Annotated in this window: 39 protein-coding genes and 1 pseudogene; 31 read left to right on the top strand and 9 right to left on the bottom strand. The window is 62.8% G+C overall.

From position 1 onward, the window contains the following. Positions 1–521: IS110 family transposase (locus LCM4576_RS23720; protein WP_407067397.1), on the bottom strand; the 521-nt coding region annotated here is incomplete at its 3' end. A 1-nt stretch (position 522) separates the two neighbouring features. On the opposite strand from LCM4576_RS23720, the gene LCM4576_RS37785 reads away from it, so the two are divergent. Then, positions 523–708: an integrase core domain-containing protein gene (locus LCM4576_RS37785; RefSeq protein ID WP_371410081.1), complete on the top strand. Its 186-nt coding sequence runs from the start codon at positions 523–525 to the stop codon at positions 706–708. 151 nt (positions 709–859) lie between these two features. After that, positions 860–1,540, top strand: a pseudogene (locus LCM4576_RS35985) (transposase); the annotation flags it as partial. Positions 1,541–1,960: 420 nt separating this feature from the next. Here the strand turns inward: LCM4576_RS35985 and purU are convergent. The 4 genes from purU to LCM4576_RS23750 form a co-directional block, all read right to left on the bottom strand. Beyond that, positions 1,961–2,845 (bottom strand): formyltetrahydrofolate deformylase, encoded by an 885-nt coding sequence (gene purU / locus LCM4576_RS23735; RefSeq protein ID WP_071034923.1) that lies wholly within the window; start codon positions 2,843–2,845, stop codon positions 1,961–1,963. A 142-nt stretch (positions 2,846–2,987) separates the two neighbouring features. Then, complete coding sequence (locus LCM4576_RS23740; protein ID WP_041005532.1) at positions 2,988–3,821, bottom strand: TIM barrel protein; 834 nt, start codon at positions 3,819–3,821, stop codon at positions 2,988–2,990. A 156-nt stretch (positions 3,822–3,977) separates the two neighbouring features. Then, positions 3,978–5,009: a LacI family DNA-binding transcriptional regulator gene (locus LCM4576_RS23745; RefSeq protein ID WP_071034924.1), complete on the bottom strand. Its 1,032-nt coding sequence runs from the start codon at positions 5,007–5,009 to the stop codon at positions 3,978–3,980. A gap of 270 nt (positions 5,010–5,279) precedes the next feature. Next, the gene (locus LCM4576_RS23750) at positions 5,280–6,293 is read right to left on the bottom strand and encodes a LacI family DNA-binding transcriptional regulator (RefSeq protein ID WP_071034925.1); all 1,014 of its coding nucleotides are present in this window, start codon (positions 6,291–6,293) and stop codon (positions 5,280–5,282) included. Positions 6,294–6,507: 214 nt separating this feature from the next. Here LCM4576_RS23750 and LCM4576_RS23755 point away from each other — a divergent pair, with 214 nt between their 5' ends. The 13 genes from LCM4576_RS23755 (at position 6,508) to LCM4576_RS35125 (ending at position 20,233) form a co-directional block, all read left to right on the top strand. Beyond that, the gene (locus LCM4576_RS23755; RefSeq protein WP_071034926.1) at positions 6,508–7,320 is read left to right on the top strand and encodes a 3-methyl-2-oxobutanoate hydroxymethyltransferase; all 813 of its coding nucleotides are present in this window, start codon (positions 6,508–6,510) and stop codon (positions 7,318–7,320) included. 1,012 nt (positions 7,321–8,332) lie between these two features. Next, on the top strand, positions 8,333–10,363 hold the full coding sequence (locus LCM4576_RS23760; protein WP_071034927.1) for a conjugal transfer protein TraG: 2,031 nt from the start codon (positions 8,333–8,335) through the stop codon (positions 10,361–10,363). 118 nt (positions 10,364–10,481) lie between these two features. Next, positions 10,482–10,895, top strand: a complete 414-nt coding sequence (locus LCM4576_RS23765) for a CopG family transcriptional regulator (RefSeq protein WP_042643597.1) — start codon at positions 10,482–10,484, stop codon at positions 10,893–10,895. Continuing rightward, positions 10,892–11,860: a P-type conjugative transfer ATPase TrbB gene (trbB, locus tag LCM4576_RS23770; protein WP_071034928.1), complete on the top strand. Its 969-nt coding sequence runs from the start codon at positions 10,892–10,894 to the stop codon at positions 11,858–11,860. Before LCM4576_RS23765 ends, trbB begins: the two co-directional genes overlap by 4 nt. Before the next feature lie 10 nt (positions 11,861–11,870). After that, on the top strand, positions 11,871–12,179 hold the full coding sequence (locus tag LCM4576_RS23775; RefSeq protein WP_040980072.1) for a TrbC/VirB2 family protein: 309 nt from the start codon (positions 11,871–11,873) through the stop codon (positions 12,177–12,179). Further along, on the top strand, positions 12,179–12,451 hold the full coding sequence (locus LCM4576_RS23780) for a VirB3 family type IV secretion system protein (protein ID WP_071034929.1): 273 nt from the start codon (positions 12,179–12,181) through the stop codon (positions 12,449–12,451). The genes LCM4576_RS23775 and LCM4576_RS23780 overlap by 1 nt, the downstream gene beginning before the upstream one ends. Then, the gene (trbE, locus tag LCM4576_RS23785) at positions 12,445–14,895 is read left to right on the top strand and encodes a conjugal transfer protein TrbE (RefSeq protein WP_071034930.1); all 2,451 of its coding nucleotides are present in this window, start codon (positions 12,445–12,447) and stop codon (positions 14,893–14,895) included. Before LCM4576_RS23780 ends, trbE begins: the two co-directional genes overlap by 7 nt. Further along, the gene (trbJ, locus tag LCM4576_RS23790) at positions 14,892–15,617 is read left to right on the top strand and encodes a P-type conjugative transfer protein TrbJ (RefSeq protein WP_071034931.1); all 726 of its coding nucleotides are present in this window, start codon (positions 14,892–14,894) and stop codon (positions 15,615–15,617) included. Before trbE ends, trbJ begins: the two co-directional genes overlap by 4 nt. Positions 15,618–15,649: 32 nt before the next feature. After that, positions 15,650–16,972: a P-type conjugative transfer protein TrbL gene (gene trbL / locus LCM4576_RS23795; RefSeq protein WP_071034932.1), complete on the top strand. Its 1,323-nt coding sequence runs from the start codon at positions 15,650–15,652 to the stop codon at positions 16,970–16,972. Further along, positions 16,973–17,704, top strand: coding sequence for a conjugal transfer protein TrbF (gene trbF, locus LCM4576_RS23800; protein WP_071034933.1), 732 nt, complete (start codon positions 16,973–16,975; stop codon positions 17,702–17,704). Beyond that, entirely contained in the window at positions 17,694–18,722 is a 1,029-nt protein-coding gene (gene trbG, locus LCM4576_RS23805; protein WP_071034934.1) for a P-type conjugative transfer protein TrbG, read from the top strand. The genes trbF and trbG overlap by 11 nt, the downstream gene beginning before the upstream one ends. A gap of 11 nt (positions 18,723–18,733) precedes the next feature. Further along, positions 18,734–19,948, top strand: a complete 1,215-nt coding sequence (locus tag LCM4576_RS23810) for a TrbI/VirB10 family protein (protein ID WP_042643579.1) — start codon at positions 18,734–18,736, stop codon at positions 19,946–19,948. A gap of 12 nt (positions 19,949–19,960) precedes the next feature. After that, positions 19,961–20,233, top strand: coding sequence for a DUF2274 domain-containing protein (locus LCM4576_RS35125; RefSeq protein ID WP_042643577.1), 273 nt, complete (start codon positions 19,961–19,963; stop codon positions 20,231–20,233). Between the two features lie 1,060 nt (positions 20,234–21,293). Here LCM4576_RS35125 and LCM4576_RS23815 read toward each other — a convergent pair. From LCM4576_RS23815 to LCM4576_RS23825, 3 genes are all read right to left on the bottom strand, one after another. Continuing rightward, entirely contained in the window at positions 21,294–22,085 is a 792-nt protein-coding gene (locus LCM4576_RS23815; RefSeq protein ID WP_071034935.1) for an SDR family oxidoreductase, read from the bottom strand. A 188-nt stretch (positions 22,086–22,273) separates the two neighbouring features. Next, positions 22,274–22,645: a hypothetical protein gene (locus LCM4576_RS23820; RefSeq protein ID WP_071034936.1), complete on the bottom strand. Its 372-nt coding sequence runs from the start codon at positions 22,643–22,645 to the stop codon at positions 22,274–22,276. Positions 22,646–22,647: 2 nt separating this feature from the next. Then, positions 22,648–22,842, bottom strand: coding sequence for a hypothetical protein (locus LCM4576_RS23825; RefSeq protein ID WP_131803295.1), 195 nt, complete (start codon positions 22,840–22,842; stop codon positions 22,648–22,650). Positions 22,843–23,377: 535 nt separating this feature from the next. Between LCM4576_RS23825 and LCM4576_RS23830 the strand changes: the two genes are divergently transcribed. The 6 genes from LCM4576_RS23830 to LCM4576_RS23855 all read left to right on the top strand — a co-directional run bounded on the left by LCM4576_RS23830 (position 23,378) and on the right by LCM4576_RS23855 (position 28,112). Further along, positions 23,378–24,334, top strand: coding sequence for an AraC family transcriptional regulator (locus tag LCM4576_RS23830; protein WP_071034937.1), 957 nt, complete (start codon positions 23,378–23,380; stop codon positions 24,332–24,334). A 131-nt stretch (positions 24,335–24,465) separates the two neighbouring features. Continuing rightward, a complete protein-coding gene (locus LCM4576_RS23835) occupies positions 24,466–25,173 on the top strand; it encodes a nitroreductase family protein (protein ID WP_244510899.1) in 708 nt (235 codons plus the stop codon). Positions 25,174–25,207: 34 nt separating this feature from the next. Further along, positions 25,208–25,753: a carboxymuconolactone decarboxylase family protein gene (locus LCM4576_RS23840; protein ID WP_071034947.1), complete on the top strand. Its 546-nt coding sequence runs from the start codon at positions 25,208–25,210 to the stop codon at positions 25,751–25,753. Positions 25,754–25,796: 43 nt separating this feature from the next. Continuing rightward, positions 25,797–26,504: an FMN-dependent NADH-azoreductase gene (locus tag LCM4576_RS23845; protein WP_071034938.1), complete on the top strand. Its 708-nt coding sequence runs from the start codon at positions 25,797–25,799 to the stop codon at positions 26,502–26,504. An 81-nt stretch (positions 26,505–26,585) separates the two neighbouring features. Continuing rightward, on the top strand, positions 26,586–27,122 hold the full coding sequence (locus LCM4576_RS23850; protein WP_071034939.1) for a DUF3788 domain-containing protein: 537 nt from the start codon (positions 26,586–26,588) through the stop codon (positions 27,120–27,122). Positions 27,123–27,194: 72 nt separating this feature from the next. Next, complete coding sequence (locus LCM4576_RS23855; protein WP_071034940.1) at positions 27,195–28,112, top strand: NADP-dependent oxidoreductase; 918 nt, start codon at positions 27,195–27,197, stop codon at positions 28,110–28,112. A gap of 389 nt (positions 28,113–28,501) precedes the next feature. Here LCM4576_RS23855 and LCM4576_RS23860 read toward each other — a convergent pair whose 3' ends face one another. Beyond that, positions 28,502–29,677 (bottom strand): acetyl-CoA C-acetyltransferase, encoded by a 1,176-nt coding sequence (locus tag LCM4576_RS23860; RefSeq protein WP_071034941.1) that lies wholly within the window; start codon positions 29,675–29,677, stop codon positions 28,502–28,504. 133 nt (positions 29,678–29,810) lie between these two features. Here LCM4576_RS23860 and LCM4576_RS23865 point away from each other — a divergent pair, with 133 nt between their 5' ends. The 10 genes from LCM4576_RS23865 (at position 29,811) to LCM4576_RS23915 (ending at position 41,295) form a co-directional block, all read left to right on the top strand. After that, positions 29,811–31,757 carry an acetoacetate--CoA ligase gene (locus LCM4576_RS23865; protein WP_071034948.1) on the top strand — a complete coding sequence of 649 codons (1,947 nt, stop codon included), beginning with the start codon at positions 29,811–29,813 and terminating at the stop codon, positions 31,755–31,757. Beyond that, entirely contained in the window at positions 31,754–32,905 is a 1,152-nt protein-coding gene (locus LCM4576_RS23870; RefSeq protein ID WP_071034942.1) for a thiolase family protein, read from the top strand. The genes LCM4576_RS23865 and LCM4576_RS23870 overlap by 4 nt, the downstream gene beginning before the upstream one ends. Continuing rightward, complete coding sequence (locus LCM4576_RS37280; protein WP_244508441.1) at positions 32,905–33,792, top strand: MaoC/PaaZ C-terminal domain-containing protein; 888 nt, start codon at positions 32,905–32,907, stop codon at positions 33,790–33,792. The genes LCM4576_RS23870 and LCM4576_RS37280 overlap by 1 nt, the downstream gene beginning before the upstream one ends. Beyond that, positions 33,789–35,033 carry a nitrate/nitrite transporter gene (locus LCM4576_RS23885; RefSeq protein ID WP_071034943.1) on the top strand — a complete coding sequence of 415 codons (1,245 nt, stop codon included), beginning with the start codon at positions 33,789–33,791 and terminating at the stop codon, positions 35,031–35,033. Before LCM4576_RS37280 ends, LCM4576_RS23885 begins: the two co-directional genes overlap by 4 nt. A 69-nt stretch (positions 35,034–35,102) precedes the next feature. Then, positions 35,103–35,939, top strand: a complete 837-nt coding sequence (locus LCM4576_RS23890; RefSeq protein WP_041008943.1) for a GntR family transcriptional regulator — start codon at positions 35,103–35,105, stop codon at positions 35,937–35,939. 200 nt (positions 35,940–36,139) lie between these two features. Continuing rightward, on the top strand, positions 36,140–36,916 hold the full coding sequence (locus LCM4576_RS23895) for an SDR family NAD(P)-dependent oxidoreductase (RefSeq protein WP_041008945.1): 777 nt from the start codon (positions 36,140–36,142) through the stop codon (positions 36,914–36,916). Positions 36,917–36,943: 27 nt separating this feature from the next. Then, positions 36,944–37,603 (top strand): L-fuculose-phosphate aldolase, encoded by a 660-nt coding sequence (locus LCM4576_RS23900; RefSeq protein ID WP_041008946.1) that lies wholly within the window; start codon positions 36,944–36,946, stop codon positions 37,601–37,603. Between the two features lie 68 nt (positions 37,604–37,671). Next, the gene (locus LCM4576_RS23905) at positions 37,672–38,673 is read left to right on the top strand and encodes a sugar ABC transporter substrate-binding protein (RefSeq protein ID WP_071034944.1); all 1,002 of its coding nucleotides are present in this window, start codon (positions 37,672–37,674) and stop codon (positions 38,671–38,673) included. Positions 38,674–38,740: 67 nt separating this feature from the next. Next, positions 38,741–40,267, top strand: coding sequence for a sugar ABC transporter ATP-binding protein (locus LCM4576_RS23910; protein WP_244510900.1), 1,527 nt, complete (start codon positions 38,741–38,743; stop codon positions 40,265–40,267). Beyond that, positions 40,264–41,295 carry an ABC transporter permease gene (locus LCM4576_RS23915; protein WP_083361498.1) on the top strand — a complete coding sequence of 344 codons (1,032 nt, stop codon included), beginning with the start codon at positions 40,264–40,266 and terminating at the stop codon, positions 41,293–41,295. Before LCM4576_RS23910 ends, LCM4576_RS23915 begins: the two co-directional genes overlap by 4 nt. Positions 41,296–41,388 lie beyond the last annotated feature (93 nt).

Genomic DNA, 41,388 nt, shown 5'->3' on the forward strand with positions numbered 1-41,388 from the left:
GGAAGGTCTGCTCGTATCTCATCCAGCTTCGCAATGAGGGCATCGACCCGGTGTATTCCCTGAGCGACAATGACCCCATACTCGGCCAAGTGCGCCCGGAACGCACACGCCGCCATGGTTCGCTGCCTAACCAAAAGGCCTCGGGCCCTGTGCAGCATCAGGAACGCCTGATCTTCACGCGATTTGATCGGAACAAAGCGCATGTTGGGTCGGGTCACTGCTTCACAAATTGCCGCCGCGTCAGTGGCGTCATTCTTCGCGCCGCGACGCACGAAAGGTTTGACGTAGCTTGGAGGAATCAGGCGCACGTCATGCCCGAGCCCTTGCAACTGACGGGCCCAGTTATGGGCAGTTGCACAGGCCTCAATACCGATCAGGCAAAGCGGCAACGCTTTGAAATAGGGCAGGAGATCACGACGAGTGAGCCTTTTGCTGTCAATCGTCTTGCCAGATGCATCGGCGACATGGACGTGAAAAACATTCTTGGCTAGGTCGAGGCCTACGGTGGCTGGGTTCATCAGAATGCTCCTTTTGCAGTGTAGGACCAGTATACGGTCCCTTCTCAGAAGCGGGGCCGTCTTCCCCATCAACGGGCGCCTCAGCCTCAGGGACGAGCGCCTCAACAACACGCTGTTCTCGACGCTGTCCGAGGGCCGCAACGCCGTCACTTCATGGAAGGAGGATCACAACCACCCCAGACCACACTAGGCCCTCGGCAACATGCCGCCGGCTGAGTTCGCAATGAGATCCACGCTGGAAAAACAGGCCTCATGAGGCCAGAAATGACCCCTGAAAACTGGACTGTTCGAAAGTTGAGTTTTCCGCGGTAACATCCCTTGACTGAGAGGAGCGGAAGATGATGAAGGCCCCGAAGTTTTCCGACGCGCAGAAGGCGTTTATTCTGAAGCAGGGAGCGGACGGGATTCCTGTTGCCGAGATCTGTCGACGGGCGGGAATCCGCCAGCGACCTATTTCAACTGGAAAAAGAAATACGGCGGACTGCTGCCGACCGCGATGAAGCGGCTGAAGCAGCTTGAGGACGAGAACGGCAAGCTCATGAAGCTGGTGGCCGATCTGTCCTTGGACAAGGAGATGCTGCAGGACGTCATTCGCCGAAAACTGTGAGGCCTGGTCGCAAACGCGAGCTGGTGGCGGAGACGTGTGAACGTGTCGATCCGAAGGGCATGCTGGGTTCTGGAGTTCGCCACCTCTCACTACAAGTCCCGCCGCCGCGATCAGGGCTGGCATCGAAGCTCGGATCAAGGACATCTGCGCCACGCGGGTCCGCTACGGATACCGCCGCGTGCACGTAATGCTCACGTGCGAGGGCTGGGACATCAACATGAAGCGATCCTATCGAATTTACAGGACTTGGGCCTGCAGCTCAGGAACAAGACGCCGAAGCGGCGTGTGAAGGCGAAGCTGCGGGAAGGCCGGGAGGAAGCCGTCGGCCCGAACGACGTCTGGGTGATGGACTTCGTCCACGATGAGCTCGCGACGGACAAGAAAGATCCGTGTGCTGACGGTCGTCGACACGTTCTGAGGCGGGGCGTTGAGTCTCAGTGGCTACCGTCAAGCAGGGAGATATAGCGGAGCACTTGTTGCGTTCGATACCTTTGATACCTAAGAAGCACGCGATGGTGATCGCGATAGGGCACCTGCTCGATGAAAACGTCAATCTGTTTGTTCACGAAAGCGRCCTGCAGTTCGAAGAACTCGGACGCGATGATGCCGCTACCTGGCCGCTGTCTCGAGATCGCCGTGAAAATGRTAAGCTCGGTGAATTGTCAGTCTGTCTCGATGGGCCTGCCAGAGCACATGCGGGCTCTTCGGCTCAACAATGTGACACCACGCAGTGGTCGGCCATATCAGATCGCCCGAACCTCGCCCGATGCCCTCTTCGTGCGACCGTTTGTCCACCGGTGATCCGTAACTGATCTTTCAATCATCCTGCGGGCGTTCATCCCATTCGCTCTGAAGCATATGAACCTGGCGAAGGTGGAAACACGACCGTCTTGCTGCCGTTGAGGAATACTCGTCCGTGGATGTGCGCGTGTACCGCCCGCGCCAATGCTTGTGCCTCAACGTCGCGGCCGAGGCTGACGTAGTCATCATTCGACTGGGCATGTGTCACACGGATGATGTCCTGCTCGATGATCGGCCCTTCATCGAGATCTGCGGTCACGTAATGYGATGTGGCGCCGATCAATTTCACCCCGCGTTCGTAAGCTTGCTTGTACGGACTGGCGCCTTTAAAAGAAGGCAAAAACGAGTGATGGATGTTTATGATGYGCCCGGACATCTTCTGGCACATTTCATCCGAGAGAACCTGCATATAGCGGGCAAGCACGATCAGCTCGGCCCCAGTGCCGGCCACGATCCGCATTTGCTGCGCTTCCGCTTCGGATTTGTTGTCTTTTGTGACCTTGATGCAGTGAAACGGAATGTCGTGATTCACCGCGAGCTTTTGATAATCCATGTGATTGGAGATCACTGCCACGATCTCGATCGGAAGAGCGCCGATGCGCCAACGATACAGGAGATCATTGAGGCAGTGRCCGAATCGCGAGACCATAATGATGACTTTTCGCTTCGTGGCCTCGTCGAAGAATTCTGCTTCCATCCCAAAGCGCGACGCGATCGGGGTGAAACCTGCGCGCAGCTCTTCGAGTTCAAGCCCACCCTCGGAACGGAAGCTCACCCTCATGAAGAAATTGCCGGTATCAGCGTCATCAAACTGCGCGCTGTCGGTGATGTTGCAGGCCTGATCGGCAAGAAATCCCGAGATCGCAGCTACGATCCCCCTGGTGGAGCGRCATTTCACCCGAAGCGCGAAGCTGAACATCGTTTCCTTCCTTCATAGTTTCACGCCAGCAAGTTGCGGCAAAACTTCGACTGACAGCCCGTTGGTGAACAGGCAGGTGCCCACGCTGCAAAAAGACCCGGAGCTCGGGATCCGGGAGTGAGCAATTGTTACCGCGCGGGTCTCAATGGAGATTGGAGCGGATGAAATCCATGCTCAGATTGAAAGCCTTCTCAGCATTGTTTAGCCGATGAATCTCGCGAGAGAACGGCTCGTAGGAGAAAGCGCCAGAATAACCTTTGTCAATCAAAGCACGGATCTGATCGATATTGCCGAGCCGGTCGCGTTCGTCGACGAGGATTCGATGGCCATCTTGCATCTCCTCGGGGCTAAGGGTCGGAACGACGACACCGGAGATGTGGACAATGCCCGTATGCTCAGGAAAGAACTCGCTCTCGCCTGCAAGGCAATGGTGAAAGGTGTCGTGCACGAGCTTATAGCGCCCGCTGCCGCCGACCGCCTCGATGGCCGCGACGGCATCGGCCTTGTACCGCAGCGACGAGGTGACGAAGCCCAACGGCTCGACAAGCGCCACCAGGTCGGCTGCGTCCAGCATCGGCAGGATCTCGCCCAGCGAGCGACGCAGCGCCTCCTTGCGGCCGCCCTCGCTGTATTGCGGTGCATCGTTGCGCGGAATTAGGCTGATCGACTCTGCACCGGCCTCCTTGGCTTGGTTGATGAGCAGCTGGACCTTCGCGCGCACATCGTCCGACCAGGCGTTGAATCCATAAACTTCCGAAAGCCCGAGAAGACGCAGGCCTTTGGAGCGCGCATAGTTGCCGATCGCCAACGGGGCTTCGCCGTCGAAGAAGGCCGCATCCGTCAGTTGCTTGTCCGCCAAGTCATTACGCAGTTCGACCCCCACGCAGCCGAGCGACGCCGCAAGATCGAGGAACGCGCGGCAATCGAGTTCCGGCGCTGCCATATGGTTCATGGCGAACTTCGGGTGACCTGTCATGTAAACTCCTCATGCGGTCGCGGTTTGGACCGATTTGGCCTTCACTGACGAAGCTCATTCCTGTGGTCAACCAGGCGAAAACGAAATCCCATCAGCGAAGAGGGATTGCGGCAAATCCATGCCACTATTCTCTCATTCTATCATAAAGGCGCTGGATTACACGCTTTCTGGGACGTGTAGTGTGAATGGGAGGAATAATTGTCCACTCGTCTCTAGCGGTCCTGCCTGGAGGGTCCTCACCATCAGGTCGATCAGCGCCCGACAGAGCTGCTCGAGCGGTGTCGCGATGACACCGACGACCAGATGCTCTTGCAAGGCGTCGGTGGTCTCGGRCACGAGTTCGTTGACAACGACGCTTGGCGGCCGCGCAAGATCCAGTTCGCGTAATGCCGCGATTGCACCTTCGAATCCACCGCCGGCGACATAAAAGCCGGCGAGATCGGGATACCGTTCAACCAGGGTAACCGTCGCCTCGTGGGTGACTTCCTTTGTGTCGAGGTTCACCAGCGTGTCCAGCACATGGAACTGCGGCGCATGTTCGCGGAAGTAGCTGCGAAAGCCCGTTTCGCGCAGTTCGTGGCCATGCCAACGGTGGCTACCCACAAAGACCGCCACCTTGCCGACCTGCGGCGCCGTCCGCGAGATTAGCCAGGCCGCGGTGCGGCCTGCCTTCATGTTGTTAACGCCGACATAGGTGTGGCGAACGCCCTGGGCGAAATCAGACAGGAGCGAAAACACGGCCTTTCCGGATGCCTTCAATGTCTCCACCGCGCGCGTCACCAGATGATGATCGAGRCTGGCCATCCCGATCACGTCCGCGCGCGTCGCCACCGTCTCCAGCGCCTTGACGAAGTCGGACGGGGTCTGGGACCGGACGAATTCGATATGCACGATGCCTCGAACACCCGGCGTTTCTTCCACCGCTCTGGTCAGTTGCAGAGCGAACGCCCTATAGAACGCCTGTTCCTCCTTCAGAAGGAGGAAGCCGARCCGGATAGGCCGAAGGTCTCGCTCGATACGCTGCCGGATGAGACCMGCGGCGTGATAGCCGATCTCTCTCGCGGCCTCGTAGACCCTGCGGGCGGTCTCCTCGCGCACCGGATGCCGGCCGTTCAGCACACGATCGATGGTCGAGACCGAAACCCCTGCACGCTCAGCGAGATCCGTGATTGTTGGTCGCCTGGCCATGGCCCGAGATGAGACTGAATGAAAGGCAGATAAACTGCCGATGAGAGGCTTTGAAACATTACACCATCATGGGGTAGAGCAAGGCAAGAGGCGCCGTTGCGCTTTAGGTGGAGACTGCCAATGCCGGCCGAGGACCGTTCATGCGAAACGCCGCGRCTCGAAACATCCCCCGAATCCTTGGTTTCATTACCTTGCAAGCTATTTGGTTGACATTGCTTTCATGTCGCAWCTGTCGAACACCTGGAGTCGTGGCACGCGCTCGGCAGCGGATCAGCTGTTCTCCCTGAGATAGATCTCGAAGGGTGTGAACGGTTCCGACCGCAATTGCGGCAGCCGCCCGAAATKGGCAGCCAGGAAGGCGAGCACCGAACGCGCCGCGACCGTGTTGTTATGGTCGATCACCGCGTCAATCAGTCCGGCCTTGAGGAGCCCCTTGCGCGAGGCTGTCAGTTCGTGGGTGATGTAGGCCATGCGGTGCCCATCGCGGCATTGCCGGYGCACCGACGCCACCGACCGTGAGCCGGAGGACATGTTGTAGATGCCGCGGATCGAGGGGAAACGCCTCATCTCCTCCAGCAGGATCTCCCCCGGTCGTTCCGGAATGTCCTGGCTCTCCCGGGAGGCGACGACGCGGCACCGCGGGAAGCGCTCGGCTATCACCGCGCGGAAGCCTTGCTCGCGCATGGACTGATTAAGCATCGCGCGGAAGCCCTGGATAAGCAGAATGTCGCCTCCTTCCGACCCGAGGAAACGCCCCATCAGTTCGCCGACGACGCGCCCGGACCGTTCGTGGTCAGGACCGAAATAGGCAAGGCGGCCGCTTCCCGGCAAGTCGTTGATGAAGGCGAGCAACGGCACCCTGGTGGAAATCTGGCGAAGTGCCTCCTTGATGAGAGGAGTGGCGTAGCAGGTCACCACAACTGCATCATATTCCCTTTCCAGGCCGCGCAGCCGCGCCACGATTCCCTCCGGGGTCGTGYGCTCGAAATGGAGGATGAAACTGCGCATATTGAGGTGCGTCAGCGCGCCGGTTTCCTGCACCACCGCGTTTTGCAGCCCGACATAGAAGGGGTTTTCCGGCGAGGCCATTGCAAAGGCGATGCGGACGGTGCGCAACGGCGTGCGGAAGCTCAGGCGATCCAACCGCAGCCCGTGGGCCGCGGCCAGCACCCTCTGCTCCCGCTTTGGTGATACACCGCCACGATTGTTGATGACCCGGTCCACGGTCGACAGGCTGACGCCCGCCTCCCGAGCAATCTGTTCAAGGGTGGTTGTCTTGGCCATGGCTGCTTTTTTGATGGGTTCCCTTCAAAATCCAACTGTCAGGCCCGTCCGCTGTCAAGCTATTTTCCCCAACGACACCAACGCGGCGCCGTGGGTGGAGCGAGGGGAGCAGTCTTCCCGCTTCACGCGGAAGGAGATGCAGCGCAACCTCGACAAGTACTGGCCGAAATAGGCTGAATAGCAAAAGATTCCCACCATCAGGAGAAAGTCAGCAATGGTCAGCAAGAACAGCCGCCCGACGGTCGGCGACATCCGCGCGATGAAAGCGCGGGGCCAGAAAATATCAATGCTGTACGTGACGACGCTGGATGAAGCGGCGGYCGCAGCGGCTGCCGGTATAGWCATTCTCTCTATCGAGGGTCGCTTCTTCAGCCCTGAAATGCGCCAGGCCGCCGGCAACTGCTTTGTGCAGGTCGGCCTTCCCTATGGCGCGGCGGGCAATCTCGTGACGGCCGAGGACTATCTGCGCGAGGCGTTCCGCTGCACGGGCATGGGCGGCGACTGTTTCTACTGCGCGGCCTCGCTCGATATCCAGAAGACACTTTGCGACAACGCCGTTCCGGTTGTAGCCCATGTCGGRCTCATTCCTTCGCAATGTACCTGGACCGGCGGCTTCAAGGCGGTTGGTAAAACAGCAGAGAGCGCCAGGGCCGTGTGGGACCACGTGAAGCGACTGGAAGCCATAGGCTGCTTCGGTGCAGAGTTGGAAGTTGTGCCTGACCGGGTGGCCGAGGCGATCTCCAGGAGCACGCCGCTGATCATGCTGGGCATGGGAGCCGGGCCGGGCGCGGATGCGCAGTACCTCTTCGCAGAGGATGTGCTGGGGCATACGGCCGGCCACAAGCCACGCCATRCCAAGACCTACCGCAACTTCGCGGCCGAGTTCGATCGCCTGCAGCACGAGCGCATCGCCGCCTTCCGCGAATTTTTTTCGGACGTCGCCACCGGCGTCTACCCGGCGCCCCAGCATGTCGTGCCGATGGATGACGCCGAGTACGAGCGGTTCCTGGCCGGCATACGGTCCTGACACACCCCGATCGGCGAGGAGAAAAGGACCGCCACGCAACCTCGCGGCGGCGGTTCCGCTCTCTGCATCGGAAACATGCGGCGGAGGCCTGGGACTGGACTTCGAGATGYCCGCTCTTTCACGGAAGTCCTGGAGCAGGATGCATTCGGGTGAATTTGGCACCCCGCTCTTCGTTTTAGCCGCACTTGTGGAAGCCCAGAAGCCGAGCGTTCCACTTGGATGCAAATGCTTCGCCAGGCCAACATAGCGCCGCCCTAACGGCGCGCCTCACAGACAAGCACGGTTGACGGTCAGCGTCGGATCTATGCGGTTGTCGAAGAAGTCGAGAACGTTCCTCGCCGAAGCACTRCCACGCTCCGCCTTCGGCAGGTTGCGACGATTTCAGACTCCATGGCGGACTCTGACCTGATTACTGGCTCCTCGCGAGCGACCGTGAGTAGCGAGATGAATATCGATGTTCATGCGCACGCCTGTGAGCTTCCATGTCGGGTTACAAATGGTCGGCAACGCTAGGAGCGGCCAGCACAAACTCTCTGCTCGAGACTTGATCGAACATAAACGTTGCCAGATGTCCTCTGGACAGTTTCATGCCGAGCTTCGTCCTTCCCGTGGGAACCAACCGCTAACCCGCGGCGGGACCGTCCTTGAGGAATGCACTTCGCACTCCAGTCGAGGTCGGAGTCTGCGACCAATTCGGYCGGTCGCCTTGATTTCGTCGTAGGAACTCCGTGCGATCACCTTGAACAGGGCCACCAAAGCCTTCGATTTCAAGCCGAAGCCATCTTCTGGATCGCGGTGGCTCGCGGTCGAAACCTGGATAAGTCGCCGGACATTCAGTTCGTTCATGACCGAAATCACGTTGCGAGGTCCATTCGTGACTACACAATGGAACGACCGACCGAAACGGTTGACGGCAATACATAGCGGGTCATCGCATCCAATCGTACATAAGGCGCATTCGTAATTGTGCCTGGCCGCGCGATGCTACGTGCGATACCAACGAGCCTAGCCAATGACGCCCACGAAGCTGTTAGTCGGGCAGATCGCCGTCGTGTTCGCGATCGTCATTCTTGGGGTGTGGACGTCGACGCAATGGTGCGCTCACATGCTCGGCTATCAGTCGCCGCTTGGCGTCCCATGGCTCGTCGTAGCCGGCTGGCCGATCTACAAGCCGTGGAAATTGTTTGAATGGTGGTTCCATTTCGACGCCTACGCGCCCGAAATATTTGATCAGGCCGGCGTGCTTGCCGGCGCCAGCGGGTTCTTGGGCTGCGCAGCCGCGATCGCTGGTTCACTCTGGCGCGCGCRGCAAAGAGGTCTGGTTTCCACCTACGGCTCCTCGCGATGGGCCACGACGCTAGAGATCGAGAAGGCARGCCTGTTTCTGCCGGCCGGCGTTTTCCTGGGCAAATTGAAGGATCGGTATCTTCGCCATGATGGGCCGGAGCATGTGATGGCCTTTGCTCCGACACGTTCAGGCAAGGGAGTCGGATTGGTCGTTCCGACGCTCCTTTCCTGGACTGGCTCGGCCGTCATTCACGACATAAAGGGCGAGAACTGGCAGCTGACCTCAGGCTGGCGGTCGAAGTTCTCATACTGCCTTTTGTTCAATCCGACCGATCCTCGATCGGCGCGCTATAATCCGCTGCTGGAAGTGCGCAAAGGTCCAAACGAGGTCCGCGACGTTCAGAACATTGCCGACGTCTTGGTCGATCCGGAAGGTGCGCTCGAGCGGCGCAATCATTGGGAGAAGACCGGTCACTCGCTATTGGTCGGCGCCATCCTGCACGTGCTCTACGCCGAAGAGGAAAAGACACTCGCCCGCGTCGCCACCTTCCTGTCCGACCCGCAACGCTCGTTTACCGCGACACTGCAGCGAATGATGACGACCAACCACCTTGGCGCGGCGGACAGGCCTCAGGTGCATCCCGTAGTGGCTTCGGCGGCACGCGAGGTGCTTAACAAGTCAGAGAACGAACGTTCGGGCGTTCTCTCAACTGCGATGTCGTTTCTCGGTCTCTATCGCGATCCGACCGTAGCCGCGGCAACATCGGGCTGCGACTGGCGCATAGCCGATCTCATGGATGCCGAGCGCCCAATGTCGCTCTACCTAGTGGTGCCGCCATCTGACATCTCCCGCACCAAGCCACTGGTCCGACTGGTGCTCAATCAGATCGGCCGCCGGCTGACCGAGCGCCTGGAGGGAGATCCGAAGAAGAGCAGAAAGCACCAACTGCTCATGATGCTGGACGAATTYCCTGCACTCGGTCGCCTCGACTTCTTCGAGACCGCGCTTGCCTTCATGGCGGGATACGGCATTCGGGCCTATCTGATCGCGCAATCCTTGAACCAGATCTCCAAGGCGTATGGCGAGAACAACGCCATTCTCGATAATTGCCATGTGCGAATTGCCTTTTCCTCAAATGATGACCGCACGGCCAAACGGATTTCGGACGCRCTCGGCACGGCGACGGAACTCAGATCCATGCGCAACTATRCCGGGCATCGGCTGGCGCCCTGGCTTTCGCACGTCATGGWCAGCCGACAKGAGACCGCACGTCCGCTGTTGACGCCCGGCGAAGTCATGCAGCTGCCGCCATCTGACGAACTGGTCCTGGTTTCAGGGTTGCCGCCAATTCGTGCGAAGAAGCTGCGCTACTATGAAGACCAGAATTTCACCGAGCGGGTGCTGCCTGCACCGGTATTGCGCGAGGGGCCCTACGCTGACGGTCCTGCATCACGTCCGGACGACTGGACTGGACAGGTGCGGAGCGTCGATCGCCGTCTTGCCGCCGACGACGAAAGCGCCGGCCCGACAATTGAAGACGAGGGAGGCGTCCAGCAGCAGCGCCATCCCGGTTTGCCTGAAGAACAACCCGTCGCCGCCAACCGGTCTGATCAGAGCGATCTTTTCGATCCCGCTGACGACGATAGCCAGGCGGTTGCTGACAAACGCGTCATGGATCGGGTTTCCACCGCTGCGCGTGCTTACGGCATCAATGAGGGYAGGGGCGACGACAAGGACATCGTGCCCGGCTTCTGAGCGCTGCTAAAAGCCAAAGCGTATCTCAGCGTAGATAACGGCCATAAGCGATTTCGAGCGCTTGGCCGATGCTTGTTCCCGTCGCCGGCGCAACGCCGGCCTGTCGAGAACAAGYCGCATGAAGTCCCACCGCATTCGTCATCAGTTCCTGCTCGAGCCCGAGCTCAGCGAGAAGCTGGACAATCTCAGCCGCGATCCATCGACCACCAAATCAGCCGTTGTGGCGAAGGCGGTCGAGGCCTTCATCGAGCGGCGTGGCGAGAATGAGCTCGACCGACGCTACGGCGTGAGGCTCGACCGTCTTTCCCGCGACCTCGCTCACGTCAGGCACGATACCGAGATGATCCTTGAGAGCCTGGCGCTCTTCATCCGCTTTTTGATCACGCTTCATGCCCACACGCCGGTCCCCGATCGGGCAACGCAAGCCATCGCCCAAGACCGTTTCGACAAATTCGTCGAACAGGTCGGCCGGCAGATCGCGTCCGGGAAAAGCTCTCTCGGCAACGAGAATGGCGGGGGAGGGGAAGGATGAGCTCTCATCCGGAAACCGACCATCGCCGCCGCGCCATGCTCCGCACCGCCCTAGGTCCGGCGGTCACCGAGGCRCTGACCGATCCGCTGGTCATCGAGGTGATGGTCAATCCCGACGGCGCGCTCCGGCTCGACCGACTGGGAGACGGTCGCGTCGAAACCGACGTGCATATGCACCCCTCCGAGGCCGAACGCATCATCCGCCTGGTTGCCTCCCACGTGCGCGCCGAGGCGCATGCGGACAATCCGATTGTCAGTGCTGAACTGCCCTCAGGCGAGCGCTTCGAGGGACTGCTGCCGCCTGTCGTGCTGGCGCCCTGCTTTGCCATCCGTAAGCCAGCGGCAAAGCTCTACACGCTGGCCAACTATGTCACCGATCGAATCATGCAGCCGCTGCAGGCTGATGCACTTAAGAAGGCGGTGCGCGAGCGGCGCAACATTCTGGTCGCAGGCGGGACGTCATCGGGCAAGACAACCCTTGCCAATGCGCTCTTGGCCGAAGTGGCCGAATGCGACGAGCGGGTGATCCTGATTGAGGACACGCGCGAACTGCAATGCGCGGCGAAGGACTGCGTTGCCTTGAGGACGAGGCGGGGTTCGGTGTCGCTTGCCGATCTCGTGCGCTCGACGCTGCGGCTCAGACCAGACCRCATCATCGTCGGCGAGGTGAGGGGCTCGGAAGCGCTCGACATGCTGAAGGCATGGAACACCGGGCATCCCGGCGGCATCGCCACCGTCCACGCTAACTCTGCACGCTCCGCACTCTACCGTGTTGAACAGCTCGCCCAGGAAGCCGTCGTCACTGTTCCGCGCCGCCTCATCGCCGAAGCCATCGATCTGATCGTTTTCATCGCCGGGCGCGGATCCTCGCGCCGCATCGACGCGATCGCCGAGGTCACCGGCATCGACGGCAGTGGCGACTACGCCGTCACCCAGCTCACGCTTCCGCAACTCCAGCAATTTTGAAAGGTCACCTATGCGCAAGAAGCTTCGCTTTCTTTCGTCCACCGCGCTCGCGTTTTGTTTCACGGCCCCGGCTTACGCAGCGGGCTCCGGTATGCCCTGGGAACAGCCACTGCAGCAGATCCTGGAGTCTGTGCAGGGACCGGTCGCCAAGATCGTTGCGGTGATCATCATCATCACCACAGGCCTAACCCTTGCCTTTGGCGACACGGCGGGCGGTTTTCGCAGGTTGATCCAGATCGTCTTCGGGCTGTCGATCGCCTTCGCTGCATCGAGCTTCTTCCTCTCCTTCTTCTCCTTCGGTGGCGGGGCGCTCGTCTAATGGCCACCGCAGAACAGCATATCGAAGGCTTCGAGGTGCCGGTTCACCGGGCATTGACCGAGCCGATCCTGCTCGGCGGAGYATCGCGAGCGGTGGCGATCCTGAATGGTACGGTGGCCGCCGCGATAGGCCTTGGCTTACAGCAGTGGATTGCCGGGCTGGTCCTCTGGCTTGCTGGTCACACGCTTGCAGTCTTCGCTGCCCGCCGCGATCCGGACTTCGCCAGCGTCGTTGTTCRCCACCTTCGGCTGAGGGGGTGGCTGGCATGCTGAATGTTTCAGAATATCGTAGCAGGGCCGACCGRCTTGCCGACCATCTGCCCTGGGCCGCACTCGTCGGCCCGGGTATCGTGCTCAACAAGGACGGCAGTTTTCAGCGGACGCTGYGGTTCCGTGGCCCCGATCTCGAAAGCGCGACGGAAGCCGAACTCATCGGCATCTGTGCGCGAGCCAACAATGCGCTCAGACGTCCAGGCTCCGGCTGGGCATTGTTCTTCGAGGCCGAACGCATCGAAGCCTTGGGCTATCCCGCCTCGCGCTTTCCCGACGCGGCCTCATGGCTGGTCGACGAAGAACGTCGCGCAGCCTTCGAGGGCAAAGTCGCACATTTCGAGAGCTGCTATCACCTGACCTTGCTCTTCATGCCGCCGCCGGACAGCCAGGCGAGGGCGGAAAGCGCGCTCGTCGACTCTTATCATCCAGAAGCCGAAAGAGATTGGCGCCAGGAGCTGGCGCGGTTCCGTGACGAGACCGACCGCGTGTTGGATCTCCTGTCGGGCTTCATGCCCGAAGTACGCGCGCTCGACGATGCCGAGACGCTGACTTATCTGYACGGCACGATCTCGGCTCGCYGGCATCCGGTCGCCGTGCCGGAAACACCGATCTATCTYGACGGCATTCTGGTCGATGCGCCGCTCACCGGCGGGTTGGAGCCGATGCTGGGCGATCAGCATCTGCGAACCCTCAYCATCCTCGGTTTTCCCAACCTCACTCGGCCCGGGATCCTCGACGCGCTCAACCATCAGGATTTCGCTTATCGCTGGATGACGCGCTTCATCCCGCTCGACAAGACGGAAGCCACAAAGACGCTGATGCGGTTGCGCCGGCAGTGGTTTGCAAAGCGCAAGTCGATCGTCGCGATCCTGCGCGAGGTTGTCACCAACGAGCCGGTGCCGCTGGTCGATAGCGATGCCGACAACAAGGCGCTCGATGCCGACGAGGCACTTCAGGCATTGGGCGCTGATCATGTCGGCTTCGGCTATCTCACCACAACGGTGACGGTGTGGGACGAGGACCGCCAAGCCGCCGCCGAAAAACTTCGCGCCGTCGAGCGCATCGTCAACGGGCTCGGCTTCACCTCGATCCGTGAAAGCGTCAATGYGGTCGAGGCGTGGCTCGGCTCGTTGCCCGGTCATGTCTACGCCAATGTTCGCCAGCCGCTCGTTCACACGCTGAACCTTGCCCACCTCATGCCGCTATCGTCGGCGTGGGCCGGCCCATCGGCGAACGAGCATCTCGCGAAAGTCACCCAGATCGAAGCGCCCCCGCTTCTCTTCGCGGAAACCAGCGGATCGACACCGTTTCGATTATCCACTCATGTCGACGATGTCGGCCACATGCTGATCGTTGGTCCGACCGGCGCCGGCAAATCGGTGCTGCTTGCGCTGATCGCGCTGCAGTTCCGACGTTATGCCGGCGCGCAGATCTATGTTTTTGACAAAGGCAATTCCGCTCGTGCCGCAACGCTCGCCATAGGTGGAGAACACCACGCATTGGGGGCGGACGGCTCCCTTGCCTTCCAGCCGCTGCGCACAATCGACGATCAGGCCACGCGCAGTTGGGCCGCCGAATGGATCGCMGGCCTTATTGCTCATGAGAACGTCACCGTCACGCCGGAGGTGAAGGAGGCAATCTGGTCTGCGCTTGGCAGCCTTGCCACCGCGCCGGCGCAGGAACGCACGCTCACGGGTCTGTCGGTCCTGCTTCAGTCCAATGCGCTGAAGTCCGCCTTGATGCCCTACACGCTCGACGGCCCCTTCGGCCAGTTGCTCGATGCTGATGACGATCGGCTCGCTCTGTCGAATGTGCAGTGTTTTGAGACCGAGGAGCTGATGCACAGCCAAGGCGCTGTGCTGCCGGTGCTCACTTATCTGTTCCATCGTCTCGAAGAGCGGTTTGATGGGCGGCCGACGCTGCTCATGCTCGACGAGGCGTGGGTCTATCTCGACAACCCTCTCTTTGCAGCGCGCATCCGCGAATGGCTGAAGGTGCTGCGCAAGAAGAACGTGTCGGTGATCTTCGCCACGCAGTCGCTGGCCGACATCGCGAGCTCGGCGATCGCGCCGGCAATCATCGAGAGCTGCCCACAACGGATCTTTCTCCCCAACGATCGCGCCGTGGAACCGCAGGGACGAGCCGCCTACGAGCGCTTCGGTCTGAACGAGCGCCAGATCGAGCTGGTCGCCAGCGCTACGCCAAAGCGGCAATACTATCTGCAATCGCGCCGCGGCAACCGGCTCTTCGAGCTCGGCCTCGGCCCGATCGCGCTCGCGCTCTGCGGCGCCTCCGACCCAGCCACGCAGACGCTCATCGACAGCGTCCTGTCCGACGACGGTCAGGAGAGCTTTGCCTCCCGATTTCTCAGTGCGCGCGGCCTCGATTGGGCCGCCGAGCTTCTCCGGCAATTCCCTCAACCCGACAAGGAGCAATCATCATGATGCGGCGCCGTTTTCTCTCCAGCCTGATCACGCTTTCCCTGGTCGCCAAGCCGATGGCCGACTATGTGCAGCCAGCCTACGCCCTGATCGTGTTCGATCCGTCGAACTATGCGCAGAACGTACTCTCGGCGGCGCGCGCATTGGAGCAGATCAACAACCAGATCCAGTCGCTRCAAAACCAGGCGACCATGCTGCAGAACATGGCACGCAATCTTCAGAGTCTGGATTTTTCCTCGGTCGGCCAGCTTACCGGTTCGCTCCAACGAATCGATGGACTGATGGAGCAGGCGAGCGRCCTGAGCTTCGATCTCGACAAACTTCAAGACCAGTGGCGTCAGCAGTATCCGGAAAGCTACGACGCCACGATCAAGGTCAGCRATGTGGCGAGTGCCGCACGCGAGCGTTGGCAGAGCGCCATGCAGGCGTTCCGCCAGACCATGGGTGTGCAGTCGCAGATCGTGGAAAATGTCCGCGGCGACGGCGACCTGCTCGCCGATCTCGTCAATCGCAGCCAGGGAGCGGCCGGCGCRCTTGAGGCGACCCAGGCCACCAATCAGCTGATCGCACTTTCGACCAAGCAGCAGATGCAGATCCAGACGCTGCTCGCGACGCAGTTCCGCGCCGAGGCCGAGGATGCCGCCCGGAAGGCCCAGTCCGAAGAAGCCGCTCGCGAAACGACGAAGCGCTTCCTGGGCACCGGCACAGCCTATCCCGGCAACTGATCAACAGTTCATCAGACGAGGAAGGCGGCGGCATGAACGATCTGGGTGTCATCGATCGCTTCATGGAGACTTTTATCCGCTATATCGATAGCGGGTTCGGTCTGCTTTCGGGCGACGTCGCCTTCCTCACCACCACCCTGATTGGCATCGACATCACGCTGGCAGGCCTCGCCTGGGCTTTCGGCGGCGAGCCCAATGTTCTTGCCCGCCTCATCCGCAAGGTGCTCTATGTCGGCGTCTTCGCCTTCATCCTGAACAATTTCAAGAACCTCGCCGACATCATCTATCGGTCGTTCGCGGGGCTCGGCATCAACGCGTCCTCCGGCAATCTCTCCGCCGACAATCTCCTGCATCCGGGCCGCATCGCCGCCACCGGTTTCGAGGGCGCCTGGCCTCTGCTTGATCAGGCTAGTCAGCTTTTGGGTTTTCCGGAAATCTTCGGTAACGCGCTGACTATCTTCGTGCTGCTCGTAGCCTGGTTCCTGGTCATCATCGCCTTCTTCATTCTCTCGATCCAGCTCTTCATCACCATCCTGGAATTCAAGCTCACCACGCTGGCCGGATTTGTTCTGGTGCCCTTCGCGCTGTGGAACCGGTCGGCGTTTCTGGCCGAGCGCGTGCTCGGCAATGTCATCTCATCGGGCATCAAGGTGATGGTGCTCGCCGTCATTGTCGGTATCGGCTCCACGCTCTTCGGCGAATTCGCTTCAGCGCTCCAGGGCAAGGAGCCTGATCTGGCGGCGGCCATGTCACAGGTGCTGGGCGCGCTGGCGCTGCTTGGGTTGGGCATCTTCGGGCCGGGGATCGCTTCAGGGCTGGTCTCCGGTGCACCGCAGCTTGGCGCCGGTGCTGCGCTCGGGACCACGGCGGCCGCTGCCGGATCGGCGCTCGTTGCCGGGGGAACGGCGTTCGCCGGTGCACGCATGGGAACGGGCGGCGGTCTCGCTGCAATCCGAGCCGGCACGACCATGGGCTCGGCAACTTCCTCGGCTTGGCAGTTGGGACGTGCTACCTCGACTGACACCGGCCTGTCCGGTGTGGCTRCTGGAATGCAGGGCGTGGCCGCGGCCGCCGGCGGCGCCGTGATGCGAGCAGCAGGATCTGCCGCGGGAAGCTTCGGGCCCAGCGTCAATGCCGGGCGCGAAGCCGCATGGACCGCCACCGGCGGCTCGCCGACCCCATCCATGACTGCAAGTTCCGCCGGCACGACCGCGGATTCAGYGCCGACATGGGCAAGGCGCTTGCGTTCCGAACAGACTGCTCGTGCTCATCGCCACGCCGCCATTCAGGCTGTCCGCGAGGGTGACAGGCCAGGCGGCAGCGCCAATCCCTCTCTCAACGACAAGGACGACTAGATGTTCTTCAAGCGACCCGTTCAACGATACAGCAAGACACCCCAGCCCRTCACGCCGTATCAGAAGGCCGGCCAACTCTGGGATGAGCGCATCGGCTCGTCGCGGGTGYAGGCCCGCAATTGGCGGCTGATGGCGCTTGGCTGCCTCGCCTTGGCGACCGGGCTCTCCGTTGGTCTCGTTTGGCAGTCGATGCAAAGCCGTGTCGTGCCTTACGTCGTCGAGGTCGACCGCTTCGGCGAGGCGCGTGCTGTCGCGCCGGCGATCCAAGACTACCAACCTTCCGATGCCCAGATCGCCTGGCATCTCGGCCGCTTCATCCAAAATGTCCGTTCCATCTCAACCGACCCAGTGCTGGTACGGCAGAATTGGTTGGCAGCCTACGACTTTGCCACCGACCGTGCAGCACTCTTCCTCAACGAGTACGCCAAGGCGAACGACCCATTCGGGCAGATCGGCACGCGCAGCGTGTCGGTGCAGGTGACCAGCGTGGTTAGGGCTTCCGACAGCTCGTTCCAGGTCAAATGGACCGAGCAGATTTTTGAGCGCGGCAGCCTGGCCGGCACGACGCGCTGGACCGCGATCCTCACCATCRTGATCCGCCCGCCAAGCAATACCGAGCAACTGCGCAGCAACCCGCTCGGCGTCTTCATCAACGCCATCGACTGGTCGCGTGAACTCGACAGCGCCACGCCAACATCCATTTCCCCGAAGGAGCCCGACAATGACCAATAGAGCCCCATCGCTCCGTGCCGCGCTGATCCTGTCAGCGTCGGCAGCCGTCCTTTCGGCTTGCGCATCGAAGCCGGTGACGCCACCTGAGATTTCCTATGATGCTGCCGACTTCAAAGCAGCGGCAATCGAGAAGCCGCCGGAGAAGCCGGTCAGGATCGTCGAGGTGCCAAAGCCGCTGCCTTTGCCGGGCCAGCTGCAGCCCGACCCAGGCAAAGTCGTCGAGGACAAGCGCACCCCTCAAGAACGTGTCGCGGACGCCAACAAGGCGGCGACACAGCAGCCCACCAAATACGGCTATGTCAATGCGGTCCAGGTCTATCCCTTTGCCGATGGCGCGCTTTATCAGCTCTACGCAGCACCCGAGCGTGTGACCGATATCGCCCTACAACCCGGCGAGAAGCTGACGTCAGTTTCCGCCGGCGATACAGTGCGTTGGGTCATTGGCAATACTGTCAGCGGCACCGGAGACAATCAGCGCACCCATGTGCTGGTAAAGCCTTTCGCGCCGGGGCTTAGCACCAACCTGGTGATCACCACGGAACGGCGGACATATCACCTGCAGCTCCAAAGCACTGACAAGACCGCAATGGCGGCAATCTCATGGACGTATAGCGAGGACCAGATCATTGCGCTCCGGCAGGGCAACGCGCAAGCCGAGGCTGTCATGCCGGTCGCGTCGAATGTGGYGCTCGAGAACATTCGCTTCCGCTATGCCATCTCAGGCGACACACCGCCATGGAGACCGACGCGTGYCTTCGACGACGGCAGCAAGGTCTATATCGAATTCCCACGCCGCATTGACCAGGGCGAGGCGCCGCCGCTCTTCATCGTCGGTGCTGACGGCAGCAACCAGCTCGTCAACTACCGCATGCGCGGCAACTACTACGTTGTCGATCGCCTCTTTGCGGCGGCAGAACTGCGGCTTGGCACCAAGCAGCAGCAAGTGGTCCGCATCACCCGGACAGACGGACGGCAACCGGCGCGGCGAAACTCGCTGTTTTCTAGTCTCGGCAGATGAGKGGAACGCCCATGACTGACACGTCGCATTCCACCGCTCCGCCGAAGCTCGATCCCGAGCAGCTGCAGCTGCGAGCCTCGCCCCGCCGTGCTGTGCGGTTCAGGCGCGGCGTGATCATCGCGATCGCTGCAGTCGGATCCGGAGCAATATTCGGCGTCACCATGGTCGCGCTGAGGGCTCCAGCTCTGCGCATCCAGGACTTGACGGAAGACCGCTATAACACCGAGCGCAAGCCGACAGCCGAGGGTCTCGATAGCCTGCCCAAGGACTATTCCGCAATGAAGCCAAAGGCGCCCGTGCTTGGACCGCCGCTGCCGGGCGACCTCGGCCGCCCCATTCTTGAGCGGCAACGCCAGCTCGGCATCGCGCCGGGGCAGCAGGTTTCCGCGGAGGAGCAACGGCTCGCCCAGCAGGCAATTTCGGCGCGCGAGTCGCAAGTCATGTTCCGGATCGACAATCGACCGAAGCAGACYGATGGCCCGGACAACGGGCAAGCCCGYCAGCAGCCATTTGAGGTGCTTCCTCAAGCCGGTGCCGCCGCCACGTCAGCTTCCGTTGCACCAGCCGAAGGCGATCAGAACAACCAACAGCGGAAGCTCGATTTCATCAGCCAACGGAGTACGGGCGGGATCTACAATCCGCATGCGCTGCAGACGCCCGCATCACCCTATCAACTGATGGCCGGCAGCGTGATCGCTGCAAGTCTCATCACCGGCATCAACTCCGATTTGCCCGGTCTGGTCGTTGCGCAGGTCACTGAGAATGTGCACGACACTGTCACCGGCAGCACCTTGCTCATCCCGCAGGGATCGCGCCTGATCGGCACCTATGACAGCGTCGTCGCCTTTGGACAGAAGCGCGCGCTGCTGGTCTGGCAGCGAATAATCCTGCCCGATGGTTCCTCGATCGAAATCGACAATCTRCCGGCGACGGACACTGCCGGCTATGCGGGGCTCGAGGACAAGGTGGATTTCCATGTTTGGCAGTTGATCAAGGGCGTTGCGATGGCCACATTGCTAGGGGTCGGCACCGAGTTGAGCTTCGGGGAAAACGAAAGCGACCTCGTCAAGGCGATCCGAGAATCCACTCAACAGAACGTCAGCCAAGCCGGCCAACGCATCACCGAAAAGAACCTGAATATTCAGCCCACCATCACCGTCCGCCCGGGTTGGCCGCTACGGGTGATTTTGTACAAAGACGTCTTGCTCCGGCCGTACACGGGTTGAAGAGGAATAATCATGGCCAGCCTAAAACTAGGAAAGCTTCCCGACCGGACACCTGCGAAGATCACCATCACTGTCAGTGCGGCTTTGAGCCAAGCTCTCAACGACTATGCCGCACTATATCGTCAAACCTACGGCGAGTCTGAAACGGTGGCCGAGCTCATCCCGTTCATGTTGGCAGGGTTTCTGGAAGGTGACCGAGCATTTGCCAAAGCCAGAAAGGATGGCCTTCCCGTAGCGCGCATGTCGGAGAGATCGCGACGCCTGCCTGGGTCAGGTTCCGAGTAGCTTGGTCAAGYCGGACCCAGTGCGCGCCACCCAATCTGCCAGTTCTCCAGCCACCCCCAATCCATCGCTCGGTAGCTCGAACGTGGGCTGCCGGCGCCGAGCGATTCGTGCGTACCAAACCTTCCAACTGCACGAGCGTAAGAAATCAGTCGCACAAGATCTCGCCAGCCTCAAGCGCGGTGAATGCGGTCCTTTGAAGCACTCACGCTTCTGTGCCAAGATGTATTGGCATATTGCGATCGGATTCGTTAAATCAATGAAAAGGTGCAGTTGATCCGCTTGCAACCAGGCCTCTAGGGAGAGGGAAACACGTAGCCTGCAGATTGTCGAACGTTGACCGGAATCGTCCCAGAAACCAATTCGTTATTAGCCGAGCTCGAACATTATCTTGCCGTGGCGGCCTATTTGGTCATCCGGCATGGCGACACCTATGCGCCCRCCTAAGCGCCTTGAAAGCGAGATAGAGCAAACGAGGCGGCGGCTCGGAGATCGCGAACGCGCGCAGCGCGTACGTGCCGCGCTGACCCAAAGTGGCGTTATAAGCGTCGGACCTGCGTGACGCCGTTACTCGGAATGAGTGGTTGTGAAGAGTTGAGGACGAATTGAAAAGCGCGTCGCATGACCAGTAGAGAGAGCGGCCAAGAGCATCGACGAGCCAATGCGGAGCTTTGGTGATCGAGACGATCAACCGAGCGCTGCGCATGCTGCTAGCTTCCCGTCTGCCCATTTCCGATGCGACCTCTCGCCCGCTCTACCTCGTTTCCGARCAAGAGCGGAGATCACTCTTGGCGATCGCGGGGGGCTCCACGTTGGAATTCGCCAGGCGGCCGCTCGTAAATGATGTGCCTAAAAGCGTGCATGCCGCGACTGCCACCACATTGTTGCAATCTTTTCAACAGTGTAAAAACTTGACGGTATTTTCGACGGTATTTTGTAATTGTTGAAGGAATTATATAAATATAACAGATACATATGAGTTCTATTGACGATCGAGTGGGAGTAGGGGAAAAACCTACAGAATTCGGCGAAACAGCTATTTTGGCGTAGATTGGYGTGGCAGCTAGTGGCCCGCGGTCTTCGGCCCGCGATAGCTCTCAAAATTGCCGCAGACGCTGATCGATTGTCCCGAAATATGCGGCGCGAGGTCGGATGCGAGGAAGACGGCGACGTCGGCGATCTCCTTCATGTCGATCATGGTGTGCATCGAGATGTTGTGAAGGAAGAAAGGCATCCATTCTTCCAGCGTCATACCACGCTTTTCCGCCTGCTCGCGCATCACCCGTTGCCCACGCGGCCCGTCGACCAGGCCGGGCAGGATGGCGTTGACGCGGACACCGATCTCGCCGAGTTCGACCGCCAGCACGTCGGTCAGCCCTCGCACGGCATATTTTGACGTGGAATAGGGTGCCCTGAGCGGCATGCCGAGTCGGCCCGCGACCGACGAGAGGTTGATCACGCAACCTCCGCCCGCCTGCCTGAACAGCGGCACAGCCTTACGCACCATGTAGAACTGACCGCTGACGTTGACCGCCATGGTCTCATTCCACTCCTCGTCGGTGATGTCCTCGACCCGCTTGGTCGGGCCGGAGATGCCGGCGTTGTTGACGAGGATGTCGAGCCGCGAATGGCGCGCCAGAAAGGCGTCGTAAAGCGCGGCGACGTCGGACGACTTCGACACGTCGGCCTTCAGAACGATCGCCGACGGCAGTTCCCTGGTCACGGCCGCCAAGGCATCGTCCGCGATGTCGCAAAGGCAGACCTGCGCGCCCTGCTCGACAAAGCGGTGCGCGATGACCCGGCCTATGCCCGATGCGCCCGCCGTGATGATGGCCGTCTTGCCACTGAGATTCATCGTTTCCTCCAGACTTATTCAGATGTCCCGACCGGAACCCGTCTTCGGGCTGAGGCCGTATAGAGCTTGCGTCGCATTGATGCGGCCATGCAGGCAATCGCCTGCCTTGCGATGGCCGGCATCTCTCGGCAGATTCGAACGACCGCGCGGCYTCGTCTTTGCGAKGGCCTTCGCAGAGGCGCAACGGGTTAGGCCGGRCAGAAGGCGACGGGCCGTATCGGCGATCCCGACCCCTCGTCGATGTTCAGGGGCATTGCAAGGAACAGCGATCGCGGTGTCAGTTCCTCGAGGTTGGTAAGCATCTCGACGATCAGTATGTCGTGCGGCAACCAGCTCTTCATATGGCCGGGGTTTGCCTGCGGCACCCCGTCCACGATCGCGGTCTCGCCTGCCACCGTATCGGTGGYCACTGCGAGGTCGGACAATGCCGCCGCGATGCCCTCGTCGACCGGCGAGAAATACTGATTGGCTTTGGTCGCGAGCACAAAGACGTCGCTGCCGTCCCGGAACCTGAGATCGCCGATATGATGCAGCTGGCGGCCCGAATTCTCGTCCACCATGATCACCCGCCCGTTGAGGCTGATGCGGATACTGGGGCTTGCTTCGACGGCGGGCCTTGCGCTGCCGACGGAATGGATGATGAGGCCTTTTGCCTGCGCTTCGGCTTTGGCGCCTTGCCTGCCGAATAGCTTCCGCCGCTGATATGGTCGGCGAGCCGCGTGATGGTTGCGCGGTTCTGCTCGATCAAGCGCTTCATCGCGACGTCCTCGCGTCGCGAGCCGTCGCGCTTCGATATGATCTCGACCATTGCTCCTCCCAGAGTCACTTGGTCAAAAAGCCGTATCGCAGAACCACCTTTCGTGCCAGTAAACTAACATACGACATCCGACACCGGTGCGGGTGATAGCCCCATGCCGCATCACGACCGGCAAAATCGCTGTTCCAGTCTTGGTCTTACGATCTCAAGCGCCAACGGATTGATCGCCCACGAAATCGTCCAGCTGAGATCTGGCCTGCGACGTCCGACTTCCCATCTGCCTGTGCGCGCACAACTCCAGCGTCGTCCGTCAAGAAGCCTGGTTGAGCGCCGAGCGGTCTGCGAACACTCTGAAGATCGCGGCCAACATGAGCCACAACAGATGCCTCAGCCACGCGATAGCCGAACATTAGCGCTCGGTGGCTCGCTCACCATCTAGGCCCGGAACGGAGCCAGTGTTGGAAACGAGGGCGACAAGTAGAACCGGTGCACAATTGCGATAAGATGTTTCACCGTTTCCGGTTTTCGAGGTCAAATGTCTGAAGTGGACTGGCTTAGCCATCTCTTGCAAATCATCACCGTCAGCGGCCAGCTCGAGGTTCGCTGCGCCTATGGTGCGCCGTGGCGTGTCGCCTGGGGCCGAGCGGCGGCGAACGAGATCCCCTATCACGTCATAGTCAAKGGCCGGGCCGTTCTCGAGGATCCGGAGTCGAAAACGGTGCGGGAGCTGGTGAGCGGAGATATCGTGCTGCTCCCCCACGGTGCGCCGCATGTGCTGCACGACGGCAGCGGGCAAACACCAATCCGGACGCACGAAAGCGTGGGCTCCGCCGGATGGATGCTGAGCGAGAACGACAGCCAGGGCGAGCAACTGGATCTGTTGTGCGGGCGATTTTTCGTCGCGCCGCCCCATGATCGGCTGATCCGCAGCTACCTGCCCACAAATCTGGTGGCGCGGGCAACGGACGGCCATGCGGAAGAAGGCATCGGGTCCGCTYCCAACCAACTTGCCGGTCTTGTCGGGCTGATGCGAATGGAGTCAGCCGGCGACCGAGCCGGAGGACGCGCCATTCTCAACGCGCTTTCGTCGGCCCTGTTCACATTGGTCCTGCGCGCGGCGAGCCAATCGGGGAAAGCCCCGGAGGGCTTGTTGGCCTTGGCCGGCCATCCGCGCCTTGCTCCGGCCATGGCCGCGATGTTCGCCAATCCGGCACGGCCTTGGAAGCTGCCCGAACTGGCCGATTTGTGCGGCATGTCACGCGCCACGTTCATGCGCCAGTTTCAGGACAAGTTGGGTCGCTCCGCCCTCGACTTCGTGACCGATCTGCGCATGAGCCTRGCCGCCAACGAGCTCAGGAAACCGGCGATCAGCACGGAAGCTGTGGCCGAGACCGTTGGGTATCAATCCGTTTCGGCCTTCCGGCATGTCTTCGCGGAAAGGATGGGAATGACGCCGGGTGAGTGGCGGCAACTGGCGCGCAAGGGCGAGTAAGCCGCGCGGTCCAAGATTCAGGACGACGTAGTTTGATCCTTTTGCGCATCATATTGAGTTAATTCAGTCTCGAAATTATCACTCCTGACCGTAAATTGGCTCCCGTAATCACTTGATAAGGGAGCCATCCAATGAACTGCATCAGCGCCGCCACCGCCGGAACCGCGACCCGCATCGCCGCCGAGATCTTCGGGGAGACCRGGAAGAGCGAAAACGCTTTCGCGACCAACGCCGTCATCGAAACCATCCTGAGCCGCAGTGCCGCCAAGTACTACGACGCTACCGCCACCCTGAACGACGACCAGATCCGCGACCTGGTGCGTATCGGCACGTCCGCGCCAACTTCCTTCCACCTGCAGAACTGGCGCTTCATCGCCGTACGCTCGCCTGAAGCCAAGGCAAGGCTGCGTCCGATCGCCTGGAATCAGCCCGCGATCACCGACGCCGCGGTGACCTTCATCATCATCGGCCAGCTTGCCGATGCCAGCACCGTTCCCGACCGTCTGGCGCCCGTGGTGGAAGCGGGCATCATGCCGGCGCGTCTGGTGCCGGACTGGGAAATCCCCGCTCGTGGTCTGTATGACAACCAGCCGCAGCGTCAGCGCGACGAAGCCGTGCGCTCCGCGACCTTCGGCGCCGCGGCGATCATCTACGCGGCCCGTTCRCTGGGCCTGGGTTCGACGCCGATGATCGGCTTCGACGCCGAGGCCGTGCACAGCGAGTTCGGCCTGGCCGAGGACGAAGTGCCGGTCATGCTGCTGACCGTCGGGCCGGAGCGGGCTGGCAACTGGCCGCAGAAGCCGCGCCTGCCTGTGGCCGATGTCCTGGACTTCGCATAATCCTCAATCATTTCAGAAGCTTATGGAGACTACGATGGCGAGAACCGCTGCTCTGAAACCGGAACAGGTGCCGGCCGAATCCAAACCGACGCTCGACGCTTTCACCAGGAATATCGGTTTCACACCCAATATGATGGCGGCCTTCGCGCAGAGCCCGATCGCGTTCAACGCCTGGGCCACTCTGCTCGGCTCGCTGAGCAAGGCCCTGGACGTGAAGACGCGTGACAGTATCGGCCTCGCGGTCTCCGAAGTGAACGGTTGCAACTATTGCCTCACGGTTCACAGCTTCACGGCCGAGCATATGGCCAAGTTGCCGGCGGATGACGTCATTCTCGCTCGCAAGGGTCGGGCCAGGRACCCTAAGCGGGACGCGGCTCTGCAGTTCGCGCGCAAGGTCATTGAGACTCGGGGGCACGTCAGTGATGCCGACCTGCAAGCGGTTCGCCGGGTTGGCTACACGGATGCGAACATCATCGAGATCGTCGCGTTGGTGGCGATGTACTCCCTGACCAACTTCTTCAACAACGTGTTCGATCACGAGAAGGACTTTCCAGCCGTGATGCCGGCCGGCTCGATCTGAGCTCGGTCCTGTCGCAACCTCGTGAAGCCATTGGAACAGTCACATGAACATTCTTCATATCGATGTCAGTCCGCGACAGGAATCGCATAGCCGCCAGCTTTCGGCGGCGATCGTCGAAAGGCTCCTTAGGGTTGCGCCCGGGGCGAGCATCAGTCGACGTGATTTGGGAGCGGATCCGTTGCCTCACACCGCGGCCGACTACGCATTTGCGCTGTCGACGCCGGCCACGTTGGCGGCGCCTCCAAAGGGCGCCGTGGATGTTTCCGAGGCGCTCATTCGGGAAGTCGAGACAGCCGATGTGATTGTCATCGGAACGCCGATGTACAACTTCACCATTCCCTCGATCCTCAAGGCCTGGATCGACCAGATCCTGCGCGTCGGTCGCACGATGRAGTCGACACCGGCCGGAAAGGTGGGAATGCTCCGGGATCGTCCGGTGTTTATCGGCGTCGCTTCCGGTGGCGTTTTCTCCGGCGAGCGAGCGAACCAACCCGATTTTCTCACACCGTATCTCTCGCTGGCGCTGAACTCCATTGGGCTGAAGACCCTGCAATTCCTCTCGGTGCAGGCCACCGCGTTTCTTGACGGGGACAAGGCCGCATTGGCGAGGGAGAAGGCCTTGGCGGCGATCGATCTGACGGTCGTGCGAGAGCTTCGAGGCGTCGATGGTTGGCCTGCAGTGCTCGCAAGCGCCGGTGGACCGTATCGCGGTGTCCGCCCTGCCTTGGGGCGGGTCGCGCCGGCATTCTGAGGCGCGCCCCGCAAACTCTTGGCACGCCCGCATCTGAACCCTCCGGCGTCCGCCGGACTATGAACACGAGGTCCTTTGACGATGTCGCCTACCCGCACCAGAGCAACAGCCGCTGATGGCGGTACGCTTCCCCACATCGGCGACAGGATCACCGATAAATCAGCGCCACCCGACGACGGCGCCGTCCGCGAATGGATCGGACCGGAGGCGTTCGAGCGCTGGGGCGAGCTGCGAAGCTGGATAGACGAATCCTATCCTGGGGTTTTCACGCCGGACTGGCTCTACGGCGGCAAGAACCGCGGTTGGTCCTTGCGCTACAAGAAGACCAAGGCGCTCTGCACCTTGGTGCCGGAATACCGGCGGTTTTCGGCTGTCGTGGTCATGGGTGGAGCAGAACGAGAGAAGTTCGAGCAGCGGCGTTATGTCTGGCGCMCGCGATTGGTCAAGCTCTACGATGAAGCCAAGACATACATCGACGGAAAATGRCTGACGATTGCCATCGCATCGGCAGATGATCTGCATGATGTGACGGAGCTTCTGACGATGAAGCGCCCGCCGTCGTCGGCATCACGCAGCAATTCGGCATCAAGTCCGTCGCGGAAGGCTTCGAACCGATAGCCAACAGCGTGAGAGATCGAAAAGACCTCCCACCCCTGCAATTTACCTCGAACGAACAAGGAGACAATGCCCATGAAAGCAATCGTTGTAACGGACCAGACTGCGGGACCAGCCGGAATGAAGCTGGTGGAGCGGCCCGAGCCGCAAGCCGCGATAAACGACGTCGTCGTTCAGGTTCACGCGGCGGGATTCGTCAACACCGAACTGGAGTGGCCCTCGACCTGGACGGATCGGGCCTTCCGTGACCGGACGCCGTCGATCCTCGGCCATGAATTGRCCGGTGTGGTCACCGCGCTTGGCTACGGCACCACGGGGCTGTCGATCGGCCAACGGGTGTTCGGCCTGTCGGACTGGCATCGCGACGGCACGCTCGCCGAGTATGTCGCCATGGAGGCACGCAACCTCGCGCCGCTGCCCGGCGATGTCGACTTCACCGTGGGCGCGAGCTTGCCGATCTCGGGCCTCACCGCATGGCAGGGCCTGTTCCAGCATGGCCGCCTTCAGGCGGGACAGAGCGTGCTGGCGCATGGCGCGGCCGGCGCCGTCGGTTCGGTCGTGACGCAGCTTGCGCGGGAAGCCGGCGCCTACGTCATCGGCACCGGCCGCACCGCCGACCGCCAGAAGGCTCTCGACTTCGGTGCAAATGAATTCGTCGACCTCGGGAACGACACCCTGGAGGACATCGGCGGCGTCGACCTGGTGTTCGACGTCATCGGCGGCGAGATCCAGAAGCGGTCCGCAGCGCTGGTCCGGGCCGGAGGAACGCTGGTGACCGTCGTCGCGCCGACGGATGTTCGACCCGCCGACGGACTGACGGTCGACTTCGTCGTCGAGGCCGATCGCGTCCAGCTATCCGAGATAGTCCAGCGGGTGCGGGACGGAAGACTGCGGCCGAACATCGGCAAGGTGTCACCTCTCGACGATGYYGTCGCAACCTTCAATTCGRCCGAGCGGCGCGCGGGGAAGACCGTCATCCGCGTCCGTCCGTAAAGGCCTCGGGGAGAGGGGCGGTTCCTCTCTCCCCGGTTGTCGTCCGGCGTCCCACCGGGCCGCGCGGAGCGACATGACGACGCGATTACGACTGGCGCTTCGAAGATCGGCTGCGGCGTAACTTTTTGWCACGCTTCATGTCGGCATTCCTGCACTGTCCCGGTTCGCGTCCCGCAGCGCTCTAAGCGATCGAGTATGGCAGGACGGCTCGCGAGTCCGGGTCGATGCTCAGCCGCCGCTTGAGCGGCGGCACTGCACGCTGGCCGCAATTGATCAATGTCCTCCATGCAGCCCAGGCCGTGCTCGACCTCATGGAGGGCAGGAGGCGCAACGCGTAGGGCGTTCACCCTCTCTCGAAAAAACGCAGAACCGCTGTTTGTTTGACGGCTTCACCGCTCCAGGCAGATCGCCACGCCCTGACCGCCGCCGATGCAGAGCGAGGCGAGGCCCTTCTTCGCGCCGCGGCGGACCATTTCGTGCAACAGCGTCACCACGATGCGGCAGCCGGAGCCGGCCAGCGGATGGCCGAGCGCGATGGCGCCGCCGCTCAGGTTGATGATGTCCTCGTTCCAGCCCATCTCGCGGTTGACCGCGATGGCTTGCGCGGCGAAGGCTTCGTTGATCTCCATCACATCGAGGTCGGACGCGCGCCAGCCGGCCTTATCCAGCGCGCGGCGCGAGGCTGCCACCGGTCCGAGGCCCATATCCATCGGCTCGACGCCCGCGGAAGCGTAGGACGCGATGCGGGCGAGGGGCGTCAGGCCGAGTTCCTTCATGCGCGCCTCCGACATCACCAGCACCGCCGCCGCGCCGTCGTTGAGACCGGAGGAGTTGCCGGCGGTGATTGTCCCCGCTGCATCGAAGACCGGTCTCAGCCGGCCGAGGCCTTCAATCGTGGTGGAAGGATTGGGATGCTCGTCACGCTCGATGACGACATCGCCTTGCCTGGTCTTGATCGACACCGGGACGATCTCTTCGTCGAACCTGCCGGCCCGGATGGCGGCGTCGGCCTTCTCCTGCGAGCGCAGCGCGAAACGGTCCTGTTCCTCGCGGGTGATCTGGTAGCGCCGCGCCAGCGTTTCGGCGGTCACGCCCATATGCACCTGATGGAAGGCATCCCACAGCCCGTCGGTGATCATGGAATCCTTGACGGTACGGTCGCCCATGCGGATACCGGCGCGGGCGCCGTGAATGACATGCGGCGCCGAGGTCATCGAATCCTGCCCGCCGGCGATCACGCAATCGGCGTCGCCGCAGCGGATGGCCTGGGCGGCGAGATGGATGGACTTCTGGCCGGCGCCGCACACCTTGTTAACGGTCATGGCGGGAACGCTGACCGGTAGGCCGGCCCTCAGTGAAGCCTGCCTGGCCGGGTTCTGCCCAGCGCCTCCGGTCAACACCTGGCCCATGATCACCTCGCCGACGGCATCGGGCGCGAGCTGGGTATCGGCAAGCATTGYCTGGATAAGCTGCCCGCCAAGTTCCGCCGCCGACAGGCTGGCGAACGCGCCATTCAGCTTGCCGATGGGCGTCCGCTTGGCGGCAACGATATACACGGCATCCATTTCTGATCCTCCGCAGGGCGATCCACACAGGCGGGATCACCGCTTGACATTCTGGTTATAACCAATAATCATGAAACGCATCGGCAGGCAAGGTCGCGGCATCGAGCCCGGCCTGCGTTGCGGGAGGAAATCCATGTCATCCGTGCTTTGGACGCCGGCGCCGGCCGCGTTCCAATCGTCCAACCTTGCGCGCTTTTCGACGGCCAACGGCTTCGACCCGCGCGACTACGAGACGCTGCATCGCTGGTCGGTCGGCGATCCGGGCGCCTTCTGGCGTGCGGTGTGGGATTTCGCCGAGGTCGTCGGCGATCCGGGCGCGATCTCCTTTCTGCGCGACGACAATGCGCCGATGACCGGGAGCCGCTTTCTGCCGGAAGCCTCRCTCAATCTCGCGGAAAACCTGTTGCGTGGCGACGGCGAGAGGGTTGCGGTGATCGAGGTCGATGAGGGCGGTCATTTCCAGACCGTCAAGCTCGCCGAATTGCGGCGGCTCGTCGCCAGGACGGCGCATGGCCTGCGCGCGGCCGGTGTCGTCAAGGGCGATTGTGTCGGCGGCATCCTGCCCAACCGTGTCGAAGGCCTCGTGGCGTTGCTGGCGACCCTGTCGATCGGCGCCGTCTGGTCGTCTTGCTCACCGGATTTCGGCGCCGCCGCGATCGTCGACCGCCTCGGCCAGATCGGCGTCAAGGTGCTGTTCGCGGCACCCCGCTACCGCTATGCGGGCAAGGAGCACGACATTTCCGGCAGGCTGGCCGAGATCGTCGCCGCCATGCCGACGGTGACGACGCTGGTGCTGACCGGCGAAGCGGGCGCCGGGCCGGACTGCGCGGTGGATTGCATTTCATTCGACGATTTCGGCGGCGACGGTTCGCTCAGCTTCGAGCGCGTGCCCTTCGACCATCCGGCCTATGTGCTCTACACCTCCGGCACCACAGGCGCGCCGAAGGCGATCGTCCATCGCGCCGGCGGCGTGCTGCTCCAGCATCTGAAGGAGCATCTGCTGCATGGCGATGTTCGCCCGGGCGACGTCATGAGCTGGTACACCAACACCGCTTGGATGATGTACCACTGGCTGATCTCGGGCCTCGCCTGCCACGCGACAGTGGTGCTCTATGACGGTGCGCCGATCCTGAGATCGGCCGACGGYCTCGATCCCAGCCCGCTCTGGAAGCTGGCCGAGCGCGCCCGCGTCACGCATTTCGGCACCAGCCCGAAATATCTGGCCACGCTCGCCGCCGAAAACTACGCGCCAGGGAGCCTGCACGATCTCTCATCGCTGCGCTCGCTGCTGTCGGCCGGCGCACCCGTCTCACCCGGGCAATTCGACTGGGTCTACGAGCACGTGAAGCGCGATATGATCTTTGCCTCCATCTCCGGTGGCACCGAGATCATCGGCTGTTTCCTGCTGGGATCGCCGATCCATCCAGTGCGGCGTGGTGAATTGAYGACAAAAGGCCTCGGCCTCGCCGTCGCCGTCATGGACGAGCGCAATGCGCCGGTCATCGGCCGTCAGGGCGATCTCGTCTGCACCGAGCCGTTCCCATCCATGCCGCTGACCTTCTGGGGCAAGGACGGCGATCAGCGCTATCACGCCACCTATTTCGCCGCGCGGCGCGAGATCTGGACGCATGGCGACGTCGCCGAGATGACCGCCTATGGCTCGGGGATCATCCACGGCCGCTCGGACACGACGCTGAAACCCGGCGGCGTGCGCATCGGGACGGCGGAAATCTACGCGGCCTGCGAGAATTTCGCCGAGATCGAGGATTGCCTGGTCTTTGGAGCGCCCATCGAGGGCGACGAGGAAATCGTGCTCTGCGTCAGGCTGAACGACGGTTTTGCGYTGACCCCCGAGCTTGCCGCGCGAATTCGCCAAGCGATTCGCGAAGGCGCCTCGCCGCGCCATGTGCCGCATCGCATCCACGCGGTGCAGGCCGTGCCCTACACGCTGAACGGCAAGCGCGTCGAGGGCGCGGCCCGCACGACGCTCGAGGGCAAGCCGGTCAAGAACATGGCTTCGCTCGCCAATCCGGCCTGCCTCGAGGAATACCRCGCGCTCGACCGGAGCAAGGCGGCATGAGCGGGTCGAAGGGAGCGATCGTCGGCATCGGCGAGCTGAAGCCGCAACGGCTGACCAGCGGCGTGACGACGCTGGAGATGATCGCCGAGGTCTCGCGCCTGGCCGTGCTCGATGCCGGGCTGGAGCCGGCGGCGATCGACGGGCTGCTGGTCGGGCCGCAGGTCGGCGAGACGCCGCAGCATGTGCCGGCGACCATCGCCGAATATCTGGGTCTCGCGCCGACCATGGCCAATGTCGTGGACCTCGGCGGCGCGTCCGGCGCCGGCATGGTCTGGCGCGCGGCGGCCGCGATCGAGGCCGGCATGTGCGAGACGGTGCTCTGCGTGCTCGCCAACAACCGCGAGCAGACGGCGCCGCGCTCGCCCAATCGCAATCCGATCCGCGAGTTCGACGTGCCCTTCGGCGCCTCGGGCGCCAACATCTCCTATGCGCTGCTGATGCAGGCGCATATGGCGCAATACGGTTCGACCGCGCGGGATTTCGCCATGATCGCCGCCGCGGCCCGCGACAATGCGCAGCTCAATCCCGATGCGATCTTCTTCGGCAAGCCGGCCGATGTGGAAGCGGTGCTGGCCTCGCCGTTGATCGCCTCGCCACTGCATCTTCTCGAGATCGTCATGCCGGTCGCCGGCGGTGAGGCTGTCGTCGTCACCTCCGCCGAACGCGCGCGCTCATTGCGCAAGCCGTCGGTCCATCTGCTCGGGGCCGGCGAGAAGGTCACGCACCGCGCGGTCAGCCAGGCGCCGAGCTTGACCTCCGGTCCGCTGAAAAGCRCCATGGCGCGGGCCTTCGCGCAGTCCGGCACGCAGGCCGGCGCGATGGACCTTCTGTCGCTCTACGACTGCTACACGATCATGGTCGCCGCCACGATCGAGGATGCCGGCCTCTGCGCGCCGGGCGGGTTCGGCGCATGGCTCAACGACCACGACCTTTCCCACAAGGGCGACAAGCCGCTCAACACGCATGGCGGCCAGCTCGGCTTCGGCCAGCCGGACCTTGCCGGCGGCATGACCCATGTCGTCGAAGCGGTGCGCCAGTTGCGCGGCGAGGCGAGCGAACGCCAGATCGCCAGGGCCGGCCTCGCGCTGGTCACCGGCAATGGCGCGACGATGAGCGAAGCGACCGCGCTCGTGCTGGGAGCAGCCTGATGGCGATCGATTTGAACACGCTGAAGACCCCAGGGCCGACGATCACCGCGCTGACCAAGCCGTTCTGGGATGCTACCACCGAAGGCCGGCTGACCATCCAGCACTGCGAGGACTGCGGCAAGGCTGTCTTCTATCCGCGCCCGATCTGTCCCCATTGCTGGAGCACGCGGCTGGTCTGGAAAGACGCATCGGGCAGGGGGCGGCTCAAATCCTTTTCGGAAGTGCACAAGCCCGGCCATCCGGGCTGGCTGCCCGCCGTGCCTTACCTGGTCGGCCTGGTCGAGCTGGCCGAAGGCCCGACGATACTGAGCTTTATCCTGGCCGGCACACGACCGCTACAGGTCGGGGACATGCTGCTTCTTGCGCCGACCGCCATCGGCGGTCGCGTCCTGCCGGCCTTCAAACCAGTCGAACAGAGCAGAGGAGAAGCCGCAATGAGCACCGGAACGAAAGACGGTTGGGTGGGCGTCGTGAAAGGCCGCCCGCAGGTCGGCGCCTTCGCCGAGCGCACGCGGCGCACGAAGATGAGCGACATCGAGGCCTTCACCGATATCACCGGCGATCGCAATCCGCTGCATTACGACCGCGCGCTGGCCGAGAAATCGGTGTTCGGCAAGCTGATCGTCCAGGGCGGCGTCACCTCCGGTATCCTCAACGCGCTGGTGGCGGAGGATCTGCCCGGGCCTGGAACCGTGTTCCTCGAAGTGGCCTGGAAGTTCGTCAAGGCCGTTGGCGTCGATGAGGAGATCACCGGCCGCGTGGAGGTCAAGGACGTGCGCCCCGACAAGCCGATCTGCAAGATCGAGACCAGCGTGCGCAACGGCCAGGGCGAGCTTTGCCTCACCGGCACGGCCACGGTCTTCACCGTTCCGCTGCAAAGCGCATGAGCACGGTCGGCGACGGCCGGCTCGACATGGCGGCCGACAGCGAGCGCTGGCGCGTGTTGTCGCTGCTTTGCCTGGCGGTCGTGCTGTCGCTGACCACTTGGTTTTCGGCGACCGCCATCCTCCCGGAACTCAAGCAGGAACTGGCGCTCGGCGCCAGCGCCGAAGCCTGGCTGACCAATGGCGTCCAGGTCGGCTTCGTGGTCGGCGCGCTGGCGGCGAGTCTCATCAATCTTCCCGACCTTGTGCGGCTGAGCCGCCTCATGGCGGCCGCGGCTCTTGTCGCCGCTTTGGCCAACGCGACGCTACTGCTTCATCCCGGGCCGGGCGGCGTGATCGCCGCACGCATCGTCACGGGCGCCGCGCTTGCCGGCGTCTATCCGCCGGCGCTGAAACTGGTCGCCACCTGGTTCACCCGCGACCGGGGGCTGGCGCTCGGCGCGGTCATCGGCGCGCTGACGGTCGGCTCGGCGCTGCCGCATCTCTTCCGCGCCGCCTCGACCGCGCTCGACTGGCGTCCCGTGGTCGCCGCCGCCAGCGTGGCCACGGCGGCGGGCGCGCTGCTCTTCCTGCTGTTCGCCAAGGAGGGACCCTATCCCTTCGGCAAGGCGGTGTTCGAGCCGTCCCGCATCGGCCAGGTGTTCCGCGAGAAGCCGTTGCTGTTAGCCAATCTCGGCTATCTCGGCCATATGTGGGAACTCTATGCCATGTGGGCCTGGCTGCTTGCCTATACGCGCGCCGCTTTCGAGGCGCAGGCGATCGGGACCGCCGCTCCCGCGTCGCTCTCGACTTTCCTTGTCGTCGCCTCTGGTATCCTTGGCTGCCTGCTCGGCGGCTATCTGTCGGACCGCGTCGGCCGCACCGCCACCACCGCCGGCATGATGCTCGTCTCGGGCAGCTGTGCGCTGCTGATGGGCTTTCTCTTCACCGRCCCGCTCTGGCTGTTCRTGCTGGTGRCCATCGTCTGGGGCGTTTCGGTGATCGGCGATTCGGCTCAGTTCTCCGCCGCCGTCACCGAGCTTGCCGACCGCCGCTTCGTCGGCACCGCACTTTCGGTGCAACTGGGCGCCGGTTTCGCGCTGACGGTGCTCGCCATCTGGCTGACGCCGCGCTTCGCCGATTTCATCGGCGGCTGGCGCTGGGCCTTCCTGCTCTTGGTTCCCGGACCGCTTCTGGGGGCGGCCGCCATGCTATGGTTGCGAAACTTGCCGGAGAGCGTGAAAATGGCCGGTGGTCTCCGCTAGGGAGGCGCTGCCGCTTGCTGAGTCGCGGCAACTGAAATGCGGCAGGACCGGATGGAACAAGCAACCAGAATGCGCGGGCGTCCTCGTTACGACCAGGAAGATGCCGAGGCGGCCGAGGCTTTCCGCTCGATCGGCTCCAAGGTCCAGCTCAACCGCGATGAGGCCGCACCCCTCTGGGTGCAGTTGCGCAACCAGGTCGAGGAGGCCATCAACACCGGYCTGCTGGCCGCCAATTCGCGCATTCCGTCGGAACAGGCGCTCTGCGATTTCTTCGGCGTCTCGCGTCCCGTCGTGCGCGCCGCGATCGGCTCGCTCTCCAACGAGGGCCGCATCATCAAGATGCCGCGCAAGGGCATGTTCGTCGCAGCCCCCCGCGAGCATGTCGACTTCATGACCGCCAATCTCGGCGTGTTCGACGACCTGACCGCCAAGGGCCACAAGGTCTCGACCCGCACGCTGGAGGTCTACCGCTGCCCGCCGAGCGAGAAGGAGTCCAAGGTCTTCGGCATTCCCGCCAATGGCAGCGTGGTCCGCATCAGCCGCGTCTATATGACCGACGGCGCGCCGATCACCATGACGCGCATCAGCCTGCCGGGGCACAGGGTGCCGGGGCTGGAGAACATCCTGTCGGAAAACCAGTCGATCTTCGGCACCATCCGCGCCGTCTTCGGCCTCACCGTGAAGCGCGCCGACCGCTGGCTGCGCGCGGCCCTTCCCACCAAGGAAGAGGCTGATGAGATGGGCGTCGCCGCCAACACGCCGCTGATCGAGATCGAGTCGATCGCCTATGACGCCGACGGCGCCGCGCTCGAATATTACGAGGCCTTCTACAACTCCTCCGTCGCGCGCATCCACATGGCGGTCGAGCAGCCGTCGGCGACGGTGAACGGCGTCGATCGCACCTGACTTGCGTGCATCGAAAAAAGATTCTGTTTTCTGGTTATAACCAGATTGACGGCCCCGGGAAGCTTCTGTAACGTCCCTTTCATGGGGTCGGGAGGAGCCTGACCCGGAGGCATTATCAGGACCTGTCGGCTTGCGGCGCTGCCTCGGCGGCGAGGGCGGAGTTTTGCCCGCGCTCGAGCCTGTCCTGATGGAGGACGTGCATGGATTACCGGTCGCAATTCGACGTGGCAGGCGAGGTCGCCGTSGTCACCGGCGGCGCCAGCGGAATCGGTCTCGAGGCCGCCAAGGCGCTCGGGACTTGCGGCGCGAATATCGTCCTGCTCGACATGAACACGGATGGGCTGAAGGCCGCTGCCGAAGCGCTCGAGGCCGCCGGCGTGGCGAGCGTCGAAGGCCGCGTGCTCGACGTCACCGATCCGCAAGCCGTCGAGGCAATGGCAACTGCGATCGTCGCCGATTTCGGCAAGGTCGATATCCTGGTCAACAGCGCCGGCATCGCGCGCCTCAACACCGCGCTCGACACGCCGGACGAGGAATGGCGCCTGGTGATGGATGTCAACGTCAACGGCGTCTACTGGGCCTCGCGCGCCTTCGGCCGCTCGATGGTCGCCCGCAAAAAGGGCTCGATCGTCAATCTCGGCTCGATGTCGGGCCTGATCATCAACCGTCCGCAGACGGCGCCGTCCTACATGGTGAGCAAGGGCGCCGTGCACATGATGACGAAGGCGCTCGCGGTCGAATGGGCGAAATCCGGCGTGCGCGTCAACGCGCTGGCGCCGGGCTATGTCGGCACCGAGATGACGCTGAAGATGCGCGAGCGTCCCGAACTCTTCAACACCTGGATCGACATGACCCCGATGGGCCGGCTGGGCACGCCGCAGGAGATCGCCTCGGCGATCCTGTTCCTGGCATCGCCGGCCTCGAGCTAYGTCACCGGCGCGATCCTGTCGATCGATGGCGGCTACACGGCCTGGTAGCGGACCGAATAAGGATTGGAATATCGCATGACCGTTTCGGACCGAGATGTGCGCCAGGCCATCATCGACGCCTGCATCCAGATGAATGAGCTCGGCATCAACCAGGGCACATCAGGCAACATCAGCTGTCGCCACGGCGAGGGTATGCTGATCTCGCCGACCAGCACGCCCTATGACACGCTGCAGCCGGAGGACATCGTCTTCATGGGCTGGGATGGCGCGGTCGACGGGCGCCTGCCGCCATCCAGCGAATGGCGCTTCCATCTCGATATCATGAAGGCGCGGCCCGAGGTCAACGCCGTCGTCCACGCGCATCCGACCTACTGCACGACGATCGCCATCATGGGCAGGAAGATACCGGCGATCCACTACATGGTCGCGGTTGCCGGCGGCAGCGACATACGCTGCGCGCCCTACGCCACCTTCGGCACGGCGGAGCTTTCGGCGCATGCGGTGGAAGCGCTGCGCGACCGCAAGGCATGCCTGCTGGCCCAGCACGGCATGATCGCCGTCGGATCGAGCCTCGCCCAGGCGATGTGGCTGGCGGTCGAGGTCGAGACACTGGCGCGCCAGTATCACGGCGCCCTGCAGATAGGCGAGCCGCCGATCCTGTCCGACGAGGAGATCGAGAACGTCATCAAGCGCATGGCGAGCTACGGCCTGCGCGACAAGGAGGCCGCCGCCTAAGCGGAGGACCATGGTTTCGCATATCCTCCGGGAAGGCCCGGAGCGATCAACAAGGGAGGAAATGAAAAATGACCAGATCCATGAAAGGCCTCGTCAAGGCGCTCGCTTTGGGGTTGGCGGCGGCTTGCAGCCTTGCCGCCGTCTCCGGCGCGACCGCCGAGGAGCTGTCGCTCAAGGGCAAGCGCATCGGCGTCTCGGCCATCGRCACGGACCATTATTGGGACCTGATGGCGTTCAAAGGCATCCAGGACCGCGTCAAGGAGCTCGGCGGCGAAGTCATCGCGCTCGACGCCGGCCGCAAGGATCAGCAGCAGATCGCGCAGCTGCAGACGCTGATCGCGCAGAAGCCCGACGCCATCATCGAGCAGCTCGGCAACCTCGAAGTGCTGAACCCGTGGCTGCAGAAGATCCGCGACGCCGGCATCCCGCTGTTCACTGTCGACACCGCGACGCCGCACGCCATCAACAACACCACCTCCAACAACTACAATATCGGCGCCGAGATCGCCTTGCAGATGGTCGCCGACATGGGCGGCAAGGGCAATGTGCTGGTGTTCAACGGCTTCYACAGCGTGCCGGTCTGCAAGATCCGCTACGACCAGCTGAAATATGTGCTGACCTCGTTCCCGGATGTAAAGATCGTCGAGCCGGAGCTGCGCGACGTCATCCCGAACACGGTGCAGAGCGCCTATTCCAACGTCACAGACATGCTGACCAAATCGCCCGAGAAGGGCTCGATCGGCGCGGTCTGGGCCTGCTGGGACGTGCCGCAGATCGGCGCCACGCAGGCGGTCGAGGCCGCCGGCCRCAACGAGGTCAAGACCTACGGCATCGACGRCAGCCCGGAAGTCATCAAGATGGTGATGGATCCGAAGTCGTCGGCCGGCGCGGTCGCCGCGCAGCAGCCCTATGAGATCGGCAAGACCTCGGTTGACAACGCCGCCAAGTACTTGGCCGGCCAGAAGGTGCCGCCCTTCACCTTCGTTCCGTCGGTGCTGATCAACAAGGAAAATGCCGCTGAAAAGGGTAAACCTTTCCTCGACGCCGCCGAGAAGGCCGGCGTTAAATAGAGCGGACGAAACGACGGGCAGCCATGGCTATGCGGCTGCCCGTCACATCCAACCAGGATTGACGGCCATGCAGACAGCAAAGCGTGACATTGCTGTATCGATGACAGGCATATCGAAGCGGTTCGGTCCGGTGCGCGCCTTGGAAAACGCGAACCTCGAGATCGCGCGCGGCTCGATCCTCGGCCTTGTCGGCCAGAACGGYGCCGGCAAGTCGACCATCATCAAGGTGCTGGCTGGCATCATCAAGCCGGACAGCGGCTCGATCGTCATCAACGGCGAGACCGTCAGCACGCTGACGCCGGCGTCGGTCGAAAAGCTCGGCGTCCATTTCATCCACCAGGACAGGCTTTTGGTGCCGACCGCGACCGTCGGCGAAGCCGTCTTCCTCGGCCACGAGATCGGCCTCGGCCCGTTCGTCAGCCGCCGCGCCATGGAGCGCCGCGCGGCCGATCTGCTGAAGCGGTTCTTCGGCATGGAATTGCCGGCCGGGACGCTGGTGAAGGACCTGACCACCGCGCAGCAGAAGGTGGTGCAGATCACCCGCGCGCTGGCGCAAAAGGCGTCGGTGCTGGTGCTGGACGAGCCGACGGCGGCGCTGGTCAAACGCGAGGTCGACAGCCTGTTCGACGTGCTGCRCCGGCTGCGCGACGACGGCATCGCCGTGGTCTTCATCTCGCACTACATGCAGGAGATCGAGAAGCTCTGCGACCGCGTCACCGTGATGCGCAACGGCACCGATGTCGGCACAGTCGATCCGCGCCAGACGCCGATCGACGAGATCATCGCGATGATGATCGCCCGCGATGTCGGCGAGATGTTTCCGAAGCGCTCGGTCGAGCTTGGCGCACCGGTGCTGGAGGTTTCCAACCTGCGGCTTGGCGGCAGCTTCGAGAATATCGGCTTCAATGTGCGCGCCGGCGAGATCRTCGGCCTCACCGGCCTGCTCGGCTCCGGCGCCAAGGAGATCGTCCAGTGCCTGTTCGGTCTCAAGACCGCCGATGGCGGCGAGGTCAAGGTCGAGGGCAGGGAGCTGTCGCTGTCGACGCCGGTCAAAGCGGTGCGTGACGGCATCGCCATGCTGCCGGAAGACCGCCGCGCGCATGGCGTGGCGCTTGGCCTGTCTGTGCGCGAGAACATCTCCTTGGCCAGCCTGCGCCGCTATTCGCGGACTGGCATGGTCAGCCGTGGCGCTGAGAACCAGGCGGTGGACGGCCTGATCAAGGAATTGTCGATCAAGACGCCGCATCGCGACGCGCTGGTGCGCGAGCTCTCCGGCGGCAACCAGCAGAAGGTGGCTATCGCCAAATGGCTGAGCTGCCAGTCGCGCGTCTATGTTCTGGACGAGCCGACGGTCGCCGTCGATGTCGGCGCCAAGGTCGAGATCTACAATCTCCTCAATCGCCTGGCGGGCGAGGGCRCGGCGATCCTGCTTCTGTCCTCCGACCTGCTCGAGCTGGTCGGCGTCTGCGACCGCGTGCTGGTCGTCTATCGCGGCAGGCTTGCCGGCAGCTTTTCAGGTCCCGCGATGAACAGCGACGCGCTGCTGGCGGCTTCGTCCGGCGCCCGCTCGAACGCCGATGGAGTGGCCGCATGAGCGCGACAGTCCTCCACACCGAAGTCGGCGTGTCCGACGAAAAGCAAGCCGCCGCCAAGAGCGCCGGCCGTCGCTTTGGCGCGCTCGTCGTGCGGCTTGGCGCCATCGCCGCCTTTGCCGCGATCATGGCCTATTTCGTCATCTTCGCGCCGGGCTTCACCTCGACCTTCAACCTGATCAACGTCGTCGAGCAGTCGGCGATCCTGGGCGTGCTCGCCTATGGCATGACGGCCGTCATCATCGGCGGCGGCTCCGACGTCACCGAAGGCGGCATCGACCTTTCGATCGCCGCCAATATGGGGCTTTGCGCCGCCGTCTACGCCACGTTGCTGTCGATGGGCTATGGCGATTTCCTCTCGGTGATGGCGGCGATTGCCGTCGGCATGGCGGTCGGCGCGCTGAACGCGCTTGCCGTGGTCGGCCTCGGTATCCTGCCGCTCTTGGCAACGCTTGCCGTGCTCAACGTCGCGGCCGGCATGGAACTCACGCTCACCCAGAACACGGTCGTCGGCGCATCCTCCCCGCTGCTCGGCGTRCTGGTTTCGGGCAGCTTCTTCGGCATCTCCGCGCTTGCCTGGGCGCTGATCGTCTTCTCCGCTGTTATGATCGTGGTCGTCCACGGCACGTCGTTCGGGCTCAGGCTCTACGCGGTCGGCGGCCATCCCGAGGCGGCGCGCGCGGCGGGCATCAGCGTGCCCTTCTACGTCTCCTTCACCTATGTGCTGAGCGGCTTCTGCGCTGCGGTGGCGAGCATCCTCACCGTCTCGCGCCTGTCGGCCAACACGCCCGGCTCCGGCGAGCTGCTCCTGTCGGTGCTGGCGGCCGCACTGCTCGGCACCGTCTTCTCCCGCCGCTTCGTGCCGACCATGGGCGGCACGCTGCTCAGCGTRCTGTTCATCGGCCTTCTGRCCAACGGCTTCCAGCTGCTCAACGTCTCCAGCTACTGGGTCAACGGCGTGCAGGGCGCGCTGATCCTGCTGGTGGTGGCCATCACATCCTTTGCCCGTGGTTCGGAGGGTTCGCGATGAGCGTCTCGGCCAACGACAACGCATCCAAGGCGAGTATGCGCGGCTTCCTCGCCAAATACAGCGTGCTCATCGCCTTCGCGGCCATCGTCATCT

Origin of the sequence: Mesorhizobium sp. LCM 4576 (assembly GCF_001854815.1) — a bacterium.
Lineage (GTDB): Bacteria > Pseudomonadota > Alphaproteobacteria > Rhizobiales > Rhizobiaceae > Mesorhizobium > Mesorhizobium plurifarium.

Coding starts and splice junctions, on each gene's coding strand:
- LCM4576_RS37785 (WP_371410081.1), top strand. CDS start 523: ATGCTCCTTTTGCAGTGTAGGACCAGTATACGGTCCCTTCTCAGAAGC.
- LCM4576_RS23740 (WP_041005532.1), bottom strand. CDS start 3,821: ATGACAGGTCACCCGAAGTTCGCCATGAACCATATGGCAGCGCCGGAA.
- LCM4576_RS23765 (WP_042643597.1), top strand. CDS start 10,482: ATGAAGTCCCACCGCATTCGTCATCAGTTCCTGCTCGAGCCCGAGCTC.
- LCM4576_RS23775 (WP_040980072.1), top strand. CDS start 11,871: ATGCGCAAGAAGCTTCGCTTTCTTTCGTCCACCGCGCTCGCGTTTTGT.
- LCM4576_RS35125 (WP_042643577.1), top strand. CDS start 19,961: ATGGCCAGCCTAAAACTAGGAAAGCTTCCCGACCGGACACCTGCGAAG.
- LCM4576_RS23815 (WP_071034935.1), bottom strand. CDS start 22,085: ATGAATCTCAGTGGCAAGACGGCCATCATCACGGCGGGCGCATCGGGC.
- LCM4576_RS23825 (WP_131803295.1), bottom strand. CDS start 22,842: ATGAAGCGCTTGATCGAGCAGAACCGCGCAACCATCACGCGGCTCGCC.
- LCM4576_RS37280 (WP_244508441.1), top strand. CDS start 32,905: ATGGCGATCGATTTGAACACGCTGAAGACCCCAGGGCCGACGATCACC.
- LCM4576_RS23900 (WP_041008946.1), top strand. CDS start 36,944: ATGACCGTTTCGGACCGAGATGTGCGCCAGGCCATCATCGACGCCTGC.